We start from the raw sequence: 57293 nt of genomic DNA on the forward strand, positions 1-57293 counted from the left end.
GCCGTCGGCGTGCCCGGCGTCCCTCGACGGACTCCTTCCTGGAGATCGGCGTTCCGGCGGACCCGTCCGGCGGTACGGAGGCCGGTGCGCCCGCCGCGCCGACCGGCACGGGACGCCGTAGGGGACGTCGCGCCGCGGAGGCCGCCGGTGCGCCGGGGAGCCAGGACGCCACCCTTGGCGGTGGGCCGGGTTCGGTGGCGACCGGGCAGGTGGGCGGGCCCATGGGCGGCTCCGTGGCGGAGGCGCAGTCTTCGGAGACGGCCGGTGGCGCTTCGGGGGTCACCTCTGGTGGCGCTTCGGGCGGTACCGGGCGGCGGCGCGGGCGGCCGAGTGCCGCCGAGGGCGCCGTGGTGACGGCGGCCGAACACGCGGCCGGATCCGCCGCGTTGGGCCAGACGGTGCCGCCGCAGGGCGTGCCGGTCCCGGCGAGCGGGACGGGCCGCCGCGCGCGCCGGGCCGGTGAGCAGCATGCGCTGCCCGCGCTGGCCTCGGGCCCGTCGGAGACTTCCGGTGCCGCTTCCGGCATGGAACTGGCCGCGGTGGAGGCAGGCAACGGCGACGCCGCGCGGCCCACGGGGCGCCGGGCACGGCGTGCGCTGGCGGCCGCCAAGGAGCGGGCCGCCGCGGAAGAGGCCAACAGCGGCCGCGTCTTCGCCCTTCCCCCGGCCACGGCCGACCGCTCCACGCCGGGCGGGGAGACCGCGCCCCAGCAGACCTCGCCTCAGCAGACCTCGCTTCAGCAGCCCGCGTACGCCGTGGGCCACGCCGTGGTGAACCAGGGCGCGGTCGCGGCGGGCCAGGGTGCCGCCGAGCTGGCCTTGGGACAGGGTGTGGTCAGCCCTGGCGGGCTGGGCCGGGGTGCCGGGGACTTGGGCGCCGGAGGCCTGGGTGCCGGGGGTTCGGGGTCGGAGGGCTCGGGCGTCGGAGACGCGGGCTCGGAGGGGCAGGGCGCCGTGGGCTCGGGTGCCGTGGGCTCGGGTGCCGTGGAGCAGGGGTCCTTGGGCCACGGTGCCGTGGGGCAGGGTTCCGTGGGGCAGGGCGCGGTGGGCCAGGGTCCCGCTGGGCAGGCCGGCGTGAATCAGGGCTCCGTAGGCCGGGGTTCCATGGGGCAGCGCTCCGTAGGCCAGGGTCCCGCTGCGCATGTCGGCATGAATCAGGGCTCCGTAGGCCAGGGCTCCGCCGGTCAAGGCCCCGCGGCCCAGGGCTCGGTGGGGCAGAACCCCGCAGGCCAAGGCTCCGTACGCCGGGCCCCCGCAGGCCAGCACCCCGTGAACCAGAGCCCCGCGGGGCGAGGCCCCGTAGGCCACGCCGTCGTGAACCAGGCCGCGGTGAGCCAGGGCTTCGACGTGGGCGCCCCCGGACAGATGTATCCGAGCGCCCTGGGCGACACCGGGCAGCACGCCGCGGCCCCGCACGCTCCGGGTGACGACCACACCCCGCCGCAGCCGCACCCCGCGCAGGCCCCGACGGGCCGCCGCCGCTCCCGCCGTCCGGTCACCGCGAACCCCGCGACTCCGGAGGGCCTCGCGGCTCCCCTGGGCAACGCCCCGAGCGGCCCTACGGCCTCCCCGGACGCCCCGGTGGCTCCGCAGGCCCCGCAGGCCCAGGGCGTCCCGACCGCGCGGCAGGCCACGCAGGCCGCGCAGGCCGCGCAGAACTCTGGCGCACCGGCGGTCCCGACGGCCTCGCAGGCCTCAGGCATTCCAGGCACCCCGGGGACTCCGCAGGCCCCGCAGGCCCCAGGCGTGCCAACCACCCCCGCCGCACCGGGCGCACCCGGCGCACCCGCCACCCCCGCGCCCCCGACCACCCCGCATCAGGGAACGCCCGCCCCCCGCACCGGCCAGAACCGTCAGGCCCCCGGCGCCGGACCGCTGCCCGCGCCGCAGCCGTGGCCCGACGGCACCACCCCCGCCGAGGGCATGCCCGCGCAGGGCAACGCGCACCCCGCGGGGACCCACGCCCAGGGCAACGCGCACCCCGCCGGCACCCCCGCGCACGGCGTGCCGACGCCCGCTCCGGCCACCGCCCTCCCGCCCGAGCGCGGCACGCGGGCGTCGCGGGCGGCCCAGCCGCTGCCCGCCGAGTCCGCGCCCGGTGACCCCAACTCGACGCAGGGGCGCGCGTTCAGCGTGCGTACGCTCGGCCAGGGCGTACCGTTCGGCCAGCAGCCCTCCGAGCAGCAGCAAGGCCACCAGGCCGCCGCGCCCGACCAGGGCAACAGGCCGACGGGCAACGCCCGGACCCCGCACTCCCCGGTGCCGCCCCAGGGCGCGCGGCCGGAGCCCGCGCCCTCCCCGGCCACGCCCCCGCAGGGCCAGGCCGCCGCCCCGCAGTCGCAGACCCTCGGCGGCTCAGGACGCCGGCGCAGGCTGGGCACGCCCCCCGCCCCAGCGGGCGACGAGCGCCCGGAGGCCTCGGCGCGCCCGCACCCGCAGACCCCGAACCCGGCACACGCCCAGTCCCGTATCGCCGCCTCCACCGAGGGAGCCGGACGCTCGTACGCGATCGGCGCCCCGGACGAGAACGCGGACGAGGGCCCGGAGCCGCTGGACGGCCCCGGCGGCGCGGTCGAGATCGCGAACCGCCCCCAGCCCCAGCCGATGGACGACGAGCTGCCGCCCGAGCCGCTGGACAACCCGCGCCGCCTCCTGGTGTGGCCCGCGCCGGACGTCACCACGCAGCAGGCGCTCAGCGACCGCGGCTACCGTCCCGTGATCGTGCATTCGCGCGAGGAGGTCGACGCGCAGATCGCGGCGTTCCCCGCGGCTCTCTTCGTGGACCCGTTGACCGGACCGATCACGCGCACGGCGCTCCAGTCGCTGCGGCAGGCCGCCGTGGCCGCCGAGGTGCCGGTGCTCGTGACGGCGGGACTCGGCCAGGCGACGCGCGAGGCGGCGTACGGCGCCGACCCCGCCGTACTCCTGAAGGCACTCGCCCCGCGCGACAGCGAGCAGCATCCGCCGCGCGTCCTGCTCATCGAGGAGCACGAGGAGATCGCGCTCGCCCTGACCGCGACCCTGGAGCGGCGCGGCATGCAGGTCGCGCGGGCCCAGAGCGACGCGGACGCGGTGACGCTCGCGGCGCAGATGCGGCCGAACCTCGTGGTGATGGATCTGCTCCAGGTGCGCCGCCGCCGGGCCGGGATCATCGACTGGCTGCGCGCGAACGGGCAGTTGAACCGCACTCCGCTGGTCGTCTACACCGCCGCCGTCGACGAGACGGAGCTGCCGCGCCTGGCGGCCGGCGAGACGGTGCTGTTCCTCGCCGAGCGCTCCACGAGCACCGAGGTGCAGAGCCGCATCGTGGACCTGCTGGCGAAGATCGGCACCAACTAGGCGGTGATGCGCCGCACCGCCGCCTTGACGGAGGCGCGCAGCCGTTCGCGGTCGGCGTCCTCGTCGCCGACGAGGATGCGCCGCATCTGCGGCACGGCCGTGGACCAGCCGGCCAGCGCGACCACCATGAAGAGCAGGTGGGCCGCGGGGATCTCGTCGCTGATCACGCCCCTGGCCTGCGCGTCGGCGAGGACGGCGACCTTGCGGTCGTAGTGGTCGCGGCGCTCGCGCTCGTCGGGCAGCTCCTCCGTGCCGTACTCGATGCCCTCCCAGAAGAGCAGGCGCAGCAGTTCGGGATGGTCGGCGTGGTAGTCCATGAGCCGGTCCATCCAGCCGTCCATGTCGTCCGCGTCGACGGGGTTGGAGACGGCCATCTCCAGCATCCGCTTCTCCAGGACCTGGGTGAACAGCTCCGCCTTGTTGCCGAAATAGGCATAGATGAGCTGCTTGTTGGCCTTCGCCTGGCTCGCGATGCGATCGATGCGGGCGCCCGCGATGCCGTACCGGGCGAACTCGGCGACCGCCGCCTCGAAAATCCGCGCCTTGGTGGCCTCGGGGTCTCTGACTGCCATGGGGACAGGGTAGGCGAACCCGTTCGGGTAACCAACCGGTTGGTTGCTTGACAGTGCGGCTCGGATGGGCGCAGACTTTTTCCAACCAACTAGTTGGTTGTCGCGTCGCTCGCCGCGCAGACACGAAGGAGACCCACTCGCCATGTCCTCATCCACTCCGCCCCCGGCCCCTCGGGCGGCCGCGAAGCCGCCCAGCGGCGGCGCCCGGACGCCCGGCCCGTCCCCATCCCCATCCTCGGCCCCGGCCGCGTCCCCGGCCCCCGGCCCGCGCTCCCTCCCCGTCCCGCACGGCCTCTTCCTCGTGCTCATCGCGATCTGCACGGCCGTGACCGCCGCGAACATCTACATCGCCGCGCCCCTGCTCCCGCTGATAGCCCGCGACTTCGGGTCGACGCCGTCGGCCGTCGCGTGGATCGCCTCGGTCGCCCAGTTCGGGTACGCGGCAGGGCTGCTGTTCTTTGCCCCGCTCGGGGACAGCGTGAACCGCCGCAAGCTCGTCGCGGTGCTCTCCATAGTCACGGCGGGGGCGCTCGCTCTGGGCGCGGCCGCCTCGGGCGCCACCGCGCTCGCCGCCGCCGTCCTGGTGGCGTCCGCCGCGACGGTCGTGCCGCAGCTGCTGGTGCCGCTGGTCGCCGAGCGCGCGCCCGCGCACCGGCGGGCCAGCCATGTCGCGGCCCTCATCGCCGGGCTCTTCACGGGCATCGTCGCGGCCCGCGTCCTCGGCGGACTCGTCGGTCAGGCCTTCGGATGGCGGTACGTCTTCCTGGGCGCCGCCGCACTGACGGCACTGCTGGGCCTCGCCTCGGCCGCCGTACTGCCCGCCGAGAACCGCCGCAAGTCGGGGCCGCTCTTCGCCGGTCTCGCCAAACTCCCCGGCGTGGTCCGCGGCTCCGCCGAGCTGCGCCGCGCCTGCATACGCCAGGCGGGGATGTACGGCGCGTGGAGCGCGCTGTGGACCTCGCTCGCGCTGCTCCTCACCGGCCGGGGCGGCGACGGCTATGGGATGACGACCGCGACGGCGGGCCTGTTCGGGCTCTTCGGTCTCGCGGCGAGCCTCGTCGCACCGCTCGCGGGCGGCATGGTGGACCGCTTCGGCGCGGCGAAGGTCGTCGCGTACGGATACGCCCTCGCGGCGCTGTCGGTGCCTCTGTTCTGGCTGGGCGGCGGGGCGCTGTGGGCCCTGTGCGCGGCGGCGGTCGCCATCCACATGGCGCTGGTCGCCAACCACATCGCCAACCAGACCCTGGCACTGACGACCACCCCCACTCCGGCGGTGGCCAACACCGCCTATGTGGTGGCCGGTTTCGCGGGCGGGGCGCTGGCCTCCGCGCTCGCGGGCAGCGCGTTCACCCACTGGGGGTGGACGGGCGTGTGCGCGGTCGCCGCCCTGTGGCTGGCGCTCGGATGGGCGACGACCGCGATACCGGCCCGGTACGGGCAGGTCAGAGCCGCGTGACGTCCAGCTCCCCGTCGGCGTACTGCCTGCGCAGGACCTTCTTGTCGAACTTGCCGACGCTGGTCTTCGGAACCGCGGGGATGACCGCCCAGCGCTCGGGGAGCTGCCACTTGGCGATGCTGTCGGCGAGGAAGTCGCGCAGGGACGCGTAGTCGGCGGCCGCGCCCTCCTTCAACACGACCGTGGCGAGGGGGCGTTCGCCCCACTTCTCGTCGGGCACGGCGACGACCGCGGCCTCGGCGACGTCCGGGTGGGACATCAGGGCGTTCTCCAGCTCGACCGACGAGATCCACTCGCCGCCCGACTTGATGACGTCCTTCGCCCGGTCGGTGAGGGTGAGGAAGCCATCGGCGCTGATCACACCGACGTCGCCGGTCTTCAGCCAGCCGTCCTCGCTGAACTTGTCCTCGGGCCTGAGGCTCTCGCCGCCCGCGCCGCCGTAGTAGGCGCCCGCGATCCAGGGGCCGCGCACCTCCAGCTCGCCGGCCGACTCGCCGTCCCAGGGCAGGTGTTCGCCCCCGGGGCCGACCAGGCGGGCCTCGACGGCGGCGGGGAAGCGGCCCTGCGTGAGCCGGTAGCCGAACTCCTCGTCGGTGCCGATCGCGTGGGCCGGCGGCCGGGCGACCGTGCCAAGCGGGGACGTCTCCGTCATGCCCCAGGCGTGGCAGACCCGCATGCCGAGGCGGTCGAACGCCTCCATCAGGGACGGCGGACAGGCCGAGCCGCCGATGGTGACCTGCGTAAGCGAGCTGACGTCACGCGGCTTCGCGGTCAGCTCGGCGAGCAGGCCCTGCCAGATGGTGGGGACGGCGGCCGCGTGGGTGGGCCGCTCCGCCTCGATCATCTCGGCGAGCGGGGCGGGCTGCAGGAAACGGTCCGGCATCAGCATGTTCACGCCGGTCATGAGGGTGGCGTGCGGGAGTCCCCACGCGTTCACGTGGAATTGCGGGACCACGACCAGGGAGGTGTCCGCGTCGCTCAGACCCATCGACTGGGCCATGTTGACCTGCATGGAGTGCAGATAGATGGAGCGGTGGGAGTAGACCACACCCTTGGGGTCGCCGGTGGTGCCGGAGGTGTAGCACATGGCGGCCGCGGCGCGCTCGTCCAGCTCGGGCCACTCATAGGAGGTGGGCTTACCGGCGAGCAGTTCCTCGTACTCATGCACCCGCACCCGCGCGTCCGCCAGAAGGGAGCGGTCACCGGGGCCCGACACCACGACGTGCTCGACGGTCGCCATCTGGGGGAGCAGCGGCGCGAGCAGGCCGAGAAGAGAGCCGTTGACGATGATGACGCGGTCGGCGGCGTGGTTGACGATCCACGTCAGCTGGTCGGCGGGCAGCCGCAGATTGAGGGTGTGGAGGATGGCGCCCATACAGGGCACGGCGTAATAGGCCTCGACGTGCTCGGCGTTGTTCCACATGAAGGTGGCGACGCGCTCGTCGTCCGTGACGCCGAGGTCCTCGCGCAGGGCGTGGGCGAGCTGCGCGGTGCGCTCACCGATCTCGCGGAAGGTGCGGCGCTGCGGGGCGCCCTCCCCGGTCCAGGTGATGACCTGCGATGTGCCGTGCACGGTCGTGCCGTGCCGGAGTATCCGGGTGACGGTCAGCGGTACGTCCTGCATCGTGCTCAGCACGGCGTCCTCCTGGGGCGACATCGCCTACGCGGCAGTAGGGGTTGCGCTGATTCTGCGCGCATACCGCTCGGTATGTCACTACTCCAGGACATGATCGATCATCGGCCGCCCACCGGGAGGGCCGTCACTCCGTTCAGTGCCGCTCACTCAGTGCCCGCACGCGTGAGTTGCCCGCTCGCTCAGCGGACCGGCGTGAGTTCCGGGTCCTCGCGGAGCTTGCCGAGCGCGCGCGACACCGCGCTCTTCACCGTCCCGATCGAGACCCCGAGCACCTCGGCGGTCTGGGCCTCGCTGAGATCCTCGTAGTACCTGAGGACGACCATCGCCCGCTGCCGGTCCGGCAGCTTCATGATCGCGCGCCACATCGCGTCGTGGAGCACCTGGTGCTCGGCCGGGTCCCCCGCGGGCGCCACCTCCGGCTCCGGCAGCTCGTCGCACGCGAACTCGTCGACCTTGCGCTTGCGCCACTGCGACGTGCGCGTGTTCAGCAGGGCGCGGCGCACATAACCGTCGAGCGCGCGATGGTCCTCGATCCGGTCCCACGCGACATACGTCTTGGTCAGCGCGGTCTGCAACAGATCCTCGGCATCGCTCGGATTCGCGGTCAGCGAGCGGGCGGTGCGCAGCAGTACGGGCTGGCGTGCCCGTACATAGGACGCGAACGACGGATAGGCGAAGGGCCCGGTGGCCCGCGCCGGACCCGTGCCCCGCGTCGCGGCCTTCGATGCGCTCGTGCACACGGACACCATGGATGCGGTCATGGCTCCACGCTAGAAGCGCCCCCTACTTCCGCGGATCGGCCCCAAGTCCCGAAGCGGTGTCCGCCTCAGGTTGTACGAGTGGTGCTGGCCCCACCTCCTACAGGTGGAGGAGGCGGGGCGCACCCCTGAGTGTTCACCCCTGAGAACCGCCCCGGCACACGGCCTCCGGCGGCCCGGGTTCCCTAGCCGACGCGCGCCACGGGGGCGTGCATCAGATTGCGGTCGATCACCAGTGTGCGTCCGCCGTGCCGCTCCGTGACGTTCCCCGCGTACTGGTGGATGCGCCGCCCCGGGCTCCAGGCGTTCGCGCTCAGCGACGGCTCGCGGTACAGGTGCGGCCGGGTGCGCCAGCGCGCGAACCACATCACCGCGGGCAGATCCCGCACGCCCGCCCGCCGTGCCTGCTCCATGTGCCGCACACCGGAGTCGGCGCTGCTGTAGAAACCGGGGACGTAGCCGAGTCTGCGCACTTCGCGGTCCCAGCCCCGTACGAAGGAGAGCGTGGTGCGGGCACACGCCTGCTTGCGGTAGGAGTACGCCTCCATGTCCAGGTAGAGCGGGCTGCGCGTCCGGAAGCCGACGGACTTGGCGCTGCGCACCGCGTCACGCGCCTCCCGCTTCCCCTGGCTCCAGGGGTGTCTTCCGATACGTACTCCCTTCTTGTTCTTCGCGACGACACAGGGCGACTGCGAGCCCACGTACACCGGCAGCACCCGCCACCCCAGCCGGTTCACCGCCCGTGTCCAGCTCCGGTTCAGGTGCGGCTGTCTCTTGCAGGCGCGGCCGCGCCCGGCGTAGTAGACGCCCACGGCGCCGTACTGGGAGCTGCGCCAGCGGCGCATGGTGTCGACCGAGGGCGCGATGCAGGTGTCGAACGCGCGGCCGCGGTAGGCGGGCGCCCTGGCCGCCAGGTCGGCGGGGGCGGTCGCGGGGTCGGTGGAGGCGGCGGCGCCCGGTGGGGACGCGGTCAGGTCGACGGTCAGGACAGCCAGGGCGAGGAGAAGTCCGATGATCAGCTTTTGGAGACGCATACGGTGAGTGAACGGCCCCTCGGCGCGGACCCGGCAGGGACACGCGGTGCGTTCAGCCGTCCGACCCCAGAATCAACCCCGAAGTGGGGACACCGGTGCCCGCGGTGACCAGAGTGCGCGCGGCACCCGGTATCTGGTTCACCGATGTGCCACGGATCTGCCGGACGGCCTCCGCCACGCCGTTCATCCCGTGCAGATACGCCTCCCCGAGCTGTCCGCCGTGGGTGTTCAGCGGCAGCCGCTCCTCGGCGACGAACCCCGCGGCCTCGCCCGGCCCGCAGAACCCGAACTCCTCCAACTGCATCAGCACGAACGGCGTGAAGTGGTCATAGAGGATGCCGACGTCCATATCGGCCGGTGCGAGCCCCGAGGTGCGCCACAGCTGCCGGGCCACGACGCTCATCTCCGGCAGCCCGCACAGATCGTCGCGGTAGAAGCTGGTCATCTGCTCCTGCGCCCGGCCCGCCCCCTGCGCCGCCGCGGTGATCACGGCAGGCGGATGCGGAAGGCCGCGGGCCCGCTCCACGCTCGTGACGACGATCGCCTGGCCGCCGTCCGTCTCCTGGCAGCAGTCCAGGAGCCGCAGGGGCTCGACGATCCAGCGCGAGGCCGCGTGGTCCGCGAGCGTGATCGGCTTGCCGTGGAAGTACGCCGCGGGGTTGGTGGCCGCGTACTTCCGGTCCACCACGGCCACCTGGCCGAAGGCGTCCGGCGTCAGGCCGTACGTATGGAGGTAGCGCTGGGCCGCCATCGCCACCCAGGACGCGGGGGTCAGCAGGCCGAACGGCAGGACCCAGCCGAGCGCCGCGCCCTCGGCGGACGGTTCGCGCCGCTGCACCCCCGAGCCGAATCTCCGGCCCGAGCGTTCATTGAACGCGCGGTAGCAGACGACGACTTCGGCCACCCCGGTCGCCACCGCGAGCGCCGCCTGCTGGACGGTGGCGCAGGCCGCGCCGCCGCCGTAGTGGACGCGGGAGAAGAAGGACAGCTCCCCGACGCCGACCGCCTGGGCGACCGTGATCTCCGGGCTGGTGTCCATGGTGAAGGTGACCATGCCGTCGACGTCGGCGGGGGCGAGCCCGGCGTCGTCGAGCGCCGCCCGCACCGCCTCCACCGCCAGCTTCAGCTCACTGCGCCCGGAGTCCTTGGAGAACTCCGTCGCCCCGATCCCGACGATCGCGGCCCTGCCTCCGAGGTCGTCACGCATACGAACGCTCATGCGGCACCCCCCGCGGGCAGGGTCACGGTCACCGTGCCCGTGACGTGCCTGCCGATGCCGTTGGCCCCGATGACCTTGACCGTGGCCGTGTCGCCCTCGGGGCCGGTGTCGACCTTCTCGACCGTGCCGCTCAGCACCATGGTGTCCCCGGGGTAGTTGGGCGCGCCGAGCCGTATGGCCACCTTGCGGAGGTTGGCCGTCGGGCCGAAGTGGTCCGTGATGTACCGGCCGACCAGGCCGTTGGTCGTCAGGATGTTCATGAAGATGTCGGGGGAGCCCTTGGCCTTGGCCAGCTCCGCGTCATGGTGCACGTCCTGGTAGTCGCGGGACGCGATGGCCCCGGCGACGATCAGGGTGCGGGTGACCGGGACCTCAAGCACCGGCAGCTCCTCACCTGCCCTCATCCCCGCTCCCCCTCCGTGCCCCTCGCCGCCCCCGCCGAGCCCGCGGCCCCCGCCGCTCGCTCCGCCTCCGTGGCCAGCAGATCACCCAGCTCCTCCAGGACTTCGCTCCCGCACCCCAGGTACGCGTCCAGTTGCCGCCCCCACAGAAAGTGCCGGTGCACGGGATGGTCGAGGTCGGCGCCCATGCCGCCGTGCAGATGCTGGCCCGCGTGCACCACGCGCGTGCCCGCCTCCGACGCCCACCAGGCGGCCGTCAGCGCGTGCGTGCCGTACGGCAGGCCCGCGTCCCTGCGCCAGGCCGCCTCGTAGGCCGTGACCCGTATCGCCTCGGTGTCCATATAGGCGTCCGCCGCCCGGAGTTGGACTCCCTGCTTGGCGGAGAGCGGGCGGCCGAACTGCTCCCGTTCGTTCGTATGGGCCACCGCACGGGCCAGCGACCCCGCGCACACCCCCGCCTGCAACCCGGCGAACGCCGTCCGCGCACTCGCCCGCACGTCCTCGTACGCCGAGTCCCGCACGTCCTCGCACGCCACCGCCCCAGCCACCGCTCCCTCTCTCGCCCCAGCCACACCCTCAGCCCCAGCGCCCTCACCCACCACCCCACCGATCCGCTCCCCGGGCGTCCCGTCGAGGATCAGCCGCCCCGCCGACCAGGGCGCGGTCAGCTCGACGGGCTCCACGCGCGCGTCCGCCACCTGCACCATCCACAGGCCGCGGTCCGCCGCCGCCACCAGCACATGCGTGGCATCCCTGAGCCACGGCACCCACGGCACCACCCCCCGGAGCACGCCCCTGGGCACCCCGCCGGGCACCCCGCCGCCCCCTCCGCCCGCCACCCCGCCGGGCATGCCGCCACCCCCCGTGGCCGCCACCGCCTCCACCCCGACGCGAGCGGGAAACGCGCCCGTGGCCACCGCCGTGCCCCGCCGCAGCGGGGGCAGCAGCCGGTCCCGCTGCTCCTCCGTGCCGTGCGCGGCCACCGCGAGGATGCCGTAGACACAGCTCGCAGCGAACGGCACCTGGGCCGTCCTCCGGCCCTGCTCCTCCAGCAGCAGGACCAGCCCCAGCAACCCGATGTCCTCCACCGCGCCCGGCAGCCCCGCCGCGCACAGCGCCTTCCACAGCTCGGCGTCCGAACCGCTGCCCGCCGCCGCGAGCCTCTCCGGTGTGGCCAGGTCGCCGAAGATCCGCCCGGCGAGATCCCGCGCGGCCGCCTGCTCCTCCGTGGGCGTGAAGTCCATGTCAGACCTCGCCCCCCGCCCCATCACCCAGCGCCCTGAACAGCGGCAGCTCCCACTCCTCGGCCACGCGCTGGAACACCAGCCGCACCGGCATCCCGATCCGCACCTTGTCGTGCGGCACCCCGATGATGTTGCTGACGATCCGCACCCCCTCCGCCAACTCGACGAGGCCCACCGCGTAGGGAGGGTCGAAGGCCGGGAAGGGCGGATGGTGCATCACCACGTACGAGAAGACCGTGCCCTCACCGCTCGCCTCGACCGTGTCCCACTCGGGCGAGCCACAGGCGTTGCACCCCGGCAGCCAGGGGAAGCGCAACCCGCCGCAGCCGTCACAGCGCTGGATCAGCAGCCGGTGGGCGGCGACGCCCTCCCAGAACCCCGCGTTGTCCCGATTGATCACCGGGCGCGGGCGCTCGCCCTTGGGCGTTCGCCGCACCGGTGCGTACTTGAGGATGCGGAAGCGGTGCGTCCCCGCCGGCTCGCCACCCGCCCTGACGTCCATCCGCGTGGTGACGAAGTGGCCCGCGCCGAGCTTGGTGGTCTTGCGCTCCGACACCGACTCGATCACCGCGTCGAAGGTGATCTCGTCGCCGGGCCGTAACTCCCGCACGTACTCCTGCTCGCAGTCGGTGGCGACCACCGCGGTGTACCCCGCGCCGTCGAGCAGCGCGAACAGGTCGTCGTACGCCTCGGAACGCCCCTGGTGCCCGGAGAGGCCGCCCATCGTCCAGGCCTGCAACATCGTGGGCGGCGCCACGGGATCCGCACCCGCGTACGCGGGGTTGGTGTCGCCCATCGCCTCGCACCAGTGCCTGATCATGGGAGCGTTGACCGGGTCCTTGCCGAGGCCCGCCTCCGCCGCGGCCCTGCCCTCGAACGCCTTCAACTCCTCGTACGCGATGTCCCGCACAGCGTTCACCGACGCCCCCTCCGCATGCCGAGCCGCATCGTCGCGACGATCTCGCGCTGCACCTCGCTCACCCCGCCCCCGAACGTGTTGATCTGCGCGGCCCTGTTCATCCGCTCCAGCTCGCCGTCCCCGACCCCACCCGGCGAGCCCGCCCGCACAAGACCGGCTTCGCCCGTGATCTCCTGACACATTCGGTACGCCTCGACGGCCGATTCAGTTCCCATGAATTTCACGCCGCTCGCGTCGCCCGGGGCCAGTCGGCCCGCCCCCACGTCACCCACCAAACGCCAGTTGAGCAGGCGTGTTGCCGCGAGGCGGGCATGCGTCTCGGCCAGTCTCGAACGCACCCACGGCGCATCGATCCGACGTTCGCCTTTCACCGGATCGGGTGTAAGGGCGCATTCAAACGCCGTGGTGTAGAAGTCCTCGGCCTGCATGCCGATCGCGGCGAGCGCCACCCGCTCGTGGTTGAGCTGGTTGGTGATGAGACCCCAGCCGCCGTTCTCCTCGCCGACGAGATTCGCGGCCGGCACCGTGATCCCGTCGTAGTAGGTGGCCGTCGTCGTCAGGCCGCCCACGGTCTCGATCGGCGTCCAGGAGAAGCCGGGCGCGTCGGTCGGCACGAGGATGATCGAGATGCCCTGATGCCTGGGCGCCCCGGGGTCGGTGCGGCAGGCCAGCCAGATCCAGTCGGCGTTCTGCGCGTTCGAGGTGAAGACCTTCTGGCCGTCGATCAGCCAGCTGTCGCCGTCGCGTACGGCCCTGGTCCGCAGTGATGCCAGGTCGGTGCCGGCGGACGGTTCGCTGTAGCCGATGGCGAAGACGAGTTCGCCGCGGAGGATGCGCGGCAGGAAGGCGGCCTTCTGTTCCTCGGTGCCGTACTTCATGAGGGTCGGTCCGACGGTGTTCAGGGTCACCATCGAGACCGGGGCGCCCGCGCGGTACGCCTCGTCGAAGAAGATGAACTGCTCGTCCGCGCCGCGCCCTTGGCCGCCGTACTCGACGGGCCAGCCGAGCCCGAGCATGCCGTCCGCGCCGATGCGCCGCAGCACGGCGCGCTGCCCGGCCGCGTCCGCGCTGTCGGGCGGCCCCTCGGGCAGCAGGTCCCGGAAGTAGGCGCGTAGTTCGGCACGCAGGCCGCGCTGGCGTTCGGTGGGGGCGAGGTGCACGGTGGCGACCCCTCCATCTCGTACCGACTAGGGTTTCTGACTGTCCGTCAGATAGCGTGCCTATGTCAAGAGATCGCGCCCGCGCCAGGCCCTCCGGGCGCACCGCTCGCCACCGAAGTCCCCGGGGACGCCGCCCGGCGCCAACGAAGTCCCCAGGAGCGTCGCCCGGCGCCACCGAAGCCCCCGGGAACGCCGCCCGGCGCCGCCGAAGGCCCCCCACACACGACTGTGCGGCGACGCCGAAGCGCCGCCGCACAGGACCCCGTCACACCCCACACCTCGAACCCAGCGGAGCCGTCCCGAGCGGCTCCATGGGTTCTCGGCTCACCAGAGTTCGGCGAAGTCCACCGAGACGTTCGCGTTCGACTGGTCGAGCGCCGTGAAGCCCGAACCGTTCACCTGGGCGGTGTTGTTCTGGTTCGAGGCACCGCTGCCGACGGCCTGCTGCTGCGTGGTGGTCGAGTTGCCGTGGTTACTGCCGCCGACGCCGCTGCCGTTCACGGTCGCCACTCCGGCGTTGGACCCATTGTTCGCGAAAGCGCCGTTATCGGCCGTCGCCACACCCGAGAAGAGCGCGGCGGCCAGAGGCAGTGCCGCGGCGGCGGCGAGGACGCGGGCCGTACGAGTGCTTGCCATGTCTATTCCTCCAGAACAGGGGATACGCACCGGCGGTGAGCCGGAGGTACCGCGAACTACGGCTGATACCAAGGCAGTTGGCCGACTGCCTCGGAGCTTTGTACGACGTCGCGGGATCAGAGTTGCCCACCGAATCCCCGGCGAACCACCCCGGAAGCCCTGATTCCCTCGCAAGCGTGAGGACATGTCGATAAACCCTCCTCGCCCCCCGAACACCCGACTCACCTCCGCGAGGGAGCACTCGCGCTCCGGACCCGTCCCATCCGCACCCAGGCACGAAAGAAGGAGAAGCGTTCCGCCAATATCGGACGGCATCCGTAAGAAGGGGGCGCTTCCCCTCTTCAGGCCCCACCCCTGGGACCCCACTCGGGGTTCGCCCCCTCTTCCTTTCTTCGAACATGCGTACGAAACTGAAGTCATGGCCACCATCGATCGCCATGCCACCACTCTCGCGCTGGCCCACGCCCTGTCCGCCGCCGAGCGGGGCCTCGCGGTGATCCCGCTCTCCCGCACCAAACTCCCCGCCCTGCGCTCCCCCCACCACGACGAACCCGGCCCGGCGACGCCCTGCCACGGCGCGTGCGGCCGCCCCGGCCACGGCGTGTACGACGCGTCGACCGACCCGCGCCGCATCCGCGAACTCTTCGCCGCCGCCCCCTGGGCCACCGGTTACGGCATCGCCTGCGGGCTGCCCCCGCACCACCTGATCGGCATCGACCTCGACACCAAGGGCGAGGCGGCCGCCCCCGCGGCCCTGCGCGAACTGGCGCTGCGCCACCTCTTCACGATCCCCGAGACCGTCGTCGTGACCACGCCGAGCGGCGGCCGCCACCTCTGGCTGGCGGGGCCGCCCGACACCGTGGTCCCCAACTCGGCGGGCCGTCTCGCCCCCGGAATCGACATCCGCGGCGCGGGCGGCTACCTCGTCGGCCCCGGCTCCCGCACCGACCACGGCGTCTACGGCACCGTCCCCGGCACCGCCCAGCTACCCCCCGCCCCCTGCCCACCCGCACTCCTGCGCCTGCTCACACCCCCACCCCGCGCCCACCCCACGGCACCCACGCGGACCGACCCTGCGCCGGCCCAACAGGGCCACGGCCTGGTCCAGTTCGTCCTCGCCGCCCACGAGGGCCAACGCAACACCCGCCTCTTCTGGGCCGCCTGCCGCGCCTACGAGAACGGCATGGGCGAGACCCTGGCCCCCCACCTCACGAACGCCGCACTCCACGTGGGCCTCACCCCCCGCGAGGCCCACTCGACAATCGCCTCAGCGGCCCGCCTCACGGGACACGCCTAGCAGCGGCCCACCGGACCCGCGAGCAGAGGCGTGTAAGGGCCGCCGGTCTCTATTCGTCACCTCGACGTGAACTGGCATGAACCTAGCCGACGTTCGCGCCTGCACTGAGATGCTGGAGGTCGATCGAGAGGGGCCGCAGCGATGCGTGAAGGACTTCACCACCGCCCCCTGTCCCGCCCCCGACGGGCCCGTCCGTCCCGTCACCGACTGGCCGACCGCTGTGCAGGAAACCTTCGCCCCGTTCGCCACGGCCATAGCGGACCAGGGCCTGGACTTCCTCCACACTCGGATGCAGGCCGGCCAGTGCGGCCCGGTCCTTGCCGCCGCCATCGAGGACCGCATCGTGGGCGCTATCGGCCCCATGGAGGTGCGCTCCGATGCCATGGGACGCCCCCAGCTCATGCCCCAGTACTCGTCGTCCTGCCCGATACCCGAGGCCACGGCCTGGGAGCGCCGGATCCAGGACGTCGCGAGGCCACAACCTGTCCAGTCGCTCGACCGCCGCATGCCCGTTGCGCCGCAATCGGCGCCGCGCTGCGCGGTTGGCGACCATGATGATCGCCTCGAGGTACCGAGCACGCATCACGTCGAAGGGGTGCCCCTGGTCGGGGGGGCACCCCTCCTGTTCAACTCATCGTCTGAACTGCTGCGGCGGGTGTGGAATTGGAATGTTCGGATGCGGGACTTCGGCTACAAGAGGAGTACACGCCTCAGTGAAGCTGACGACCCATCTTCGCGAACCGACGGTTGTACCCCTTGGTGTCCCACCACTCTTCCAATGCGGCACGCACCAAGTGCACAAGCTGCCCAAGCCGCTCAGGATCAGGAATGGGCGAGGTGAGCACGTCGACAAAGGACTTGTCGTCCCAGAGCAGAGTGAATACCCAGCGCTCAGTGTCACGGCCGTGACGCTCTACAGTCAGCCAGTACGTCAACGTGACGCTGCGGTTCGGATTGTGATCGAGAGCCAGGTCATCCACGTTGAACCTGACGGCGCCGTCACCAGTGGTGTAGGAGCGAGCCAGGGCCTGTTCAGCAGGCGTTCGGGCCGCCATATGCACCTCTCGCCGATTCAGGGGGCTTCCTAGGCAGCGCTAGCACCTGGCAGCAGCGTGCCCGGCGACGCCCGGACGGTCGACCTTGTAGGCAGTAAGCAAATCCTTGGCGCCCGCAGGGGTACCGATAATGGTACGGAACTTCTCTATACGCGGGCACGTGGCGCTGTAGGTCGAGTATCCGCCCCGGCCGTTAGGGTCTCCCGACCAGATGGCAGCCTCGATCTTCCTGTCCATAGTGCTGTTCCAGCCGTGGCCCTTCTGGATGTGCTTCCACCCCCACCTGTGGTTCCCGCAGCGCATCGTTATGTAGGAAGGGCCACGGTAGTACTTGCGGACGACGCGCTTCGGGCTGCCGTGGCTGCACTTGTCCTTGATGCTCTCAGCAGAGACCCCGGCCGCCCTCCTCGGAGCGTCCTCGGCGAACGCGGAACCGGCAATTGGCACGAGCAGCGCTGAGGTGACGACAGCAGAAGTCAGCGCAGCCTTGGCGGCGCGAGAGACGTTGTTACGCAAGATTTCCCCCTCTATGCAGGCCCCCGTGGTCGGCAGGGGCGCGATGTGATCGACCTCTGATGTCAAGGTCGGAGCGTGATCACATCACTACACTTCGCATTCGGTCAACAGAGATATGACCATTTAAGTCATCGTTTCCCGGGGAGGTTCTTCGACGGCGAGCCGCCTTGCTTCGCCGGTTCGCGCCGACCACCTCACCGAGTCGCCATGAGGGTCACAGAGACCTGGTCCACACACGCTGCCCCACGGCGGAACAACGGCGGTTCAAGGTGAGATAGCGATCATGCAAAAGGGGCGCCCTTGATCGGGACACCCCTTTTGACCAGCCCATGCGCTGATCTATTGCGGTGGGTGTGGGATTTGAACCCACGGTGACATCGCTGCCACGACGGTTTTCAAGACCGTTCCCTTAGGCCGCTCGGGCAACCCACCCCGCGCCGGGTGCCGGAGGTCCGGGACGGCGCGGGGACAAGACTAGCGGGTTGGGTCGGCGGGCGAGCAGGGGCTCAGCTGTCGCCCTTGCGCTGGCCCAGGGTCACGTCGACCGTGCGCTCCTTGCCGTCGCGCTCGTAGGTGATCTTGACCGTGTCGCCCGGCTTGTGGGTCCAGATCTGGCCGATCAGGGTGGGGCCGCTGTCGATCACCATGTCGTCCAGCTTCGTGATGACGTCGCCGGGCTTGAGGCCCGCCTTGTCCGCCGGGCCGTTCGGGGTGACCGGCTTCGAACCGCCCACGCCCTCCTCGGAGATCGTCGCGCCGTCCCCGGAGTCCTGCTGGAGCGCGACCGAGGCGCCGATCACGGGGTAGACCGGCTGGCCCGTCTTGATCAGCTGCTGCGCCACGTTCTTCGCCTGGTTCACCGGGATCGCGAAGCCCAGGCCGATGGAGCCCGACTGGCCGGAGCCGCCGAGGCCGCCGCTGTCGGCGGGCTTGATCGCGGAGTTGATGCCGATGACCGCGCCGCGCCCGTCGAGGAGGGGGCCGCCGGAGTTACCGGGGTTGATGGAGGCGTCGGTCTGGAGCGCGCTCATGTACGAGCTCTTGCCGCTCTGTCCGCCGTCGCTGGAGGTCACCGGGCGGTTCTTGGCGCTGATGATGCCCGTGGTGACGGTGTTCGAGAGGCCGAAGGGGGCGCCGATCGCGATCGTCGAGTCGCCGACGGCCACGCGGTCGGAGTTGCCGAGGGCGAGCGGCTTCAGATCGGCCGGGGGGCTCTTGAGCTTCAGGACGGCCACGTCGTAACCCTCGGCGCGGCCGACGACCTCCGCGGCGTACTTCTTGCCGTTGGAGAACGTCGCCTGGAGCTTGCCGCCCTCGGCGGCCGACGCCACCACGTGGTTGTTGGTGAGGATGTGGCCCTGCTTGTCGTAGACGAAGCCGGTGCCCGTGCCGCCCTCGCCGCTGCCGCTCTGCGCCTCGATGGTGACCACGCTCGGCAGCGCGTCGTTCGCGATCTTGGCCACCGAGCCCGGCTCGCGCTTCAGGTCGGCGGGCGTGTCGGCCGCGGAGACCGTGGTCGAACCGGTGTCGTTGTCGTTCTGCTCGGCCGCCCAGTAGCCGACGCCACCGCCGACACCGCCCGCGATCAGGGCGGCCGCGAGCACCCCGGCGACCAGACCACCGCGACGGCGGCCCGGCTTCGGCTCCTGCGGCTGGTACGAGGCGCCCCAGCCGGAGCCGCCGCCACCACCGGAGGCGTACGACGGCACAGCGGGCGGCGACGGAGGCGGCCACGCACCCGCACCCGCTGCGGCACCCGGGCCCGCGCCGGCACCCGTTCCGGCATCCCCGCCGGGAACCGTGGCGTGCTCACGAGTGACAGAGGCATTGGAGTGGGCGGAGTCGGCGGAAACAGCGGGAGCGTCCACCGGCACGGGAGGTGCGGACGGGGCCTGAGGTACCGCGTTGCCCTCGTTCTCGGTGCTCACAGCTCTTCTCCTAGGTCCATGCTGTCGTAGGTGGCGTTCTCGGTCACGGCCTGGCTGCGCCGACTGCGCGTACGTACTCTGCGTGCGTACGTACAAACGTACGTCTGTGCCAACTGTGCATCTGTCCGCAGTCAGCTTTTCCCATCGGCTGTCAGGGCACCATAAGCCGAGCCTGTGCGTCCGGCGCCCCGGGACGCGGCACTCCGGCGAGCCGACGGGTACCCCGTGATGGCACCATGACGCGGTGACCCTCGCACGACAGCACCAGATCCAGGTCGTCGCCCACCGCGGAGCCTCCGAGGACGCGCCCGAGCACACGCTGGCCGCCTACAAGAAGGCGGTCGACGACGGGGCCGACGCCCTCGAATGCGATGTGCGGCTCACTGCGGACGGCCACCTCGTCTGCGTCCACGACCGCCGCGTCAACCGCACCTCGAACGGCCGCGGAGCCGTGTCGGCCCTCGAACTGGCCGATCTGGCCGCCCTCGACTTCGGCTCCTGGAAGCGGCACCACAACGAGGCCGAGGAGGGCGAGGGCCCGGACTGGGAGCGCTCCGCGGGCGCCGACTTCGGGGCCGGTCTCGGCGAGGACACCTCCGTACTGACCCTGGAGCGCCTGCTCGAATTGGTGACCGAACGCAACGCCTCGGGCCGCCAGGTGCGGCTGGCCATCGAGACCAAGCACCCCACGCGCTGGGCGGGCCAGGTGGAGGAGCGGCTGCTCATGCTCCTCAAACGCTTCGGCCTGGACGCGCCGCCCGCCGAAGGCCCCTCCCCGGTACGGGTCATGAGCTTCTCGGCGCGTTCGCTGCACCGCGTGCGCGCCGCCTCCCCGACGCTGCCGACCGTCTATCTGATGCAGTTCGTCTCGCCCCGCCACCGTGACGGGCGCCTTCCCGCGGGCGTGCGCATCGCCGGTCCGGCGCTGCGGATCGTGCGCAACCACCCCGGTTACGTGGCCAAGCTGAAGCGCGCGGGACACCAGGTGCACGTCTGGACCGTGAACGAGCCCGAGGACGTCGAGCTCTGCGCCGAACTCGGTGTCGACGCGATCATCACCAATCGCCCCAAGCAAGTTCTGACCCAACTGGATCGCCTGGGACTCCGGTAACTCCCGTTACAGGGAGTGCACCGGCGCGTTCGGTACGTATTCGATCGTGACGAGTGCGTCACCGGAGGGCGATTGGCCGGTTTCCGGTCCAGTCCATTGGGGCATCCACACCGTGGCGTGGGGCGAAGGAGGTCTCGGGGGTGGCGTTGGTGGTGGCACGGGAGGTGCCCACGTCGTCGAGCATGGCCGTACCCCATGGCCCTGCGGGCGTGGGGGAAGCAAGACACCGGATGCGTGATCAGTTGCGTGTCGGCGGAGTGTCCGAGTCGGTCATCGACGATGCCGTACTGATCCTGTCGGAGTTGCTCAGCAATGCCTGCCGGCACGGCAGGCCGCTGGGGCGCGGGATGGTCGGCGACGGGGACGTGCGAGCGGCATGGCACGTCGACAAGACAGGTCGGCTGACGGTCGAGGTGACGGACGGCGGCGGCCCGACCCGCCCGGTTCCGGCCACGCCGTCGGTGACGGCGCACGGCGGCCGCGGGCTCAACATCATCTCCGCGCTCGCCGACACATGGGGCGTGCGCGACGACGTGCACGGCGAGGTCACGGTCTGGGTCGTCGTCCAAGCGGGGCACCGCCACGACGATTTCGCTACGCGCGTCGCCGCCCCGTCGGCCGCCGCGCTCGCCGATCTCGCCTACGCGGACCCCTTCGACGACCTTGACTGAGGCCCGGCCGCGACCCGGGGTGAGCCCGGGCCGACCCGGAACGAGACCCGGAACGAGACCCGGACCGAGGTGAATCCCGGCGGCCCTGTCGCCAACGGCTAGGCTCGCGCTCGTACGCAAGTGAGCACGAGAGCCGCAGCCGGGAGACACCCAAGATGGCCAAGAAGCGCCCCCAGACCAAGGGCAAGCAGCAGCCGCAGCTCAAGGGCGGAGCCGACGAGAACTATCCGGCCGTCGGCGCCCGCGAACCCTGCCCCTGCGGCTCGGGCCGCCGCTACAAGGCCTGTCACGGCCGGGCCGCCTCGCACGCGGTGGCCGAGCTGGTGCAGCGCCCCTTCGAGGGTCTGCCCGGCGAGTGCGACTGGGTCGCGCTGCGCGAGCTGGTGCCCGCCGCCACCGTCGAGCTGACGCTCAAGGACGGGCTCCCCGAAGGCGTCCCCTCGGTCACGCTCGCCACCGTGCTGCCGATGGCATGGCCCGCGCTGCGCCGCGACGACGGCTCGGTCCTGCTCGGCCTGCAGAACGACACCTCCTCCGGCGACATCAGCCGCGATCTGGCCGACACCCTGCACCGCGCCCTTGAGGCCGAGCCGGGCACGCCCGTGCAGGGCCGCCGCGCCCCCGCGGACGGGCCGCGCCTTCAGGATCTGCTCGCCCCCGACGCGCCGTTCGAGCCGGTGGTGCACGCCGGGTTCGAGTTCTGGGTGCCGGACTCGGAGAACGCCACGCCGGAGGTCTCCGCCTCCCTGGAGCGGGCCAACGCCGCCGCCATCCCGACCGTGAAGCTCACCGGCGTGGACGCCGCGTACTGGTGCGAGACCCCGGAGAAGAACCACCTGCGCTGGGTCATGCCGCACCCCGAGGAGCAGCTGCTCGACGCGCTGGCCCGGCTGCACGCGGCCGGCACGTCGAGCCTCGGCGAGGGCACCCGGCTCGTCGGCTCCTTCCGGGCGCACGGCGTGATCGTGCCGGTGTGGGACCTGCCGACGGGCGTCGGCGCCGACGACATCGAGAAGCCGGCGGCCGAGTTCGCCGAGCGGCTCGCGGCGGCGCTCGCCTCGGACGCCCCGCTCACCGGCGACGAGCGCCGGGCGCGTGGTGGCCTCACCAACCGCCAGGTCACCCTCAGCTGAGGCGAACGGGCGCGCGCGGTCAAGCGAACGGGTCGCGCGCGGTCAGGCGATCGGGTCGCGCGCGGTCAGGCGATCGGGTCGCGCGCGGCGCGGCCGTCAGGACCACGCGCGACTGACGCACCAGTCAGTCGGTAGGAACGCGTGACTCCGGTCACAACTCCCCGTGGTCGCAGGCGAATCCCTGTCCGGATAACTGAGATCGAATTTGCCAGGAGCCGATCTCTTGTTACCGTTCAGGTAGCCCGGTTGCTGGTGCATCCCCCGTCGCCAGCAACCGGGCCCTTCCATGTCCGGGCCCGGTTCAGCGCTCAACTGCCTTGAGCGGGCGCCGAGTTGCTCCCCGAGCGCAGCAGCAGCCCGCCCGACTCCCGCGCCGCGAACTCCGCCACCGCCGAGTACGCCGCCGCCTCGCCCGCCGACCGCTCGCGCGGCGTCTCGCACACTCCCGGCTCGTCCCCCGCGTCCACCGCGCAGTGCATCTGTACCGTGCGCGCGTCCGGCCCCATCTGGGTCAGTACGCCCGTCAGGTCCTCGCCTGTGGCATTGCGGTAATAGGTACGGGCCCACGTCTCGCGGCCCTGCGTGAGGACGCAGGTCTGGGCCTCGATGCCTTCGGGGGAGGAGAGTTCGGGCCCGCACCGGGAGGTGTCCGCGGCCGCGTCCGTCGCCGCGTTCGTGCCGGCGTCCGCACGCGAGTCGGGGCCGGAGCCCGAGCCCGAAGAGGTGTTCGGAGGGGCGGCCGAGGGAGCGGGCGGGGGCGACTTCGCGTCACCGTCGCCGACCGGCCCCGCGGACGCGCCGGCGAGCGGCAGAACAACCGTGGCGGCCACGACGCCCAGGAGCACGATCAGGCGGGGTTGCATGGGCCGAACATAACGACAGTTGGCGCGCGGCCCGTTCGCCGCGCGCCCATTTCCCCTACAACTCGGGTGCGCTCACACCCGTACGAGTGAGGGCGTCGACGACGGCGTCCACGACCGCCTCGACGTCGGGCACCCAGGGGGCCGCCGAGCCGGGCAGCGGGGCGCGCTCCCAGCGGACCGGTCCCTCGCCCGTCCCCGAGGGGGGCAGCGCGAGATAGCCGCCCTCGCCGTGGAAGCGGAGGGAGCCGGGGACGTGGTCCTTGGCGTAGAGCAGCTCGCCCAACTGGGCAAGGGAGTACGGCGCGACGAGCAGATAGAAGCGGCTCTCGGTGGCGACCACCGGGCCGAGCCTGATGCCGGTCCCGTCGAGCGCGGCCAGCGCGCGCACGCCCGCGTCGACGGGCAGGCTGACGGCGCACGGGGCGCGGCCGCCGGTGGCGAGCACGACGGGGGCGCACGGGCGGTTGCTCCACCACCAGCGCACCATCCGCTCGTCGGTGGTCGCGGCGAGGAGGCCGGGGTCGAGGGGGTGCGCGCCCGGCACCACGCATTCGGGGTCGGGGCAGGCGCACCGGCTGCCGTCGCGCCGGTCGAGGCCGACTCCTGGCAGTACGGGCCACCGCCAAGCGGTCGCGAAGGTCAGGGCCGCGCCGATCTGTCCGGTACTCCGGGCGGGCTTCCTTCCCATTCGCCAGGACAGGAGCCTGCGTCGCCTTCCGAGGATCTCGCGCATGAGCGCTCGTTCCTTTCCGTTGCACGCCGGCGTTTGACGCCGGGGAGACTGCGGGCCACATCACACCATGTGTGGATCACTACACCCATGTGTGGATCTCTTCACCCATGTGTGGATCACTTCGCTGTACGTACGAGCTGGCACATCCGACCCCAGCCTGCGGCATGGGGAACCACTCTGAACCGAGCGTTGACGTGGCGTGGGGTGGCGGCGCCTGGCGATTGCCGTCCCGCGATATTGCTTGCCGCCTCCCCCACGGGAGGATGGGGCACGGTCGTCGTGACTTAAGACGCCCGGGCCCTCCGCGAGGTTCCGGGCGGGCCCCAACTGCCCCTGGTCATCACTGAGTACGTACCCAGCACGACCGCTGCAACGCTCTACCGAACAACGTCAGTCGACCGCAATATGCCCTAACCCCGCACTGTTTTCGGCCAACTTATCAAGATCGAAAACAGTGCTCAGAATTCCCACGGACACCAGGAATCCCAGCAGGACAATGCTGGACATCCCCTCACCAGGGCGTGTACATCTGGAGACATTGCTAGCGGCGCATAATGACATGGGGGTTTGCGATGCTATTGAGCATTACGCACCGGCCGGAAAGCCGTCAGCCATGAACGCCCCGCACCTTCCGAAAGTGGCCGGAATCGATTCCACTCTTCCGTCACCAGCCCACACTGTCGCGCCCACCGCGCCCACCACACCCGCACCCGCGGGCTCCCCCACCCCCGGCGCCCCCGGCGCCGTGATCCAGGACCGCCTCGCGGGCTGGGTCTCCGACCTCACCACGCTGCACGAACTCACCGAGCGGCTCGCCCGCACCCAGACCCTCGACGAGGCCCTGCGGGAGCTGCTGCGGGCCGGTGCCGCCCTCGTCGGCGCCCGGCGCGGCCTCGCCGTCCTGGAGCCCTCCGACGGGCTCGGCCCCGACTCCACGACCGGCCTCGGCCTCACCCGCGCCGAACTGGGGCACATCGAGACGGTGCCGCGTGCCGCCACGTCGTACGGCCGCATCCTGGACGCGCCGACCACCGACGCCCCCGGCTCCAGCTCCGGCCCCGGCCCCGGCCCAGCCACCGAGATCGTCCAGCCCGACCTGCTCGCCGACGACGGACTCGACCCGCGCCACCGCGAGGTCGCCGTCCGCATCGGCTACGCCGCGAGCTATGCCCTGTCCCTGGCCACCGAGGCGGCGGGCCGGGTCGGCGCGGCGGTCTGGCTCTACGACGAGCCCGCCGAGCCGACCGAGCGCAGACGTCACCTCGCCGGGCTCTACGCGGGCTACGCCGCGGAGCATCTGGCGCGGCTGCTCGAACTTGACCGCGCCCGCACGACCGCCGCGACCCTGCGCGAGGAGCTGATGCCCTCGCGGCTGCCCCGGGTCACGGGAGTGCAGCTCGCCGCACGGCACCGCACCGGGCCGCGCGGCGGCGGCGACTGGCACGACGCGCTGCCGCTGCCGGACGCCGCGCTCGGCCTCGCGGTCGGCTCGGTCACCGGGTCGGGGCCCAGCGCCGTGGCCGCGATGGGGCGGCTGCGGGCGTCCTTGCGGGCGTACGCCGTGATGGAGGGCGAGGACCCCGTCGCCGTCCTCTCCGACCTGGAGCTGCTGCTGCGGCTCACCGAGCCCGCGCGGTCCGCCACGGCCCTCTTCGCCTACTGCGAGCCCGCCCTGCGCAAGGTCGTGCTCGCCGGGGCCGGACACAGCCCGCCACTGATCATCGGGGAGCGGCGCACGGAGTTCGTCGAGACCTCCCTGTCCGCGCCGCTCGGGATGCTCGCCTGCTGGGAGGCGCCGAGCGTGGAGTTCTCCCCGGAGCCCGGAGAAACGGTGCTTCTGTATACGGACGGTCTGCTGCACCGCACCGGAGAGGCGATGGACCGGGCGTTCGCGCGCCTGCACGCGGCGGCGGCGAGCGTGCCCAAGGCCATCCGGGGCGACCCCGGGGCCGTCGCCGACCACGTCTTGCGAACCGTTCTGCCGGACGGGCTCGACGCCGTGGACAGCGAGGAGGACGTGGTGCTTCTGGCGGCCCGCTTCGAGTGAGGGCGTCGTACTTCTGGAGGTACTCCTGGAGGTACTCCTGGAGGGCCGCTTCGAGTGAGGGTGCTGATGCCTCTCCACGCGCGCGTGGCTGACGTTTTCGCGTGAGGCGTCGGGCACTCGCTGTAAGTGGCCCAACGGCCCTGTGCCCCCTTCCGTACGCCCGTACGATGGAGGGTGGCCCAGTGTCGTACCTAGGAGGCAGACCGTGTCGGACGCGCTCACCCCGGAGTTCCCGGAGACCCCGGAAGAGACCGAAGAAGAGCCGATCAAGCAGCGCAAGAACGGCCTGTACCCGGGCGTCTCCGATGAGCTGGCCGAGAGCATGAAGTCCGGTTGGGCCGACACGGAGCTGCACGAGCTGGATCCGATCCCGCAGGCCGCGCAGACCGCGGCCCGCCGCGCCGCGCTCTCCGCGCGCTTCCCGGGCGAGCGTCTTGTCATCCCCGCGGGCAACCTCAAGACCCGCTCGAACGACACCGAGTACGCCTTCCGCGCCTCCGTCGAGTACGCGTACCTCACCGGAAACCAGACCGAGGACGGCGTCCTGGTCCTGGAGCCCACCAAGAGCGGCCACGACGCGACGATCTATCTGCTTCCGCGCTCCAACCGTGAGAACGGCGAGTTCTGGCTCGACGGCCAGGGCGAGCTGTGGGTCGGCCGCCGCCACTCCCTCACCGAGGCCGAGAAGCTGTACGGCATCCCCGCCTCCGACGTGCGCGAGCTGGCCGAGGCGCTGCGCGAGGCGACCGGGCCCGTGCGTGTCGTACGCGGGTACGACGCCGGTATCGAGGCCGCGCTGACCGACAAGGTCACCGCCGAGCGCGACGAGGAGCTGCGCGTCTTCCTCTCCGAGGCCCGTCTGGTCAAGGACGAGTTCGAGATCGGTGAGCTGCAGAAGGCGTGCGACTCGACCGCGCGCGGCTTCGAGGACGTCGTCAAGATCCTCGACAAGGCCGAGGCGACGAGCGAGCGCTACATCGAAGGCACGTTCTTCCTGCGCGCCCGCGTCGAGGGCAACGACATCGGCTACGGCTCCATCTGCGCCGCGGGCCCGCACGCCACCACCCTGCACTGGGTGCGCAACGACGGCCCCGTGCGCTCCGGAGAGCTGCTCCTGCTCGACGCGGGCGTGGAGACGCACACGTACTACACCGCGGACATCACCCGCACCCTGCCGATCAACGGCCGCTTCAACGAGCTGCAGAAGAAGATCTACGACGCCGTGTACGAGGCCCAGGAGGCCGGCATCGCGGCCGTGAAGCCGGGCGCCAAGTACCGCGACTTCCACGACGCCTCCCAGCGCGTGCTCGCCGAGAAGCTGGTGGAGTGGGGTCTCGTCGAGGGTCCCGTCGAGCGCGTCCTGGAGCTGGGTCTCCAGCGCCGCTGGACGCTGCACGGCACCGGTCACATGCTCGGCATGGACGTCCACGACTGCGCCGCCGCGCGCCGCGAGTCCTACGTCGACGGCACGCTGGAGCCCGGCATGTGCCTGACCGTCGAGCCCGGCCTGTACTTCCAGGCGGACGACCTGACCGTGCCGGAGGAGTACCGCGGCATCGGCGTCCGGATCGAGGACGACATCCTCGTGACGGAGGACGGCAACCGGAACCTCTCGGACTCACTGCCGCGGCGTTCGGACGAGGTCGAGGCGTGGATGGCCCGGCTCAAGGGCTGAGCGGCTCCGTCAGGGAGCTGAGCGGCTTCAGTGAGCCGACTTCCGCTCGTCCTCGCCCGCGATCTTGGCCGTGCTCAGGGCGATGCGGTTCCAGGTGTTGATCGTGGAGATCAGGGCGAGGACGCGGGCCAGCTCCGCCTCCTCGAAGTGCTCGGCGGCGCGTGCGTAGACGCCGTCGGGCACGCCGTCCTGGGCGACCAGCGTGACCGCCTCGGTCAGGGCGAGGGCCGCCTGCTCCTTGTCGGTGAAGAAGTTCCTGGCCTCGCGCCATACGCCGATCATGTGCAGGCGGGCCTCGTCCTCGCCTGCCGCGCGGGCGTCGGAGGTGTGCATGTGGAGGCAGTAGGCGCAGCCGTTGAGGAGCGAGGCGCGGATCTGGATCAGCTCGACGAGGGCCGGGTCCAGGCCGTCGCGGGCGGCGGCGTCCAGGCCGATCAGGGCCTTGAAGGCCTTGGGCGCGGCCTTGGCGAAGTCGAGGCGGGGGGTCTGGGCGGGGGCCGCCTGGGCCGGAGTGGTCGCGGTCGTCTGCGTGGCGTGCGTGGCTTGCGTCATGGCTTTGAACCTAGGCACGTGAAAGACCCCGGATAAGGTGCATTCCCATGGCTGAACCATGGGTCAATTCCGCGGAGCGCATCGGCAGTGACCTGTATCTGGAGCTGTCCGGTACGGGCAGCCGCCGTGCCGTCCTCATCCGGGCGCTGCGGGACGCCGTGCGCGACGGCAGGCTCGCCCCCGGCACCCGGCTGCCGCCCTACCGCTCGCTCGCCGCGGACCTCGGCCTCGCCCGCAACACCGTCGCCGACGCCTATGCCGAGCTGGTCGCCGAGGGGTGGCTGACGGCCCGGCAGGGCTCGGGGACGCGGGTCGCCGAGCGGGCGGCGCCGCCCAAGCCCGTACGCACGCCGAAGCCCGCCCCCGCGCGGCCCGCCGCTCCCGCGTACGACCTCCGTCAGGGCCGGCCGGACCCCGCCTCCTTCCCGCGCACGGCCTGGCTCGCGGCGGCCCGGCGTGCCGTCAACTCCGCGCCGGGCGACGCCTTCGGGCCCGGCGACCCGCGCGGCCGCGTCGAGTTGCGGCAGGCGCTCACCGACTATCTGCGGCGGGCCCGCGGGGTGCGCGTCGCGCCCGAGCGGATCGTGGTCTGCTCCGGCTTCGCGCACGCGCTGCGGCTGCTGTACGGGGGCTCGCACGGCGCGGGTGGCCCGGTGCTGCGCGGCCCGCTCGCCGTGGAGTCGTACGGACTCGGCTTCCACCGCGGGATCCTGGAGGACGCGGGCGTCCGGACGGTTCCGCTTGAGCTGGACGAACAAGGGGCCCGGATCGAGGAACTGACCGCGGGTCAGGACGTACGCGATGTGCGGGGTGTACGGGGTGTGCGCGGCGTACAGGACGTACGGGGTGTACTGCTCACGCCCGCACACCAGTTCCCGACCGGCGGGCCGCTGCACCCGGCCCGGCGTGCCGCCGTCGTCGACTGGGCCCGCACGAGCGGCGGGCTGGTCCTGGAGGACGACTACGACGGGGAGTTCCGCTACGACCGCGAGCCCGTCGGCGCCCTCCAGGGCCTGGATCCCGAGCGGGTCGTCTACCTCGGCTCGGTCAGCAAGAGCCTGTCCCCCGCGGTGCGCCTCGGCTGGATGGTGCTGCCGGAGCACCTCGTCGACGGCGTGCTCGCGGCGAAGGGCGAGCGGGAGGCGTGGGCGGGCGTACTCGACCAGCTCACGCTCGCCGATCTCATCGCCTCCGGGCAGTACGACCGCCATGTCCGCCGGATGCGCCAGCGGTACCGGCGCCGCCGTGACCGGCTGGTCGCCGCGCTCGCCGAGCACGCCCCGCACATCGCGGCCACCGGGGTCGCGGCCGGGCTGCACGCGGTGCTGCGGCTGCCGCCGGGGACGGAGGCGTCCGCGACCAAGGCGGCGGCCTGGCAGGGGGTCGCGCTGGACGGCCTCGCCGCGTTCCGCCATCCGCGGGCTAGGGGGCGGGGCGCGGACGGCCTCGCCGCGTTCCGCCATCCGCGGGCTAGGGGGCGGGGCGCGGACGGCCTCGTCGTCGGGTACTCCACGCCGTCGGAGCATGCCTATGGGGCGGCGATCGAGGCGCTGGTGCGGGCGTTGCCGCCGGGTGATTCAGGTGGGGGTGCCGACGGGTGAAATAGGCGCAGTCTCTTGACCGTTGAAGGCGGGAAACGGGAGCCGACGACGGAACGAACTTCGAAGGCGTGCGCCTGCTTCTGCTTCCCACGCGCGGCACGAAGGGCGGGCTGCTCCGGACCACTCCGGCGGTCTACCGGCGATCTACCTGTCGGTTCCGGCTCGCGACCGGGTCGTCGTCGAGGTCGGCACCGAGCGGTACGAGGCCCACGCCGCGCCCGTCGACGAGGCCGAGCACGACGGACTGTGGCGCCAGCAGATCGAACAGGACCCGAACTTCGCGGAGTTCCGGGCCCGGGCGCCACGGCCGATCCCGGTGATCGCGCTGACCCGCGCGGGTGTCACGCCGTCAGCAGCGGTGCGCCCTCACGCCACTTCAGCATCTTGTCGAAGCTGATCACCGCTCCGCCCCGGCCCGGGTTGTTGCCGAGGTGGACGTGGTCGGCCAGCTCCCTGATCAGGCACAGGCCCCGGCCGTGCTCGTCCGTCTCGGCGGCGGGCGGCCGGGGCGTCGGACAGCCGCGTGCGGCTCCCGGGCCGGGGAAGCCGGGGCCCGAGTCGGCCACCTCGATGCGGCACTTCTCGCCGTCCAGATAGGCCGTCACCCGATACGCGCCGGCCGTCCCGCCGGGGGCGGGCGCGCCGCCGTGCTCCACGGCGTTGGCACAGGCTTCGCTGAGGGCGAGCGACAGGTCGAAGGAGACGTCGGGATCCACGCCCGCGGTCTCCATCGCGCCGATCAACAGGCGGCGGGCAAGCGGAACGCTCGCAGCTTCGCGCCGCAAATGGAGAGACCACCAGATGCTCATGCTCCAGCCTCCTGGCTGCGGCTCGACATACCGATACGTATTGCCGCAAGCGCGCACGGATAAGCGCGCGGCCCGCGTGAAGCCGCCCATACGGCGGACGCGCGGCCTGCGCGGCTCGTGTAGGGCGGCTGGGGGTGGTGTGGGTGACGGGGCGTGCGCTGCCCCGTGTGGGGGGTGGTGCGCGGGCCTGCGGGCCTCGCGGGGGCGAGCGGGGGGTCGGCCTGCGGCGGCCTGTGGTGCTGCCCCCGTTGAGCCGCGCCCTGGGCGGGCGCGGCCGCGTGTGCCCCGTGCCGTCCGAGGGTCGGCGCCGACGCGCCCGAGCGTGGGGCGCCGCAAGGGTGGGGTGCGCCATCCGGGTTGCCGCCTCCGCCGATCGCCTCGTGCCGGAGCGGTCCGGCTGCGGCTCGGCTGAGGCAGGGCCCACCTAGTCGGATGACGCCCCCCGCCCAGGCCCCCACACCGCCCCCCTCGCGGACGCGCGACGCGTCGCCCGCGCCGGGCCTCCCCCGGCCGCCCCAGGCAAGCCCAGCCGTGGCTTCCCGAGCTCATCCGAGAGGGCGCCACCGGCCATCGCCCGGGTGCCGTCGGTCGCCTCACGCGGGCGCAGCCGGTCCATCCCGCCGGGAACCGGACCTTCCGGACCTGCCGTATGCGTCGGGTAAGTCCAGTGCGATGATGGCCCCGCCATGACTGCCCCCCACCAGCACCAGCCGCGTGACGGAGTCGATCTCCGGCTGCTCAGGGCCGCGGTGTTCGCCGCGGTCTGCGTCGTGCTGTCCGCCGGGGGCCATGTGCTCGCTTCCTGTGTCGCCGTCCCGCTGTGGACGCTCGGCGCCGGTTTCCTCGCCGTCCTCGCGGTCGCGCTGCCGCTCGCCGGGCGGGCCCGGTCCCTGCCCGGCATCGCCGCCCTCCTCGCGGTGGGCCAGCTCGGACTGCACGCCCTGTTCGGCCTCGGTCAGCACGGCGTCACGGCCGCCGCCCAGGTGAACGGCGACGCCTCCCTGGTGGAGCGGGCCGCGCGCCTGGTCTGCGGGGCGGGCGCCTCGACGATCACTCCCGCCCAGGCCCACCGCATCCTGACCACGGCCGGGCTCGGGACGGGCGGGGGTACGGATCACGCCGCCGCCCACCACCACGGTCAGTCCGCCGCCGCCGCGGCGGACTCCGCGCTGGACTCCATGTCCACGGCGGGCGCCACCGGAACGGCGGGACCGATGGGATCGGCCGGCTCCATGGGTGCCATGGCGCTCGTGCCGTCCCTCCCCATGCTCGTCGCCCACCTCCTCGCGGCCCTCGCCGCGGGATGGCTGCTGCGCCGCGGCGACCTCGCCCTGCTCCGGCTCATCCGGCTCGCGCAAGGGGCGCAGGGGGTCGCCGAAGGGGCGCTCGTACGTTCGTTGCGCTCGGCCCTCACCCTCGTACGCGCCCTGCGAGCCGGTCTGCCCGGGGCGCCCGAGACGACGGGGCCGCGGCTGCCGCGCACCGCGCGCCTCGCGCCTCCGAAGCCGCGCACGCTCGCGCTTGAGGACGCGGTGATCCGGCGCGGCCCGCCGGCCGGCGTCCGCCACGTCGAACTCGCTGCCTGACGCGACGCACTCCACCAGCCGTACGGAGGGGTCGCTCGGCACGCACGCGCGCGTGCCCGCCAACCAGGCCGCGCGCATCCCCCTCGTACTGAGTAGTGAGCAGTGCGCAAGTGAGCAGGGCGCAGTGAGCGGTGAGTACGGAGCACCGTGCCACGCGTATCGCTCCGTGCACCCGCACGCGACGACCCGCGCCTCCGCTCACTGCTCACCCCTGCCGAAAGTGGAGTGTTTTTTCATGAAGATGTCCCGTATCGCCGCCGTCGGCACCGTCGCCGCCTCCGCCGTCCTCGTCCTCTCCGGACCCGCGTTCGCGCACGTCAGCGTCTCCCCGGAGGGCGAGGCCGCCAAGGGCGGATACGCGACCGTCAACTTCAAGGTGCCGAACGAGATGGACGACGCCGCGACCAACAAGGTCGAGGTCTCCTTCCCCGGTGACCACCCGCTCGCCTCCGTGATGACGCAGCCCGTCCCCGGCTGGACCGCGAAGGTCACCAAGTCCAAGCTCGACAAGCCGCTGGAGATCCACGGCGAGAAGATCGACGAGGCCGTCACCAAGGTCACCTGGACCGCCGACGGCAAGGGCATCCAGCCGGGCAGCTTCCAGAAGTTCCCGGTCTCCATGGGCCAGCTGCCCGAGGACGCCGACGAACTCGTCTTCAAGGCGATCCAGACGTACGACAACAAGGAAGTCGTCCGCTGGATCGAGCCGCAGCAGAAGGGCCAGGAAGAGCCCGAGCACCCGGCGCCCACCCTCCAGCTGACCGCCGCCTCCGACGACCACCACGGTGGCGGCGCCTCCGGCGACGCGAAGTCGGACGGCAAGTCGGACGCCAAGTCCGAGAGCGCCTCCGCGGACTCCTCGGACAGCAGCGACACCACCGCCCGCGTCCTCGGCATCGTCGGCATCGTCGTGGGCGCCGCGGGCGTCGCGTTCGGCGTGGCCGCCACGCGGCGTCGCGTCACCGGCTGAGCCGTCCGCAGAGCCATCCTTCGGGGTGTGCCGAGGCGGCGAAACGGCCGCCCCGGTGCACCCCGGCCCCCCTCACATCTGGGACATTTTCGTATGCGCACGAAGAGCACGAAAAGTATGACGAGCACGAAGAGCCCGAACAGCCTGCGGGGCACGCGCAAGAGGGCCGCCGCCGCTGCCCTGCTGGCCGTGGCCGCGCTCACCCTGACCGCCTGCGGCGGCGGTGACGACAAGAAGAAGCCCGTCGCCGACGTCTCCATGGAGACGGACTCGGGCAAGGCGGCGACCGTCCTCGACAAGCCGTTCAAGAAGCCGGATCTCGTCCTGACCGACACCCGCGGCAAGAAGTACGACCTGCGCGAGGAGACCAAGGGCAAGCCGACGCTGATCTACTTCGGCTACACGCACTGCCCCGACGTCTGCCCGCTGACGATGAACAACATCGCGGTCGCCAAGAAGGCCCTGCCCAAGGCCGACCAGGACAAGCTCAAGGTCGTCCTGGTCACCACCGACCCCAAGCGCGACACCCCCGCCGAACTCGGCAAGTGGCTCAAGGGCGTGGACTCCGACTTCGTCGGCCTGACCGGCGACTTCTCGACCATCCAGGCCGGGGCCCGCCAGCTCGGCATCAGCATCGAGCCGCCCAAGAAGGACAAGAACGGCAAGGTCGTCTCGATGCACGGCCTCCAGGTCATCGCTTTCTCGCCGAAGAACGACGCGGGATACGTCCTGTACGACGAGGACGCCACCGCCGGCGACTACACCAAGGACCTCCCCAAGCTCATCAAGGGAGAGAACCCGTGAGCCACCGCACCACGACCCGCACCGCCACCCGCCGCCGCGCCCTCGTCGGCGGGGCCATAGCGCTGGCCTCGGCCCTCACCCTGGCGGGCTGCGGCGACGGCTCGGGGCCCGGCGACCAGGAGACCCCGCGCAAGCCCGAGCTGAAGGTCGGCGGGGCCTACATCCCCGAACCCACCATGGACGACATGGCGGCCGGCTTCTTCACGCTCACCAACAGGGGCGGCGCCGACAAGCTCACCTCCGCCACCAGTGACATCGCGGGCGCCGTCACGCTGCACAGCACCAAGGGCGGCGTGATGAAGGAGCAGAAGTCCTTCGACGTGCCCGCGGGCGGCAAGCTCGAACTCGCGAGCGGCGGCAACCACCTGATGTTCGAGAAGCTCAAGCGCAAGCCGAAGCAGGGCGAGAAGGTCGCCCTGACGCTGCACTTCCGCACGTCGGATCCGATCACCATCGAGGTGCCGGTCAAGGAGGCGACGTACCGCCCCAAGGAGGGCCACGACAGCTCGAACGCCTCGCACACGCCGCAGATGTCGCACTCGTCGCACTCGTCGCACTGAGGACGGACCGTTGATGCAGACCATCGCTCCCCGCTCCGGCATCGCACCCCGTTCCGGGACCGCCCCCCGCCCGGGGCTCGCGCCCGGCCTGTGGCGGCTTCTCCTCGTGCTCGTCGCCGCGACCGGTGCCTTCCTCGCCGGCGCCGCGCCGGCCTCCGCGCACGCCGCGCTGACCGGCAGCGACCCGAAGCAGGGAGCGGTGGTCGACAAGGCCCCGGCCCAGGTGAAGCTCACCTTCTCGGAGAAGGTCGCCATGTCGGACGGCTCGGTGCGGGTGCTCGACCCGTCCGGCAAGCGCGCCGACACCAACAAGACCACCGACCTGGGCGCCAACACCTACGGCGTGAAACTCCGGAAGAACCTGCCCGACGGCACCTTCACCGTCGCCTACCAAGTGGTCTCCGCCGACAGCCACCCGATCGCCGGCGCCTTCACCTTCTCCATCGGCGCGCCCTCCGACACCAAGGCCGTGCTGCCCGACCAGGAGGCGGGCGGCGGTCTCGTCGGCGTGCTCTACGACATCGCCCGCTACCTCTCCTACGCCGGGTTCATCCTGGTCGTCGGCGGCGGCGCCTTCGTGCTCGGCTGCTGGCCGCGCGGCGCGGGCGTGCGGCCCGTGCAGCGGCTCGTGACGTACGGCTGGGTCACGCTCACCGGCTCCACGCTCGCCCTGCTCCTGCTGCGGGCCCCCTACACCGGCTCAGGGAAGCTCGCCGACGCCTTCGACATGGGCAAGCTCGGCGACGTGCTCAACACCAAGACGGGCGCGGCCCTCGTCTCCCGGCTGCTGCTGCTCGCCGCCGCCGCGCTGTTCATCGCGGTGCTCTTCGGCGCGTACGACAAGCGGGAGGACCCCAAGGAGAAGAAGGACCTCACCTTCGGGCTCGCCATCGGCGGCACGGTCGTCGCCCTCGGCATCGCGGCGACCTGGGCGATGGCCGAGCACGCCTCGACCGGCATCCAGGCGGGCATCGCGATGCCCGTCGACGTGCTGCACCTGCTGGCCGTCGCCGCCTGGCTGGGCGGCCTCGCCGCACTGGTCGTCGCGCTGTACCGCACCTCTTCAGTAGAAGCGGTGGCCGTACGGCGATTCTCGCGGGTGGCGTTCGCGAGCGTGGCCGTACTGGCCGCGACGGGGCTCTACCAGTCGTGGCGCCAGGTCGGCTCGTGGTCGGCGCTGACCGGGACGTCGTACGGGCAGTTGCTCCTCGTCAAGATCGGCCTGGTCGTGGTCATGGTGGGCGTCGCCTACCTCTCGCGGCGCTGGACCGGACGCCTCACCTCCGGGACGGGCGAGGGGGCGGCGGAGGCCGCCACCGCCGTACTCGTCGAACAGCGCGCGGAGAAGAAGCCGGTCACCGTGCCGGCGCCCGCCGGGGGCGGCGACGACCCCGAGCGCTCCGCCCAGCTCGCGCGTCAGCGGGCCGCCATGGCCACCGCGCGCGAGAAGCGCGTCCGCGACGCCGACCCCGACCGCTCGGGACTGCGCCGCTCGGTGCTGACCGAGGCGGGCGTCGCCGTCGTGCTGCTCGCCGTCACGACGGCCCTGACGACCACCGAGCCGGGCCGCACCGAGGAGGAGGCCGCCAAGGCCACCTCGGCGGCGGCGGCCGCGCAGCGCTCTGGCCCGCTCACCCTCAAGGTGCCCTTCGACACGGGCGGCCAGGACGGGAAGGGCACCGTGCGCCTGGAACTGGACCCGGGGCGCACCGGCAGCAACGACCTGCACGTCTACGTGAAGCGGCCCAACGGCAGCGCCTTCGACGTGCCCGAGGTGAAGGTCTCCCTCACCCTCAAGGCGAAGGGCGTCGGCCCGCTGCCCGTCGCCCCGGACCACATCGCCACCGGACACTGGACCGCGAGCGGGGTGCAGGTCCCGATGGCCGGAAACTGGAAGATCGCGGTGACGGTGCGGACCTCCGACATCGACCAAGTGACCGTGAAGAAGAACGCGCAGATCGGCTGAACGAGCATGACGGACCACGGGATTTCCAGGCGGCGGCTGCTCGGCACCGCCGGTGCGACCGGCCTGGCGCTGGGCGCGGCGGGCGGCGCGGTCGGGTACGCCGCCGCGCCCTCGTCCGGCGCGTCCGACCCGTCCGGCGCGTCGGGCACCGGCTCGGGGAAGGACGCCCTGGCGTCCCTCGGCACGGGCGAGGTGATGTTTCACGGGAAACATCAGCCGGGCATCACCACGCCCATGCAGTCCCGCGGCCATCTGATCGCCTTCGACCTGACGGCGGGCGCGGGCCGCAAGGAAGCGGCGGCCCTGCTGCGCCGCTGGTCGGCGACGGCCGAGCGGCTGATGGCGGGCGAGCCGACCGGCGGCGACGACACGGCGGTCGCCCGGGACTCCGGCCCCTCCTCGCTCTCCGTCACCTTCGGCTTCGGCGCCTCCTTCTTCTCCCGCACGGGCCTGGAGAAGCGGCGCCCGACCGCGCTGGATCCACTGCCGGACTTCTCCTCCGACCACCTCGACAAGGCGCGCAGCAACGGTGATCTGTGGGTGCAGATCGGCGCGAACGACCCGCTCGTCGCCTTCCACGCCCTGCGCGCGATCCAGAAGGAGGCGGCCGGGGCGGCGCGCGTGCGCTGGCAGATGAACGGCTTCAACCGTTCGCCGGGTGCCACCGCGCGCCCCATGACGGCCCGCAATCTGATGGGCCAGGTCGACGGCACGAACAACCCGAAGCCGTCGGACAAGGACTTCGACGAGCGGATCTTCGTGCCCGCCGACGGTGACCCGGCGTGGATGGCGGGCGGTTCCTACGCCGTCGTACGCCGTATCCGGATGCTCCTCGACGACTGGGAGAAGCTCGGCCTGAAGGCGCAGGAAGCGGTGATCGGGCGGCACAAGTCGGACGGCTCGCCGCTGACGGGCGGCACGGAGACGACCGAACCGGAGCTGGAGAAGACGGGGGCCGACGGCAAGGTCGTCATCCCGCTCAACGCGCACGCCCGCATCACTCGGCCCGACCAGAACGGCGGCGCCGCGATGCTGCGCAGGCCGTTCTCGTACCACGACGGCTTCGACGCGCACGGCGAGCCGGACGCGGGGCTGCTCTTCGTCTGCTGGCAGGCGGACCCGATGCGCGGCTTCGTGCCGGTGCAGCGCAAGCTCGACCGGGGTGACGCCCTCTCGGAGTTCATCCGCCACGAGGCGAGCGGGCTCTTCGCGGTGCCGGGCGGGGCGGCGAAGGGCGAGTACGTGGGGCAGCGGCTGCTGGAGGCTTAATCCCCCGGGCCCCGGGCCCCGGGTCTCGGGGGGCGTGAGAGGCGGGTGCCGCTCTGTGAGACGCGGCCGCCAGGCCACCTCGGCCCCATTAGGGTGACGGTATGTCGGCGACGCGCTACACCTATCTCGGCCCCGAAGGCACCTTCACCGAGGCCGCCCTCCGCACGCTGCCCGAGGCCGCCGCCCGGGAACTGGTCCCGATGGTGTCCGTGCCGGCCGCGCTCGACGCGGTCCGCGGCGGCCAGGCGGCGGCGGCGCTCGTGCCGATCGAGAACTCGGTCGAGGGCGGTGTGACCACCACCGTCGACGAACTCGCCAAGGGCGAGCCGCTGATGATCTACCGCGAGGTCGTCCTGCCGATCACCTTCGCGCTGCTCGTCCGTCCCGGCACGCAGCTGACGGACATCAAGACGGTGACCGGTCACCCCGTGGCCCAGCCCCAGGTGCGCAACTGGCTGGCCGCCCATCTGCCGGACGCCCTGTGGGAGTCCGCGGCCTCGAACGCCGACGGCGCCCGCCTGGTCCAGGAGGGCCGCTTCGACGCCGCCTTCGCGGGCGAGTTCGCGGCGTCGACGTACGGCCTCGAACCGCTGGTCAGCGAGATCCACGACGCGGCGAACGCCGCGACCCGCTTCGTCCTGGTCGGCCGCCCGGCCCGCCCGGCCGCGCCGACGGGCGCCGACAAGACCTCCGTCGTCATCTGGCTGGGCGACGACCACCCCGGCGCCCTGCTCGAACTGCTCCAGGAGTTCGCCGTGCGCGGCGTCAACCTCATGCGGATCGAGTCGCGCCCGACCGGCCAGGGCATCGGCAACTACTGCTTCTCGGTCGACGCCGAGGGCCACATCACGGACCGGCGTGTCGGCGAGGCCCTGATGGGGCTCAAGCGGATCTGCCCGCAGGTGCGCTTCCTCGGTTCGTACCCGCGCGCCGGGGTGGAGCTTGCGGATGTGCGGTCGCTGCGGCCCGGCACGTCCGACGGGGAGTTCGCGGCGGCGTCGGATTGGCTCGCGCGCTGCCAGGACGGCCGTTTCTAGCCACTGCTGGCTGTCGGGCGCCCCGAGAAACCCTCCGGGCGCCATTCCTACCTGCAGATTTACGTTGTCCACAGAAGTTATCCACAGGGTCGCATCTCGACCTGGGGACAAGTCGACAACGAAGCGCGACATGGTCGACAAATCGGCGCACAGCCCGCAACTCCGTCCACAGTCCCGCACGTCACCCCTCGTCCACTCTTTTCCATTGATCAACTCTTTGGAGCGAACCATTTCCACTCGAAAGTGGGTGGCAGTCCGGTTTGGGAAGGGAATCCTTCGCCGGTCCCGCGGCTTTCGGAACGACTACTTCCGGTGTCCACAGATCTTTCGCACACCCTGTGGATAACTTTTCGGAGATACCCATTCCTGTGGACAACCGGAGGGGGCAGGGGCCTCAAGTCCCGGCCCCCGCAAGGAGTTCGGGTCAAGGCGGCGAGCACGGTCTGCCCCATTTCGGGGAAGGCGCCCCTTTTATTGACCGGGCGTCACCCTGAAGGCGAACGGGCTTTTCCGGCCGGGCGGGCCGTTTTCGATCTCTGTTCCGACCCCGTTCCGACCGCCCTGAATTCAGTCCGGCAAATCGGGCATAACGTACACAATGGAATACGAGTCGTGGGGCGCAACCGCTCGACGGTAGCCTTGAGGGGTGATTGACCTTCGCCTGCTCCGTGAGGACCCCGACCGTGTTCGCGCCTCCCAGCGCGCCCGTGGAGAGGACGTCGCGCTCGTCGACGCCCTGCTCTCCGCCGACGAGCGGCGCAGGTCGTCCGGCGTCCGCTTCGACGAGCTGCGCTCCGAGCAGAAAGCGCTCGGCAAGCTGATCCCGAAGGCCTCGCCCGAGGAGAAGCAGGACCTCCTGAAGAAGGCGGGCGAGCTCTCCGCCGCCGTCAAGGCCGCCGACGCCGCGCAGGACGAGGCCGACGAGGAGACCAAGCGCCTCCTCCAGCAGCTGGGCAACATCGTCCACCCGGACGTCCCGGTCGGCGGTGAGGAGGACTTCGTCGTCCTCGACACCATCGGCACCCCGCGCGACTTCGCGGCCGAGGGCTTCGAGCCCAAGGACCACCTGGAGCTGGGCGAACTGCTCGGCGCCATCGACGTCGAGCGCGGCGCGAAGGTCTCCGGCTCGCGCTTCTACTACCTGACCGGTGTCGGCGCGCTCCTCGAACTGGCCCTGGTGAACGCGGCGATCGCGCAGGCGACGGAGGCCGGGTTCATCCCGATGCTGACGCCCGCCCTGGTCCGGCCGCGCGCCATGGAGGGCACGGGCTTCCTCGGCCAGGCCGCGGAGAACGTGTACCACCTGGAGAAGGACGACTACTACCTGGTCGGCACCTCCGAGGTCGCGCTCGCCGGCTACCACATGGACGAGATCATCGACGCCGACAAGCTGCCCCTGCGGTACGCGGGCTTCTCGCCCTGCTTCCGCCGCGAGGCCGGCACGTACGGCAAGGACACCCGCGGCATCTTCCGCGTCCACCAGTTCGACAAGGTCGAGATGTTCTCGTACGTCGACCCGGCCGACGCGGAGAACGAGCACAAGCGCCTCCTGGAGTGGGAGAAGCAGTGGCTGACCGGCCTCGGCCTGCCCTTCCAGGTGATCGACGTGGCCACCGGTGACCTCGGCGCCTCGGCCTCCCGCAAGTTCGACTGCGAGGCGTGGATCCCCACCCAGGGCAAGTACCGCGAGCTGACCTCCGCCTCGAACTGCGACGGCTTCCAGGCCCGCCGCCTGTCGATCCGCATGCGCGACAGCCGCGACGGCAAGAAGGTCCTGCAGCCGCTCGCGACGCTGAACGGCACGCTGTGCGCCATCCCGCGCACGATCGTGGCGCTTCTGGAGAACCACCAGCAGGCCGACGGCTCCGTGTGGGTGCCCGAGGTGCTCCGTCCCTACCTCGGGGGCCGAGAGATCCTGGAGCCCGTCGCCAAGTGAGCCACCCAGCTCCGGTCACGCCGTCCTTCCCGTACAAGCTGGTCGCGACCGACCTCGACGGGACGCTGCTGCGCCCCGACGACACGGTCTCGGTGCGTACGCGCGACGCGCTCACCGCCGCCACCGCGGCGGGCGCCGCGCACATCATCGTCACCGGCCGCGCCGTGCCCTGGACCCGGCACATCCTCGACGACCTCGGCTACGACGGCCTGGCGGTCTGCGGACAGGGCGCGCAGGTCTACCACGCGGGGGAGCACCGGCTGCTCACCTCGGTGACGCTCGACCGGCAGCTCGCGGGGCTCGCGCTGGCGAAGATCGAGGCGGAGATCGGCCCGCTCGCGCTGGCCGCCAGCCGGGACGGGCTCGACGGCGAGATCCTGGTCGGTCCCGGGTACGCGGTCCAGGACGGGCCGCTGCCGACCGTCCCGTTCACGGACGTGTCCGACCTGTGGGCCGCCCCGCTGAACAAGGTGTACATCCAGCACCCCGGCCTCGGGGACGACGCCCTGACGGATGTGGCGCGCCGGGTGGCGGGCGATCTGGTCGGCGTGACCATGGCGGGCGAAGGCGTCGTCGAGCTGCTTCCGCTCGGCCTCTCCAAGGCCACCGGCCTCTCCCTGGCCGCCCGCCGCCTGGGCGCGAAGGCCGTGGACACGATCGCCTTCGGCGACATGCCGAACGACATCCCGATGTTCGGCTGGGCGGCACACGGCGTGGCCATGGCCAACGCGCACGAGGAACTGAAGGCGGTCGCGGACGAGGTGACGACGTCGAACGAGGCGGACGGCATCGCGGTGGTCCTGGAGCGGTTGCTGGGCTGAGCGGCCCCCCCCTGCTCTCCCCCCCCCCCCCGCCCCCGGGGCCCCTACTCCTCCCCGGCCAGCTTCAGGGAGCGGAGCTTCTGACCCGCGTACCAAGTGGTGATCACCGTGACGGCGACCAGCAGGACCGTCGCCGTCGGCAGGCCGACGTCCGAGGTGATCAGGTCGCCGTCGCCGACCCGCTGGGCCACCGCGAGGGACCACTGCTGGACGCTGAGCGTGCGCGCCCCCGCGACGAGCGACCCGAAGAGGGCCTCCCACACCAGGGCGTAGACGAGCCCGAAGACCACGGCGTGCCGGGTGACCGTGCCGAGGAGCAGGAAGATCGCGGCGTACGTGATGGAGGCGACCAGGGCCGCGATGGTGTAGGCGACGGCGATCTGCTGGCCGTTGCCGTTGAGGATCATTCCCGCGATGAAGGTGGGGATCGCGGAGAAGGCCATGGTGACGGCGATGGCGACGATCAGCTTGGTGAAGATGATCGTGGGCCGCTTGACCGGTTTGGAGAGCAGATAGACGACCGAGCCGTCGTCGATCTCCGGGCCGATGGCGCCCGTGCCCGCGATGACGCCGATGATCGGCACCATCGTGGCGAGCGCGAAGCCGCCGAGGATGTCGACGGCCACTTGGTCGTCGGCGCCGTTGAAGCCGCGTACCGCACCGGCCATGACGATCAGCAGGACGGGCAGGGCGAAGAGGATGAGGGCCCGGCGGCGGCCGAGCAGGGCCCGGTAGGTGAGCCGGGCGACTGTGGGGTCGTACATGATGGCTCCCTTTCAGGCCGCGACGAGGTAGGAGAAGACCGACTCGAGGGACTCGTCCGAGGGCGAGACCGTCAGCAGCCGGATGCCGTGCTCACGCGCGACGCGGGGCAGCAGCGTGGTGAACCGGCCGAAGTCGACCGCCTGAACGCGCAACGCGCCCTCCTTGAGGTCGACTTCGATGCCGGCCGTCGACGGGTCGGCGATCAGCGCGGCGGCCAGGGCGCGGTCGTCGCTGGAACGGATCAGATAGCGGTGGGGCCGGTCGGTCATCAGGCGGCGGATCTTGCGGAAGTCGCCGCTCGCCGCGTGCCGCCCGGCGACGACCACCTCGATGTGGGAGGCCAGTTGTTCGACCTCTTCGAGGATGTGGGAGGAGAACAGGACCGTGCGGCCCTGGGCGCCCATGGTCCTCAGGAGCTCCATCAGCTGCATGCGCTGGCGCGGGTCCATGCCGTTGAACGGCTCGTCGAGCAGCAGCACGGACGGGTCGTGGACGAGGGCGGAGGCCATCTTCACGCGCTGGCGCATGCCCTTGCTGTAGGTGGAGATCTTCCGGTCCTGCGCGTACTCCATCTCGACCGTGGCGAGCGCCTTCTTGGCGGCCCGCTCGTCGAGGCCGTGCAACTCGGCGTTGGCGACGACGAATTCGCGGCCGGTGAGGAAGTCGTACATCGCCTCGCGCTCGGGGACGATGCCGATGTCCTTGTAGATCTGTTCGTTGCGCCAGATCGGCTTGCCGTCGAGCGTGACGCTGCCCGTGGAGGGGGCGAGGAATCCGCCCATCACGTTGATGAGCGTCGACTTGCCCGCGCCGTTCGGACCGAGGAGCCCCGTGACTCCCGGGCCGATGGTCATGGTGATGTCGTTGACGGCGACCACGTTGCCGAACCAGCGGGACGTGTGGTCGATGGTGATCGTGGTCATCAGAGGCCGACCTTCCGGTAGCGGCGCATCATCGCGCCGTAGCAGCCCGCGATGAGGCCGAGAACGACGAGTACGTAGACGACACCGACGCCGGACGAGGGGCCTTCCCCTCCGGGGAAGGCGGAGGTCGCGCCGAGGAACGCGCTCTGCACACCGTCGATGAGCGTGATCGGCGAGAAGAGGCCGAGCCAGGCGATGGCTCCGGTGCTGCCCTGTTCGTAGGCGATCGCCTGGACCGTGGAGACCGCCCCGTAGGTGATGGTCATGACGGCGATGACGGCGGCGATGCCGAAGCCGCGGCGGGGTGTGACCGCCGAGATCACCAGGGCGATGCCGGAGAAGAGGAGGGAGAGCAGGGCCACCGAGACCAGGCCCTGGGCGAAGCCCTTCGTCTGGTCCGCGAAGTCGAGCTTGGCGAGCAGGGCTCCTACGTAGAGGACCAGGAGCGGCGCGGCCGTCAGGACGAAGAGGGCACTGGACATCGCGGCGAACTTCGCCAGGACGTAGTCACCGCGCTCGATGGGCCGCGAGAAGTAGAGCGGCACGGTCTTGAAGCGCAGGTCGCGCGAGACGGTCTGGGGGGCCTGGGCGGCCAGGAAGAGGCTGATGACGGCTTGCAGGAAGATCGCGTAGCGCGTGTAGTCGACCGGGAGGTCCTTGGCCTTCGTGGTCACGGCGACCGCCACCATGATCGCGGCGGGCAGGCACATCACCGCGAAGAGGATCATCGGCAGGACCTTGGACTTGGCGGAGCGCCCGAGGCCGTACGCGCCGCGCAGGCTCTGGGAGAAGAGCGAGCGGCGGGCGTAGGCGCGGCCGAGGCGCGGGCCGTCGTAGTTCCGGTAGCCGATGTTGTGGATCTGGGTGGACTCAGCGCTCATCGCGTCCGCCTCCTGTCTGCTGTGCGGTGGCGGCCGCGGTCCGGGGTGCCGGGCCGGGGGCGGCGGCCGCGCGCCCTGGGGCGGACTCCTGCCGCGGCTCGTCCGTGAAGACCTCCGCGATGTGGTGCCTGCGCTGCTCCATCCTGACCAGGCCGAGGCCGAGGTCGGCGACGAGGTCGCGTACGAGGTCGTACGTCTCCTCGCCCTCCGCGGTGAGCAGGATCGTGTGGCCCGCGCCGGGCAGTTCGCCGCCGGTCCGCGTCTCGATGCCGCGCCCGCTCAGCGCGTCGCGCAGCACGCGGGTGCCGTCGGGGTGTTCGTCGGTGTCGGTGACCTCGACGGCCAGGGTCGTGGTGGTCTGTGTGAAGTCGGTGGTGGAGCTGGACCGCAGCAGCTTGCCGCCGTCGATGACGACCACGTGGTCGCAGGTGCGCTCCAGCTCGCCCAGGAGGTGCGAGGTGACGAGGACCGAGATGCCGAAGTCGGTGTGGACGCGGCGGATCAGGCCGAGCATCTCGTCGCGTCCGACGGGGTCGAGGCCGTTCGTCGGCTCGTCCAGGAAGACCAGCTGGGGGTCGTGGACGAGGGCCTGGGCGAGCTTGACGCGCTGCTTCATGCCCGTCGAATAGCCGCCGATGGGGCGGTACCGCTCCTCGTAGAGCCCGACGTGCCGCAGGGTGTCGGCGGTGCGCTCGCGGGCCGCGGTGGGCGGCAGTCCGGACATGCGCGCCATGTGGACGACGAACTCGGTGGCCGAGACGTCCGGCGGCAGGCAGTCGTGCTCGGGCATGTACCCCACACGCTCGCGGATCTGGCCGCCGCTGGTGGCGACGTCGAGGCCGAGCACGGCGGCGCGGCCCTCCGTGGCGGGGGAGAGACCCAGCAGGATCTTGATCAGTGTGGACTTGCCGGCTCCATTGGCCCCGACGAGTCCGGTCACACCGGGCCCGATATCCATGGAGAGCCGGTCAAGCGCGGTCACCCTCGGGAACCGCTTGCTCAGGCTTTCGGTCGCGATCACAGTCACGTTTCGACGGTAGTGGCGCAGGCCACAGGAGTCGTCAGACCATGGGCTTGGCCTGGACTCACCCTGGAGTATTACGGGCCCGTAGGGGTCGTCCGAGAGTCGTCCCCTGGGGGATCTCCCGGACCTGTCCCGCGGGGTTGGGCAGAACTATTGACGCAGCCGCCAGGCATTGTCACATTCGTCAGTGTCAAGTTACGACCGCGTACGGCGATCAGCCGGACACGGGGTGGACCGGACTCGGGACGGACGGTGGCATGACCTCAGCAGTTGCAGGTGAACTCTCCGCGGAACTGCGGGGGTTCAGGGAAGTGCAGAGCCTCGCGTATGAGTGCGCGGAGGCGGTCGCGGCCCAGCTCAAGCCGGGGGTGACGGAGCGCGAGGCGGCTCGGATGCAGCGCGAGTGGCTGCGGGAGCGGGGCGTGCGGGACTGGTTCCATCTGCCCTTCGCCTGGTTCGGCGACCGCACGGCGTTCGCAGGCTTCCGCGTACCGCTGCAGTTCTTCCCCACCCGCCGCGAGCTGGAGCCGGGGATGCCCTTCATCCTCGACATGGCCCCGGTCCACAAGGGCTTCACGGCCGACATCGGCTACTCGGGCTGCCTGGGCCTCAATCCCGTGCACGACAAGCTGCTGGCCGACCTGGAGGCCCACCGCGAGCTGATCCTGCGCGAGGTGCGCGAGCGCCGCCCGCTGCGCGAGATCTACGAGGACGTGGACCGCCTCATGGTCCGCCAGGGATACGCCAACCGCCACCGCGCCTATCCCTTCGGTGTCATCGCGCACAAGGTCGGCCGGGTCAAGGAGCGCCGCCTGTCACCGCACCTGTTCGGGTTCGGCACGCAGTCGCTCAAGGGCCTGGCGAGCGACGCGATCCACGGCCACCGGGACGGCTGGTCACCGCTGTGGTCCCCCTACAAGTTCTCCGACCACCCGCCCCAGAAGGGGCTCTGGGCGGTCGAGCCGCACCTCGGATTCAGGGGTACGGGCGCCAAGTTCGAGGAGATCCTGGTCGTCACCGACTCCAAGGACCCCGAACAGAGCGCGTTCTGGCTGGACGACGACCTGCCGCACGTGCGGCGCTGGGCTGAGGAGAGGGCCGCCGCATGACGACCGGAGCAGGCGCCGAGAAGGCCACCGAGAAGGTCACCGGGACCGAGGGGGGCGCGGGGAAGATGAAGGGCGCCCGCGAGCGCTGGGTGCGCACGGGCGGCGTGGAGCTGTGCGTCGCCGAGCTGGGCGACCCCGAGCGGCCCACGGTCCTGCTCGTGCACGGCTACCCGGACTCCAAGGAGGTGTGGACCGAGGTCGCCGAGCGCCTCGCGGACCGCTTCCACGTCGTGCTGTACGACGTGCGCGGCCACGGCAGGTCGACGGCTCCCCAGCCGCTGCGGGGCGGCTTCACCCTGGAGAAGCTGACCGATGACTTCATGGCCGTCGTCGACGCGGTGAGCCCGGATGAGCCGGTGCACGTGGTGGGGCACGACTGGGGTTCGGTGCAGTCCTGGGAGTTCGTCACGGTCAAGCGGACCGAGGGGCGGATCGCGTCCTTCACCTCGATGTCGGGACCCTCGCTCGACCACTTCGGGCACTGGATCAAAAAGCGCGTCTCCCGGCCCACGCCCCGCAAGGTCGGCCAACTCCTCGGCCAGGGCGCCAAGTCCTGGTACGTGTACCTGCTGCATACGCCCGTCCTTCCCGAGCTTGCCTGGCGCGGCCCGCTCGGCAAACGGTGGCCGAGGATCCTCCAGCGCGTGGAGAAGGTCCCGGCGGGTGACTATCCGACGCCGTCGCTGCCCCAGGACGCCGCGCACGGAGCCTGGCTCTACCGCGACAACGTCCGGGCGAGGCTGCGCAGGCCCCGCGCCGACGCGTACGCCCACGCGCCCGTGCAGCTCATCACGCCCTCCGGGGACGCCTTCCTTTCCGAGCGGCTCTATGACGGCCTGGAGCAGTGGGCGCCGGGTCTGGTCCGCCGCACCCTGCCGGCCAAGCACTGGGTGCCGCGCACCCGGCCCGACCAGCTGGCCGCGTGGATCGGCGAGTTCGTGACGGCCAACGAGCACGGCATGCCCGCCAAGGAGAGCATGGCCACGGGGAAGTACGCCGACCGGTTCGGCGGCCAGCTCGTCCTGGTCACCGGCGCGGGCAGCGGCATCGGGCGGGCCACCGCCTTCGCGTTCGCCGAGGCGGGCGCGCGCGTGGTGGCCGTCGACCGGGACGCGGAGAGCGCGGCGCGCACGGCGGAGCTGTCCCGTCTGATCGGGGCCCCCGAGGCCTGGGGCGAGACCGTCGACGTCGCCGACGAGCAGGCCATGGAGAAGCTCGCCGAGAAGGTCGCCAGGGAGTTCGGCGTCGTGGACGTCCTGGTGAACAACGCGGGCATAGGCCTCTCCGGCTCCTTCCTCGACACCAGCGCCGAGGACTGGAAGAAGGTCCTCGACGTCAATCTGTGGGGCGTCATCCACGGCTGCCGGCTCTTCGGCAGGCAGATGGCCGAGCGCGGACAGGGCGGCCACATCGTCAACACCGCGTCGGCGGCGGCGTATCAGCCCTCCAAGGCGCTGCCGGCCTACAGCACCTCCAAGGCCGCGGTCCTGATGCTCAGCGAGTGCCTGCGCGCCGAGCTGGCGGGCCAGGGCATCGGGGTCTCCGCGATCTGCCCGGGCTTCGTGAACACGAACATCACGTCGACCTCCCGTTTCGTCGGGGTCGACACCGCCGAGGAGCAGCGCCGCCAGAAGCGCACCGCCCGCCTCTACGGCCTGCGCAACTACCCGCCGGAGAAGGTCGCCGACGCCATCCTGCGCGCCGTCGTCAGGAACGAGGCGCTCGTCCCGGTCACCCCCGAGGCCCGCGGCGCCCACCTCATGTCCCGCTTCATGCCGAGGGCGCTGCGCGCGATAGCCCGATTGGAGCCGCCGCTGTGAACGAGCAGAAGAGCCCCGGCACGGAAGTCGAGGCGCCCCTTGCCGCCGACGGGCATTACGCGATCGTCCCGCGCCGGGTCTCGTTCGACTGGGACGAGACGCCGCTGCACTGGATACCGGACGAACCGACCGCCACCCATGTCATCAACGTCCTGCATCTGCTGCTCCCCGCGGGCGAGCGGTGGTTCGTGAAGGTCTTCAAGGAGGGCCTGCCGCTCATCACCGATCCGGTGCTGCGCGCGGACGTCAAGGGGTTCATGGGCCAGGAGGCCACGCACAGCGTGCAGCACGCGTATGTCCTCGACCACCTGGCGGCGCAGCGGCTCGACACCGCCGCGTTCACCAGGTACGTCGACTTCCTCTTCGAGAAACTCCTCGGTGAGAAGCCGCCGTTGGGTGCGCCCGTGCCGACCCAGGAGTGGCTGCGTTTCCGCCTTTCGATCGTCGCCGCGATCGAGCAGTTCACGGCGGTCCTCGGGAACTGGGTGCTGCACGCGGACGGGCTGGACCGCGCCGGGTCCGACGAGGTGATGCTCGATCTGCTGCGCTGGCACGGCGCCGAGGAGGTCGAGCACCGCGCGGTCGCCTTCGACATGTACCAGCACTGCGGCGGAAAGGGCCTGCCCCGGTACGCCCGCCGCATCGCCGGTATGACGGTCACGGCCCCCGTGATGCTGTACCTGTGGATGTGGGGCACGGCCTATCTGTTCCGCCACGACCCCCGACTGGCGGGCCGCTCGCGGTACTCCCTGGCCGAGCACAACAGGGCCGTCGCCAAGGGCCTGCTGCCCACCTGGCGCGAGATCGGCACGGCGATACCCCGCTATCTGCGGCGGTCGTACCATCCCTCGCAGGAGGGCTCGCTGCGCAAGGCCGTCGAGTACCTGGCGCGGTCGCCCGGCGCGCGGGCCGCGGCGGGCGCGGTGGGGCGGGCCGCGCTCGGCTAGTGCGGGGCGTACAGGTAGTGCGGGGCGTGCGGGCAGTACGAGGCGTACGGCTAGTACGAGGCGGTTCAGGAGGCCCAGGCGAGCACCGCCCGGCACGAGGCAACACGGAGGACGGTCAGCGTGGAGTACCGCATCGAGGACCTGGCGCACCACAGCGGCGCGACGGTGCGCACGATCCGCGCCTATCAGGACCGCGGGCTGCTACCCCGCCCGGAGCGGCGCGGCCGGTCCAATGTGTACGGGGAGGCGCATCTGGCGCGGCTGCGGCAGATCGCCGACCTGCTCGACCGTGGGTACACCCTGGCCTCCATCAAGGAACTCCTGGAGGCCTGGGACACCGGGCGGGGCCTCGGCGGGGTGCTCGGCCTCGCCGCGGAGGTCGACGGCCCCTGGACGGACGAGAAGGCCGACCGGATCTCCCGGGCGGAGCTGGACTCGGCGTTCGGGGGCGTGCAGGACGAGGCGGCGGTGGCGGACGCGATCGCGCTCGGGGTACTGGAACCGGTGCCGGGGAGTGAGGACGAGTTCCTGGTGCCGAGCCCGCAAGAGCTGGCCGTGGCAGTGGAGTTGCATGCGGCGGGAGTCCCGCTGTCCGCGATAGCGGGGCATTTGCGGGAGTTGAGGGGACAGGTCGAGCACATCGCCGCGCGTTTCCTGGAGTTCACCACAGAGCATGTTTTCGCTCGCTATCTGGGGAATCATCCGCCGACAGAGGCGGACGCCGCCGAGGCCGCCGCTCTCGTACGCAGACTCCGGCCGCTCGCACAGCAGTCGGTCGACGCGGAACTGGCGCGGGCCATGCGGCTGTTCGCGACGCGGCACCTGCGCCAGCAACTCGACCCCGAGCTGGCGCGACAGCATGCGGAGGAGCCGCAGAGTGTCGCCATACCCGCGTCCACAATGCGGGCTGTGCAGGCGCTGGTTGGCGAATCGGCGTCCGCGGCGTTCATCGCGGCGGCCGCTGAACGGGAGGTTCAGGCGCGGACATTGGATGCCCTGGCGACAAGTCACCGCAATGCGGGCATGGTTGATCAAAGGCCGCTTGGTCGCTGAGAGTTGTCCACAGAATTGCGAACTGGCCTGTGGATAACCCGACTTGGCTGTGGATCAAACCTGCGAGCCGGAATTCCTGGATGAAAAGTCGGTGGACGAAAATCAAGTGCGCGGAGAACGGATCGCCGGGACGCTGAAAGGATGAGAGAAAGACCCGATGAGCAGCGCACCGTGAAGGTGTCCAAGTACCTCTCGAAGCACCTGCGGCATCAACCCGACCGGATCGGGCTCACCCTCGACGAGAACGGCTGGGTGGAGATCGACGCGCTCCTCGCCGCGGCCGCCGCGCACCGCTTTCCCTTCACCCGGGCCGAGCTGGACCACGTGGTCGCCGTAAACGACAAGCGGCGCTTCGCCGTCGAGGGCGGCCGGATCCGCGCCAGCCAGGGCCACTCCGTGGACGTCGACCTCGGCCTGCCCCCGGCGTCCCCGCCCGCGCACCTGTACCACGGCACCGTGGCCGCTCATCTGGCCGCGATCCGCGCCGAGGGGCTGCGCCCCATGAACCGGCACGCCGTGCATCTCTCGCCCGACCGCGAGACCGCGACGCGCGTCGGCGCCCGCCGGGGGCGGCCCGTCGTCCTGGCGGTCGACGCGGGCGCGATGCACCGCGACGGCCATGTCTTCCAGGTCAGCGCCAACGGCGTCTGGCTCACGGCCGCGGTCCCGCCGGGCTATCTGCGCTTTCCCGGGCCGCGCTGAGAGAGGCCCGTTGAGAGCGGTCAGCGCAGCTGGGAGAGCGCCTCGGTCGCGATCTGCTCGAAGACGCCCTGGTCGGTGGCGAAGACCGAGTCCGGGATCGGGGCGTGGACGACGATCTCGGTGAAGCCGAGTTCGGCGTGCCGGCCGGCGAAGTCCACGAAGGCGTCGAGGGAGGCCAGGGGCCGGTTGCGGTCCGGGGTGAAGCCGGTGAGCAGGATCTTGTCCAGCTCGCTCATGTCCCGGCCGAGGTCGGCGCAGGCCTTGCCGAGCTTCTCGAGCTGCCCCCGCAGCGCCTCGCGGGACTCCTCGGGTGTGCCGTTCTCGAAGAGCTTCGGGTCGCCCGTGGTCACCCACGCCTGCCCGTGCCGCGCCGCGAGCCGCAGACCGCGCGGGCCGGTCGCGGCGACCGCGAAGGGGAGCCTCGGCCGCTGTACGCACCCCGGGATGTTGCGCGCCTCGCTCGCCGAGTAGAAAGTCCCCTCGTACGTCACCGAGTCCTCGGTCAGCAGCCGGTCGAGCAGCGGGACGAATTCGCCCAGCCGGTCGGCGCGCTCGCGCGGGGTCCAGGGCTCCTGGTCCGCCTTGAGCAGCGTCGTGGCGTCGAAGCCGTTGCCGCCGGCGCCGATGCCGAGTGTGAGGCGTCCGCCGGAGATGTCGTCCAGCGAGAGGAGTTCCTTGGCGAGCGTCACCGGGTGGCGGAAGTTGGGCGACGTCACGAGCGTGCCCAGACGCACCCGCTCGGTGGCGGCCGCGGCGGCCGTCAGCGTCGGCACCGCGCCGAACCACGGGCCGTCGCGGAAGGAGCGCCAGGCGAGGTGGTCGTAGGTGTAAGCGGTGTGGAAGCCCAGCTCCTCGGCGCGCAGCCACTGGTCGCGGCCGCCTTCGTGCCAGCGGCGGACAGGAAGGATCACGGTGCTCAGGCGCAGACTCACACCTCAGAGCTTACGGCGATCACCCACAGCCTCAGGTGTCGCCCCCGGGCGGCGCGAACGGCCCCGGGCCGGACTGATCCGCCTCCGCGTGCATCCTGGGACATCCCCTGCACGCATCCCGGGACCACCCCTGTATGTGCCCCGAGGCCGTCCCCTCAGGCGTCCCGGGACCGTCTCCCCAGGCGTCCCGGGACCGCACTCCCCTAGGTCTCGCAGCCGTCCCCAACCCCACACTCAGATGTGCGCCCCAGCGCACGGTCGTGCGGACATATGCGGGACAATCGACGGCGTGACCTCTGCTACCCCTGGGCCCCAGATTCCGGCCGCCGCCGCCCCGGCCGCCACCGCCCGGCCCGGGTCGCGCCCGCGCCCCCGGCCCCGGCTCATCGCGACGGACCTGGACGGGACGCTGCTGCGCGACGACAAGACGGTCTCCGACCGCACGATCGCCGCGCTCGCCGCCGCCGAGGAGGCCGGGATCGAGGTCTTCTTCGTCACCGGCCGCCCGGCCCGCTGGATGGACGTCGTCAGCGCCCACGTCCACGGTCACGGCCTCGCCATCTGCGGCAACGGCGCGGCAGTCGTCGACCTGCACGGCGGCCCCGGCACCCACAGCTTCGTCAAGGTCCGCCCGATGGAGCGGGCGTGCGCGCTCGATGTCGTACGCAGGCTGCGCGCGGCCTCGCCGGGCACGTCCTTCGCCGTCGAGCGGACCGGGGGACTGCACCACGAGGAGACGTATCCGCCGCTCCACATGGAGCCCGGCGAGAGCGTCGCCCCCGCCGAGAAGCTCCTCGCCGAGAACCCCGGCGACCCCGCCGTCGCCGAGCAGCCCATTCTGAAGATCCTCGCCTTCCACCCCGAGGTCGCCCCCGACGACTTCCTGGTGACGGCCCGCGCGGCCATCGGCGACCGCGCCACGGTCACCCGCTCCAGCCCCAGCGCGCTCCTGGAGATCAGCGGCCCCGGCGTCTCCAAGGCCAGCACCCTGGAGCTGTGCTGCGCCGAGCGCGGCATCACCCCCGAGGAAGTCGTCGCCTTCGGAGACATGCCGAACGACATCGAGATGCTGACCTGGGCGGGTACGTCGTACGCGATGGGCAACGCCCACCCGGACGTCATCGCCGCCGCCTCCGGACGCACGGTGGCCAACAACGAGGACGGCGTCGCGGTCGTGATCGAGCGGATTCTGGCGGAGCGCCTGGACGACCGGGACGCGTGAGGACCGGCTAACCCCCGGCCCCCTTGAGCCGTACGCCCCTCTCCGCCAGCCACTTCCTGGGGTCGACCCCCGAACCGAAGTCCGGCGTGAGCCGAGTCTCGAAGTGCAGATGCGGCCCGGTCGAGTTGCCCGTCGTACCGGCCTGCCCGACCCACTGACCGGCGCGCACCTTGTCCCCCTGGTCGACGGTGACGGCCGCGAGATGCGCGTACTGCGTGAAGTAGCCGCCGCGATGCCGCACCACGACCTCGATGCCGAAGCCGCCGCCGCACGACACGCTCACCACCCGGCCCGCGCCGACCGACCGCACGGGCGCCCCGATGCCGACCGCGAAGTCCTGCCCGGTGTGCCGGCGCGCCCAGCGCTCACCGGCGCTGTCGAAGCCCGCGGAGAGTTCGTACTTCTTCACGGGCGCGACCCACGCGCGCGTGGAGGACGTTTTCGGCTGGGCCAGGCGCACGGCGCCCCGGCACTTCCCCGCGGCGACCGACCGGTCAGCCTCGCCCTGCAAGGCCCACCGCGCCGACTCCAGCTTCCGCTCGATGCCGCGCTTCAGCTTCGCCAGGCGTACGTTGCGCCGGTCAAGGGCGCGTCTGGCCCGGTCCGCGTCACGTTGGGCGGCCGCGAGCCGGGCTGCGGCCCGCTGCGTCTTGGCGACGGCGCTGTTGACGGCCAGGTCGGCCTGCCACATGGCCTGCTTGCCGCGCACCAGGGCGTCGGGGCTGTCGGCCAGGAGCAGCTGCGCGGTGTAGGGGAGCCCGCCGCCGGTGCGGTACTGGGCGCTGGCCAGCCGACCGAGGTCATCGTGGAGGACCCTTACGTGGCGGCGCTTCTTGGAGAGGAGTCGGTCCAGTTTCCGGACCTTCGCCTTCTGGAGGCGCGCCGCCCGCCGCCCCTCTTCGTAGCGGGCGGTCGCGAGGGAGGCCTCTTCGTAGAGCCGCGCCACATCGGCGCTCGCGCTCGGCCCCTCGGCGGCCGCGGCCGGGCCCGTCGCGAGGGCGGGCGTGAGCCCGAGCAGCACGCACAACAGCACCGGCACAGACAGGAGCGGGCGCGGGCGCGGACGACGGTGGCTCAGGGGCATGTCAGGGATCGTTGCCCCGCGCGGGGGCACGGTTCCTCCGGGGCTCCTGCACTCGGGGGCGCGATGCCCCCGTACGGCCCAGGCCCGTACCGCCGAACAGGGCTGCCGGGCGGCCCCGCCCGGATGTCAGGGCCCCCGCCCCGCCCGGCCGTCAGTAAGGCGCCTCCCACACCACCGTCGTACCGCCGCCGTCCTCGCCGATCCCGGGCCCGTACCAACTGTCGCCGCCCAACGACTCCGCCCGCCGCTTGAGGTTCTTCAGGCCGCTGCGCCGACCGCCCTCCGCGATGCCCACGCCGTCGTCGGCGACCGTCAGGCGCACGCCCTGGCGCCCATCGGGCAGCGACACCGTCGAGTCGACGACGACGTCGATACGGGCGGCTTGCGCGTGCCGGAAAGCGTTGGACAGGGCCTCGCGCAGGGCGGCGATGAGGTTCTTCCCGGTCAGCTCGCCGACCACGGTGTCCACGGGCCCCACGAAGTGGTGCGTGGGCTTGAAGCCGAGCGGTACGGCGGCCATGTTGATCTCACGGAGCACGCGCGTGCGCAGCCCCGACGGCGCCTCGGCCGGGCCCTGCTGGAGCGCGAAGATCGCCGTACGGATCTCCTGGATCGTCACGTCCAGCTCGTCGACGGCCTTGCCGACACCGACCTGCACCTCCGGCACGACGGACCTGCGCTGGGCGCTCTCCAGCATCATCCCGGTGGCGAAGAGGCGCTGGATGACGAGGTCGTGGAGGTCCCTCGCGATCCGGTCGCGGTCCTCGTACACCGCGAGCCGCTCCCGGTCCCGCTGCGCCTCGGCCATCATCAGCGCGAGCGCGGCCTGCGAGGCGAACTGGGCGGCGAGCGTCCGCTCGGCCTCGCTGAAAGGACGCGCCCCACGCGCGCGGGGCGTCACCAGCGTCCCCAGGACCCGGCCGTCGCTGTGCAGCGGCAGCATCATGACGGGCCCGTAGCGGCGGGCGAGGTCCGTCATCGCGCGGGGGTCGGTGGCCGCGTCGTCGATGAAGACCGCCTCGCCCTCGAGGAGTTGGGCGACGATGCGGCTCTCCGGAGGCACGACCATGCCCAGCGCCCCGGTGGGCTCGTCCGAGGAGACGGCGACGATCTCCATGCCGCCCTCCTCGTCGGGCAGCAGCACGATCCCGGCGGCCGAGTCCGCGAGGTGCCTCGCCTGCTCGGCGACGACGGCGAGGGCCTCCTCCGCGTCGCTGCCGGAGAGCAGGGCCGTGGTGACCGCCACGGAACCGTCGATCCAGCGTTCGCGCTGCTTGGCGGCTTCGTACAGGCGCGCGTTGCCGATGGCGATGCCGGCCTCCGTGGCGAGTACGCGCACCATGTGCACGTCGTAGTCGTTGAACTCGGCCCCGCCCCGCTTCTCGGTCAGATAGAGGTTGCCGAAGATCTCCCCCTGGACGCGGATGGGGACGCCGAGGAAGCTCCGCATGGGCGGGTGGTGGGCCGGGAAGCCGCAGGAGCGCGGGTCGGCGGAGAGATCGGCGAGGCGCAGCGTCCTCGGCTGGTGGATGAGGGCGCCGAGGAGCCCCTTGTGGCCGTCGGGCAGCCGCCCGATCCGTTCGGCGGTCCGCTCGTCGATGCCGTGGTAGACGAACTCGGAGAGTCCCTTGCCGTCTTCGGAGACGACGCCGATCGCGGCGTAGTGGGCGTCGGCGAGTTCGGCGGCGGTCTCGCAGATGCGGTCGAGGGTGGTGTGGAGTTCGAGCCCGGTGCCGACCGACCGCATGGCTTCGAGCAGCTGCGGCACCCGCGAGGTCAGCTCGGGCGAGAGCCCCTGGAGGCCGCGGGTCGCCCGCACCGCCGAGCCCGCCGAGTCCGGTGTGCGGTCGGGGAGCGGGGAGTCGGCGGAGGCCGAGGGTACTGACATGTCTTTGAGCCTAGTTAGTCCTATTTGCAGGGGAAAGTCGAGGCTCCGGAGGCAGCTCCTGTAAGGCTCAGCCCACGCTCAGCAGATCCGCCGCCCGCTCCACCTCCAGCATCCGCCGCAGCGGGCCCTCCACCGCCGCCAGTTCCTCGTACGTGCCGCGCTGCGCCACCCGCCCCGCGTCGAGGACGAGCACCTCGTCCACCGCGTCGAGCCCGGCGAGGCGGTGCGTGATGAGCAGCGTCGTACGGCCCTCCGTCGCGGCGAGCAGGTCTGCCGTGAGGGCGTCCGCGGTCGGCAGGTCGAGATGCTCGGCGGGCTCGTCGAGCACCAGGACGGGGAAGTCCGCGAGCAGCGCGCGGGCGAGCGCGAGGCGTTGACGCTGCCCTCCGGAGAGCCGCGCTCCATGCTCGCCGACCAGCGTGTCGAGCCCGTCGGGCAGGGAATCGACCCAGCCGTCGAGCCGGGCCCGCTCCAGCGCGCCGCGCAGCTCCCCGTCCGTGGCGTCCTTCTTGGCGAGCAGCAGGTTCTCGCGCACCGAGCTGTCGAAGAGGTGCGCGTCCTGGGCACACAGCCCGACCATGGCGCGCACGGTGTCGCCGTCCAGCGCGGCCGCGTCCGTGCCTCCGAGCGTGTACGTCCCTTCGTACGAGCCCAGGAAGCGCAGCAGCACCTGCGCGAGCGTCGTCTTGCCGGAACCGGAGGGGCCGACCACCGCGATCCGCCGCCCCCGCTCCAGCGTCAGGCCGACGCCCGCGAGCGCGTCCCCCGCCTGGCCTCCGTGCCGTGCGCGCAGTCCCTCGACTCGCAGCGGGAAAGGTGTGGGCGGCGCCTCGGCGGGCGCGGCGGGCTCCGGTACGGGCTCGGGCGCGTCCAGGACCTCGTGGACCCGCTCGGCGCTCTTCCTGACCCGCTGGCGGTACCGCACGGCGAGCGGCAGCCCGAGGACCGCCTCGAACGCGGCGAGCGGCGTGAGGACGACCACGGCGAGGGCGATCCCGCCGAGCCGCCCGTCCTGCACAGCCCGCACTCCGACGAGCGCGGCCGCGGCCACGGTCAGGCCGGTGACGAGCGCGCCGAGACCGTCGCCGAGCGCGGTGGCGGTGGCGCCCCGGGAGGCGATCCGCGTCAGCTCGGCGTCGGCCTCCCTCGCCTTGGCCGTACGACGCTTCAGCGCGCCCGCGACGGTCAACTCCGCGGTCCCGGTGAGCAGGTCCGCCACGCGCGTGGCGAGCACCCCGCGCGCGGGAGCCAGCTTCCGCTCCGTGCGGCGCGCCACGGCACCGCTCAGCACCGGCACCCCGACGCCCGCCGCGAGCAGCCCGGCGGCGAGCACCGCGCCCGCCTCGGGCAGCAGCCAGGCGGTGAAGCCAACGGCTCCCACGCTCACCACGGCCGCGGCGGACGCGGGCAGCAGCCAGCGCAGCCAGTAGTCCTGGAAGGCGTCGACATCGGCGACCAGGCGGGAGAGGAGGTCACCCCGGCGGGTGGTGCGCAGCCCGGCCGGGGCGAGCCGCTCCAGGCGTCGGTAGACGGCGACGCGGGTGTCGGCGAGCATGCGCAGCACGGCGTCGTGCGAGACGAGCCGCTCGGCGTAGCGGAAGACGGCGCGGCCGATGCCGAAGGCGCGGGT

General features: G+C 72.0%; 49 protein-coding genes, 1 tRNA gene and 1 pseudogene (2 of these 51 cut by a window edge). 25 read left to right on the top strand and 26 right to left on the bottom strand.

Features of this window, described 5'->3' with window-relative positions; genetic code table 11:
* Positions 1–3338, top strand: partial view of a PAS domain-containing protein gene (locus DMA15_RS18125; protein WP_125513850.1) — the 3' portion only. It extends 1849 nt beyond the left edge of the window; 3338 of the gene's 5187 nt are visible here — the last part of the coding sequence; its start codon lies beyond the left edge, outside the window; its stop codon occupies positions 3336–3338.
* Here the strand turns inward: DMA15_RS18125 and DMA15_RS18130 are convergent.
* Complete coding sequence (locus tag DMA15_RS18130) at positions 3335–3910, bottom strand: TetR family transcriptional regulator (RefSeq protein ID WP_125513851.1); 576 nt, start codon at positions 3908–3910, stop codon at positions 3335–3337. The two genes, DMA15_RS18125 and DMA15_RS18130, sit on opposite strands and share 4 nt — an antisense overlap.
* Before the next feature lie 142 nt (positions 3911–4052).
* Between DMA15_RS18130 and DMA15_RS18135 the strand changes: the two genes are divergently transcribed.
* Entirely contained in the window at positions 4053–5366 is a 1314-nt protein-coding gene (locus DMA15_RS18135) for an MFS transporter (RefSeq protein WP_125513852.1), read from the top strand.
* Here the strand turns inward: DMA15_RS18135 and DMA15_RS18140 are convergent.
* From DMA15_RS18140 to DMA15_RS18180, 9 genes are all read right to left on the bottom strand, one after another.
* Complete coding sequence (locus DMA15_RS18140; RefSeq protein ID WP_125513853.1) at positions 5353–7023, bottom strand: long-chain fatty acid--CoA ligase; 1671 nt, start codon at positions 7021–7023, stop codon at positions 5353–5355. The two genes, DMA15_RS18135 and DMA15_RS18140, sit on opposite strands and share 14 nt — an antisense overlap.
* Before the next feature lie 158 nt (positions 7024–7181).
* A complete protein-coding gene (locus DMA15_RS18145; protein WP_125513854.1) occupies positions 7182–7763 on the bottom strand; it encodes a SigE family RNA polymerase sigma factor in 582 nt (193 codons plus the stop codon).
* A 182-nt stretch (positions 7764–7945) separates the two neighbouring features.
* On the bottom strand, positions 7946–8794 hold the full coding sequence (locus tag DMA15_RS18150; RefSeq protein ID WP_125513855.1) for a DUF1906 domain-containing protein: 849 nt from the start codon (positions 8792–8794) through the stop codon (positions 7946–7948).
* A 52-nt stretch (positions 8795–8846) separates the two neighbouring features.
* A complete protein-coding gene (locus DMA15_RS18155; protein ID WP_125513856.1) occupies positions 8847–10013 on the bottom strand; it encodes a lipid-transfer protein in 1167 nt (388 codons plus the stop codon).
* Positions 10010–10417 (bottom strand): MaoC family dehydratase, encoded by a 408-nt coding sequence (locus tag DMA15_RS18160; protein ID WP_125513857.1) that lies wholly within the window; start codon positions 10415–10417, stop codon positions 10010–10012. The genes DMA15_RS18155 and DMA15_RS18160 overlap by 4 nt, the downstream gene beginning before the upstream one ends.
* On the bottom strand, positions 10414–11658 hold the full coding sequence (locus DMA15_RS18165; RefSeq protein ID WP_125513858.1) for an acyl-CoA dehydrogenase family protein: 1245 nt from the start codon (positions 11656–11658) through the stop codon (positions 10414–10416). Before DMA15_RS18165 ends, DMA15_RS18160 begins: the two co-directional genes overlap by 4 nt.
* A gap of 1 nt (position 11659) precedes the next feature.
* Complete coding sequence (locus DMA15_RS18170) at positions 11660–12577, bottom strand: bifunctional MaoC family dehydratase N-terminal/OB-fold nucleic acid binding domain-containing protein (RefSeq protein WP_125513859.1); 918 nt, start codon at positions 12575–12577, stop codon at positions 11660–11662.
* Positions 12574–13737 carry an acyl-CoA dehydrogenase family protein gene (locus DMA15_RS18175; RefSeq protein WP_125513860.1) on the bottom strand — a complete coding sequence of 388 codons (1164 nt, stop codon included), beginning with the start codon at positions 13735–13737 and terminating at the stop codon, positions 12574–12576. Before DMA15_RS18175 ends, DMA15_RS18170 begins: the two co-directional genes overlap by 4 nt.
* A 324-nt stretch (positions 13738–14061) precedes the next feature.
* On the bottom strand, positions 14062–14373 hold the full coding sequence (locus DMA15_RS18180) for a hypothetical protein (RefSeq protein ID WP_125513861.1): 312 nt from the start codon (positions 14371–14373) through the stop codon (positions 14062–14064).
* Positions 14374–14791: 418 nt separating this feature from the next.
* On the opposite strand from DMA15_RS18180, the gene DMA15_RS18185 reads away from it, so the two are divergent.
* Positions 14792–15670, top strand: coding sequence for a bifunctional DNA primase/polymerase (locus tag DMA15_RS18185; protein WP_125513862.1), 879 nt, complete (start codon positions 14792–14794; stop codon positions 15668–15670).
* 710 nt (positions 15671–16380) lie between these two features.
* Here DMA15_RS18185 and DMA15_RS18195 read toward each other — a convergent pair.
* From DMA15_RS18195 to DMA15_RS18210, 4 genes are all read right to left on the bottom strand, one after another.
* Positions 16381–16725: a hypothetical protein gene (locus tag DMA15_RS18195; RefSeq protein WP_125513863.1), complete on the bottom strand. Its 345-nt coding sequence runs from the start codon at positions 16723–16725 to the stop codon at positions 16381–16383.
* Between the two features lie 39 nt (positions 16726–16764).
* Positions 16765–17307, bottom strand: a complete 543-nt coding sequence (locus DMA15_RS37525; RefSeq protein WP_240659846.1) for a hypothetical protein — start codon at positions 17305–17307, stop codon at positions 16765–16767.
* A gap of 279 nt (positions 17308–17586) precedes the next feature.
* Positions 17587–17673: transfer RNA gene (locus DMA15_RS18205), tRNA-Ser, on the bottom strand.
* A gap of 74 nt (positions 17674–17747) precedes the next feature.
* Positions 17748–19169, bottom strand: coding sequence for a trypsin-like peptidase domain-containing protein (locus DMA15_RS18210; RefSeq protein ID WP_125513864.1), 1422 nt, complete (start codon positions 19167–19169; stop codon positions 17748–17750).
* A 244-nt stretch (positions 19170–19413) separates the two neighbouring features.
* Between DMA15_RS18210 and DMA15_RS18215 the strand changes: the two genes are divergently transcribed.
* The 3 genes from DMA15_RS18215 (at position 19414) to DMA15_RS18225 (ending at position 22084) form a co-directional block, all read left to right on the top strand.
* Positions 19414–20280, top strand: coding sequence for a glycerophosphodiester phosphodiesterase (locus tag DMA15_RS18215; protein WP_125513865.1), 867 nt, complete (start codon positions 19414–19416; stop codon positions 20278–20280).
* Positions 20281–20333: 53 nt separating this feature from the next.
* Positions 20334–20951 carry an ATP-binding protein gene (locus DMA15_RS18220; RefSeq protein ID WP_125513866.1) on the top strand — a complete coding sequence of 206 codons (618 nt, stop codon included), beginning with the start codon at positions 20334–20336 and terminating at the stop codon, positions 20949–20951.
* 155 nt (positions 20952–21106) lie between these two features.
* Positions 21107–22084: a DUF5926 family protein gene (locus DMA15_RS18225; RefSeq protein ID WP_125513867.1), complete on the top strand. Its 978-nt coding sequence runs from the start codon at positions 21107–21109 to the stop codon at positions 22082–22084.
* 308 nt (positions 22085–22392) lie between these two features.
* On the opposite strand, the gene DMA15_RS18230 is transcribed toward DMA15_RS18225, so the two are convergent.
* Complete coding sequence (locus DMA15_RS18230) at positions 22393–22947, bottom strand: hypothetical protein (protein ID WP_125513868.1); 555 nt, start codon at positions 22945–22947, stop codon at positions 22393–22395.
* A gap of 55 nt (positions 22948–23002) precedes the next feature.
* Entirely contained in the window at positions 23003–23680 is a 678-nt protein-coding gene (locus DMA15_RS18235; protein ID WP_125513869.1) for a bifunctional DNA primase/polymerase, read from the bottom strand.
* Positions 23681–24176: 496 nt separating this feature from the next.
* Between DMA15_RS18235 and DMA15_RS18240 the strand changes: the two genes are divergently transcribed.
* Both DMA15_RS18240 and DMA15_RS18245 read left to right on the top strand, forming a co-directional pair.
* Complete coding sequence (locus DMA15_RS18240; RefSeq protein ID WP_125513870.1) at positions 24177–25727, top strand: PP2C family protein-serine/threonine phosphatase; 1551 nt, start codon at positions 24177–24179, stop codon at positions 25725–25727.
* A gap of 205 nt (positions 25728–25932) precedes the next feature.
* Positions 25933–27402 carry an aminopeptidase P family protein gene (locus DMA15_RS18245; RefSeq protein WP_125513871.1) on the top strand — a complete coding sequence of 490 codons (1470 nt, stop codon included), beginning with the start codon at positions 25933–25935 and terminating at the stop codon, positions 27400–27402.
* A 27-nt stretch (positions 27403–27429) separates the two neighbouring features.
* Here DMA15_RS18245 and DMA15_RS18250 read toward each other — a convergent pair whose 3' ends face one another.
* Positions 27430–27954 carry a carboxymuconolactone decarboxylase family protein gene (locus tag DMA15_RS18250; RefSeq protein WP_125513872.1) on the bottom strand — a complete coding sequence of 175 codons (525 nt, stop codon included), beginning with the start codon at positions 27952–27954 and terminating at the stop codon, positions 27430–27432.
* Positions 27955–28001: 47 nt separating this feature from the next.
* Between DMA15_RS18250 and DMA15_RS18255 the strand changes: the two genes are divergently transcribed.
* Complete coding sequence (locus DMA15_RS18255) at positions 28002–29555, top strand: PLP-dependent aminotransferase family protein (RefSeq protein WP_125513873.1); 1554 nt, start codon at positions 28002–28004, stop codon at positions 29553–29555.
* A 68-nt stretch (positions 29556–29623) separates the two neighbouring features.
* Positions 29624–29952, top strand: a pseudogene (locus tag DMA15_RS18260) (nitroreductase/quinone reductase family protein).
* Here DMA15_RS18260 and DMA15_RS18265 read toward each other — a convergent pair.
* Positions 29897–30364: an ATP-binding protein gene (locus DMA15_RS18265; protein WP_125513875.1), complete on the bottom strand. Its 468-nt coding sequence runs from the start codon at positions 30362–30364 to the stop codon at positions 29897–29899. The pseudogene DMA15_RS18260 and the gene DMA15_RS18265 overlap by 56 nt on opposite strands.
* Before the next feature lie 686 nt (positions 30365–31050).
* Here DMA15_RS18265 and DMA15_RS18270 point away from each other — a divergent pair.
* From DMA15_RS18270 to DMA15_RS18310, 9 genes are all read left to right on the top strand, one after another.
* Positions 31051–31950 carry a hypothetical protein gene (locus tag DMA15_RS18270; protein WP_125513876.1) on the top strand — a complete coding sequence of 300 codons (900 nt, stop codon included), beginning with the start codon at positions 31051–31053 and terminating at the stop codon, positions 31948–31950.
* Positions 31951–32185: 235 nt separating this feature from the next.
* Positions 32186–32920 carry a YcnI family protein gene (locus tag DMA15_RS18275; RefSeq protein WP_125513877.1) on the top strand — a complete coding sequence of 245 codons (735 nt, stop codon included), beginning with the start codon at positions 32186–32188 and terminating at the stop codon, positions 32918–32920.
* 117 nt (positions 32921–33037) lie between these two features.
* Positions 33038–33724: an SCO family protein gene (locus DMA15_RS18280; RefSeq protein WP_125513878.1), complete on the top strand. Its 687-nt coding sequence runs from the start codon at positions 33038–33040 to the stop codon at positions 33722–33724.
* A complete protein-coding gene (locus DMA15_RS18285; protein ID WP_125513879.1) occupies positions 33721–34284 on the top strand; it encodes a copper chaperone PCu(A)C in 564 nt (187 codons plus the stop codon). Before DMA15_RS18280 ends, DMA15_RS18285 begins: the two co-directional genes overlap by 4 nt.
* Positions 34285–34297: 13 nt before the next feature.
* On the top strand, positions 34298–36250 hold the full coding sequence (locus DMA15_RS18290) for a copper resistance protein CopC (RefSeq protein ID WP_125513880.1): 1953 nt from the start codon (positions 34298–34300) through the stop codon (positions 36248–36250).
* Positions 36251–36256: 6 nt separating this feature from the next.
* Positions 36257–37519: an iron uptake transporter deferrochelatase/peroxidase subunit gene (gene efeB, locus DMA15_RS18295; protein ID WP_125513881.1), complete on the top strand. Its 1263-nt coding sequence runs from the start codon at positions 36257–36259 to the stop codon at positions 37517–37519.
* 101 nt (positions 37520–37620) lie between these two features.
* Positions 37621–38556 (top strand): prephenate dehydratase, encoded by a 936-nt coding sequence (gene pheA / locus DMA15_RS18300; RefSeq protein ID WP_125513882.1) that lies wholly within the window; start codon positions 37621–37623, stop codon positions 38554–38556.
* A gap of 646 nt (positions 38557–39202) precedes the next feature.
* Complete coding sequence (gene serS, locus DMA15_RS18305) at positions 39203–40492, top strand: serine--tRNA ligase (RefSeq protein WP_125513883.1); 1290 nt, start codon at positions 39203–39205, stop codon at positions 40490–40492.
* Positions 40489–41313 carry an HAD family hydrolase gene (locus tag DMA15_RS18310; RefSeq protein WP_125513884.1) on the top strand — a complete coding sequence of 275 codons (825 nt, stop codon included), beginning with the start codon at positions 40489–40491 and terminating at the stop codon, positions 41311–41313. The genes serS and DMA15_RS18310 overlap by 4 nt, the downstream gene beginning before the upstream one ends.
* 44 nt (positions 41314–41357) lie before the next feature.
* Here the strand turns inward: DMA15_RS18310 and DMA15_RS18315 are convergent, their stop codons facing one another.
* The 4 genes from DMA15_RS18315 to DMA15_RS18330 are packed head-to-tail and all read right to left on the bottom strand — an operon-like array spanning position 41358 to position 44903.
* Positions 41358–42077, bottom strand: a complete 720-nt coding sequence (locus tag DMA15_RS18315; protein ID WP_125513885.1) for an ABC transporter permease — start codon at positions 42075–42077, stop codon at positions 41358–41360.
* 12 nt (positions 42078–42089) lie between these two features.
* Positions 42090–43001 (bottom strand): ABC transporter ATP-binding protein, encoded by a 912-nt coding sequence (locus DMA15_RS18320; RefSeq protein ID WP_125513886.1) that lies wholly within the window; start codon positions 42999–43001, stop codon positions 42090–42092.
* Positions 43001–43882, bottom strand: coding sequence for an ABC transporter permease subunit (locus DMA15_RS18325; protein WP_125513887.1), 882 nt, complete (start codon positions 43880–43882; stop codon positions 43001–43003). Before DMA15_RS18325 ends, DMA15_RS18320 begins: the two co-directional genes overlap by 1 nt.
* The gene (locus tag DMA15_RS18330) at positions 43872–44903 is read right to left on the bottom strand and encodes an ABC transporter ATP-binding protein (protein ID WP_125517859.1); all 1032 of its coding nucleotides are present in this window, start codon (positions 44901–44903) and stop codon (positions 43872–43874) included. Before DMA15_RS18330 ends, DMA15_RS18325 begins: the two co-directional genes overlap by 11 nt.
* A 260-nt stretch (positions 44904–45163) precedes the next feature.
* On the opposite strand from DMA15_RS18330, the gene DMA15_RS18335 reads away from it, so the two are divergent.
* The 5 genes from DMA15_RS18335 (at position 45164) to DMA15_RS18355 (ending at position 50537) form a co-directional block, all read left to right on the top strand.
* Positions 45164–46015 carry a M24 family metallopeptidase gene (locus DMA15_RS18335; RefSeq protein WP_125513888.1) on the top strand — a complete coding sequence of 284 codons (852 nt, stop codon included), beginning with the start codon at positions 45164–45166 and terminating at the stop codon, positions 46013–46015.
* 65 nt (positions 46016–46080) lie between these two features.
* Positions 46081–47835, top strand: a complete 1755-nt coding sequence (locus DMA15_RS18340; protein WP_125517860.1) for an SDR family oxidoreductase — start codon at positions 46081–46083, stop codon at positions 47833–47835.
* Between the two features lie 62 nt (positions 47836–47897).
* Positions 47898–48782: a metal-dependent hydrolase gene (locus tag DMA15_RS18345; RefSeq protein WP_240660226.1), complete on the top strand. Its 885-nt coding sequence runs from the start codon at positions 47898–47900 to the stop codon at positions 48780–48782.
* Between the two features lie 120 nt (positions 48783–48902).
* Positions 48903–49835 (top strand): MerR family transcriptional regulator, encoded by a 933-nt coding sequence (locus DMA15_RS18350; RefSeq protein WP_125513890.1) that lies wholly within the window; start codon positions 48903–48905, stop codon positions 49833–49835.
* Positions 49836–49976: 141 nt separating this feature from the next.
* A complete protein-coding gene (locus DMA15_RS18355) occupies positions 49977–50537 on the top strand; it encodes an RNA 2'-phosphotransferase (protein ID WP_125513891.1) in 561 nt (186 codons plus the stop codon).
* A 20-nt stretch (positions 50538–50557) separates the two neighbouring features.
* Here DMA15_RS18355 and DMA15_RS18360 read toward each other — a convergent pair whose 3' ends face one another.
* On the bottom strand, positions 50558–51469 hold the full coding sequence (locus tag DMA15_RS18360; protein ID WP_125513892.1) for an LLM class flavin-dependent oxidoreductase: 912 nt from the start codon (positions 51467–51469) through the stop codon (positions 50558–50560).
* Positions 51470–51758: 289 nt separating this feature from the next.
* Here DMA15_RS18360 and DMA15_RS18365 point away from each other — a divergent pair, with 289 nt between their 5' ends.
* Positions 51759–52691, top strand: coding sequence for a Cof-type HAD-IIB family hydrolase (locus tag DMA15_RS18365; protein WP_240659847.1), 933 nt, complete (start codon positions 51759–51761; stop codon positions 52689–52691).
* A gap of 7 nt (positions 52692–52698) precedes the next feature.
* Here the strand turns inward: DMA15_RS18365 and DMA15_RS18370 are convergent, their stop codons facing one another.
* The 3 genes from DMA15_RS18370 to cydD all read right to left on the bottom strand — a co-directional run.
* Complete coding sequence (locus DMA15_RS18370) at positions 52699–53775, bottom strand: peptidoglycan DD-metalloendopeptidase family protein (protein WP_125513894.1); 1077 nt, start codon at positions 53773–53775, stop codon at positions 52699–52701.
* A 151-nt stretch (positions 53776–53926) separates the two neighbouring features.
* Positions 53927–55663 carry a GAF domain-containing protein gene (locus DMA15_RS18375; protein ID WP_240659848.1) on the bottom strand — a complete coding sequence of 579 codons (1737 nt, stop codon included), beginning with the start codon at positions 55661–55663 and terminating at the stop codon, positions 53927–53929.
* Positions 55664–55730: 67 nt separating this feature from the next.
* On the bottom strand, positions 55731–57293 hold the 3' portion of the coding sequence (gene cydD, locus DMA15_RS18380; RefSeq protein WP_125513895.1) for a thiol reductant ABC exporter subunit CydD. 1998 nt of this gene lie beyond the right edge of the window; the window shows 1563 of its 3561 coding nt (coding positions 1999–3561); its start codon lies off the right edge, out of view; the stop codon is at positions 55731–55733.

Source organism: Streptomyces sp. WAC 01529 (genome assembly GCF_003945545.1).
GTDB lineage: Bacteria > Actinomycetota > Actinomycetes > Streptomycetales > Streptomycetaceae > Streptomyces > Streptomyces anatolicus.

Bases quoted from the DNA above. Each gene is read 5' to 3' on its own strand.
- DMA15_RS18270 (WP_125513876.1), top strand. From the start codon at position 31,051: ATGACTGCCCCCCACCAGCACCAGCCGCGTGACGGAGTCGATCTCCGG.
- DMA15_RS18150 (WP_125513855.1), bottom strand. From the start codon at position 8,794: ATGCGTCTCCAAAAGCTGATCATCGGACTTCTCCTCGCCCTGGCTGTC.
- DMA15_RS18155 (WP_125513856.1), bottom strand. From the start codon at position 10,013: ATGAGCGTTCGTATGCGTGACGACCTCGGAGGCAGGGCCGCGATCGTC.
- pheA (WP_125513882.1), top strand. From the start codon at position 37,621: ATGTCGGCGACGCGCTACACCTATCTCGGCCCCGAAGGCACCTTCACC.
- DMA15_RS18225 (WP_125513867.1), top strand. From the start codon at position 21,107: ATGGCCAAGAAGCGCCCCCAGACCAAGGGCAAGCAGCAGCCGCAGCTC.
- DMA15_RS18230 (WP_125513868.1), bottom strand. From the start codon at position 22,947: ATGCAACCCCGCCTGATCGTGCTCCTGGGCGTCGTGGCCGCCACGGTT.
- DMA15_RS18265 (WP_125513875.1), bottom strand. From the start codon at position 30,364: ATGAGCATCTGGTGGTCTCTCCATTTGCGGCGCGAAGCTGCGAGCGTT.
- DMA15_RS18240 (WP_125513870.1), top strand. From the start codon at position 24,177: ATGCTGGACATCCCCTCACCAGGGCGTGTACATCTGGAGACATTGCTA.
- DMA15_RS18250 (WP_125513872.1), bottom strand. From the start codon at position 27,954: ATGACGCAAGCCACGCACGCCACGCAGACGACCGCGACCACTCCGGCC.
- DMA15_RS18280 (WP_125513878.1), top strand. From the start codon at position 33,038: ATGACGAGCACGAAGAGCCCGAACAGCCTGCGGGGCACGCGCAAGAGG.
- DMA15_RS18140 (WP_125513853.1), bottom strand. From the start codon at position 7,023: ATGTCGCCCCAGGAGGACGCCGTGCTGAGCACGATGCAGGACGTACCG.
- DMA15_RS18255 (WP_125513873.1), top strand. From the start codon at position 28,002: ATGGCTGAACCATGGGTCAATTCCGCGGAGCGCATCGGCAGTGACCTG.
- DMA15_RS18275 (WP_125513877.1), top strand. From the start codon at position 32,186: ATGAAGATGTCCCGTATCGCCGCCGTCGGCACCGTCGCCGCCTCCGCC.
- DMA15_RS18340 (WP_125517860.1), top strand. From the start codon at position 46,081: ATGAAGGGCGCCCGCGAGCGCTGGGTGCGCACGGGCGGCGTGGAGCTG.
- DMA15_RS18315 (WP_125513885.1), bottom strand. From the start codon at position 42,077: ATGTACGACCCCACAGTCGCCCGGCTCACCTACCGGGCCCTGCTCGGC.
- DMA15_RS18165 (WP_125513858.1), bottom strand. From the start codon at position 11,658: ATGGACTTCACGCCCACGGAGGAGCAGGCGGCCGCGCGGGATCTCGCC.
- DMA15_RS18160 (WP_125513857.1), bottom strand. From the start codon at position 10,417: ATGAGGGCAGGTGAGGAGCTGCCGGTGCTTGAGGTCCCGGTCACCCGC.
- efeB (WP_125513881.1), top strand. From the start codon at position 36,257: ATGACGGACCACGGGATTTCCAGGCGGCGGCTGCTCGGCACCGCCGGT.
- DMA15_RS18130 (WP_125513851.1), bottom strand. From the start codon at position 3,910: ATGGCAGTCAGAGACCCCGAGGCCACCAAGGCGCGGATTTTCGAGGCG.
- DMA15_RS18145 (WP_125513854.1), bottom strand. From the start codon at position 7,763: ATGACCGCATCCATGGTGTCCGTGTGCACGAGCGCATCGAAGGCCGCG.
- DMA15_RS18375 (WP_240659848.1), bottom strand. From the start codon at position 55,663: ATGTCAGTACCCTCGGCCTCCGCCGACTCCCCGCTCCCCGACCGCACA.
- DMA15_RS18180 (WP_125513861.1), bottom strand. From the start codon at position 14,373: ATGGCAAGCACTCGTACGGCCCGCGTCCTCGCCGCCGCCGCGGCACTG.
- DMA15_RS18235 (WP_125513869.1), bottom strand. From the start codon at position 23,680: ATGCGCGAGATCCTCGGAAGGCGACGCAGGCTCCTGTCCTGGCGAATG.
- DMA15_RS18335 (WP_125513888.1), top strand. From the start codon at position 45,164: ATGACCTCAGCAGTTGCAGGTGAACTCTCCGCGGAACTGCGGGGGTTC.
- DMA15_RS18290 (WP_125513880.1), top strand. From the start codon at position 34,298: ATGCAGACCATCGCTCCCCGCTCCGGCATCGCACCCCGTTCCGGGACC.
- DMA15_RS18370 (WP_125513894.1), bottom strand. From the start codon at position 53,775: ATGCCCCTGAGCCACCGTCGTCCGCGCCCGCGCCCGCTCCTGTCTGTG.
- DMA15_RS18355 (WP_125513891.1), top strand. From the start codon at position 49,977: ATGAGAGAAAGACCCGATGAGCAGCGCACCGTGAAGGTGTCCAAGTAC.
- DMA15_RS18185 (WP_125513862.1), top strand. From the start codon at position 14,792: ATGGCCACCATCGATCGCCATGCCACCACTCTCGCGCTGGCCCACGCC.
- DMA15_RS18320 (WP_125513886.1), bottom strand. From the start codon at position 43,001: ATGACCACGATCACCATCGACCACACGTCCCGCTGGTTCGGCAACGTG.
- DMA15_RS18195 (WP_125513863.1), bottom strand. From the start codon at position 16,725: ATGGCGGCCCGAACGCCTGCTGAACAGGCCCTGGCTCGCTCCTACACC.
- DMA15_RS18325 (WP_125513887.1), bottom strand. From the start codon at position 43,882: ATGAGCGCTGAGTCCACCCAGATCCACAACATCGGCTACCGGAACTAC.
- DMA15_RS18135 (WP_125513852.1), top strand. From the start codon at position 4,053: ATGTCCTCATCCACTCCGCCCCCGGCCCCTCGGGCGGCCGCGAAGCCG.